The 57,671-nt window shown below is 46.2% G+C and carries 49 protein-coding genes (1 of these 49 running past the window's edge); 21 read left to right on the top strand and 28 right to left on the bottom strand.

Going from position 1 to position 57,671, the window contains the following annotated elements:
• The 3 genes from KUL49_RS17610 to nudE all read right to left on the bottom strand — a co-directional run.
• On the bottom strand, window positions 1-297 hold the 5' portion of the coding sequence (locus KUL49_RS17610; protein ID WP_131138129.1) for a YceI family protein. It extends 288 nt beyond the left edge of the window; 297 of the gene's 585 nt are visible here — the first part of the coding sequence; the start codon lies at window positions 295-297; its stop codon lies off the left edge, out of view.
• Window positions 298-424: 127 nt separating this feature from the next.
• Complete coding sequence (cysQ, locus tag KUL49_RS17605; RefSeq protein ID WP_131138128.1) at window positions 425-1,270, bottom strand: 3'(2'),5'-bisphosphate nucleotidase CysQ; 846 nt, start codon at window positions 1,268-1,270, stop codon at window positions 425-427.
• Window positions 1,271-1,273: 3 nt separating this feature from the next.
• Window positions 1,274-1,837: an ADP compounds hydrolase NudE gene (gene nudE, locus KUL49_RS17600; RefSeq protein ID WP_131138127.1), complete on the bottom strand. Its 564-nt coding sequence runs from the start codon at window positions 1,835-1,837 to the stop codon at window positions 1,274-1,276.
• A gap of 71 nt (window positions 1,838-1,908) precedes the next feature.
• Here nudE and yrfG point away from each other — a divergent pair, with 71 nt between their 5' ends.
• The 4 genes from yrfG (at window position 1,909) to KUL49_RS17580 (ending at window position 6,137) form a co-directional block, all read left to right on the top strand.
• On the top strand, window positions 1,909-2,622 hold the full coding sequence (yrfG, locus tag KUL49_RS17595) for a GMP/IMP nucleotidase (RefSeq protein ID WP_131138126.1): 714 nt from the start codon (window positions 1,909-1,911) through the stop codon (window positions 2,620-2,622).
• Window positions 2,623-2,635: 13 nt separating this feature from the next.
• Window positions 2,636-3,181, top strand: a complete 546-nt coding sequence (yjjX, locus tag KUL49_RS17590; protein WP_014951320.1) for an inosine/xanthosine triphosphatase — start codon at window positions 2,636-2,638, stop codon at window positions 3,179-3,181.
• A gap of 280 nt (window positions 3,182-3,461) precedes the next feature.
• Window positions 3,462-4,850 carry an NAD-dependent succinate-semialdehyde dehydrogenase gene (locus KUL49_RS17585; RefSeq protein WP_131138125.1) on the top strand — a complete coding sequence of 463 codons (1,389 nt, stop codon included), beginning with the start codon at window positions 3,462-3,464 and terminating at the stop codon, window positions 4,848-4,850.
• Window positions 4,851-5,081: 231 nt separating this feature from the next.
• Window positions 5,082-6,137 (top strand): MBL fold metallo-hydrolase, encoded by a 1,056-nt coding sequence (locus tag KUL49_RS17580; protein WP_014951318.1) that lies wholly within the window; start codon window positions 5,082-5,084, stop codon window positions 6,135-6,137.
• A 58-nt stretch (window positions 6,138-6,195) separates the two neighbouring features.
• Here KUL49_RS17580 and KUL49_RS17575 read toward each other — a convergent pair whose 3' ends face one another.
• The 13 genes from KUL49_RS17575 to gspC form a co-directional block, all read right to left on the bottom strand.
• On the bottom strand, window positions 6,196-7,629 hold the full coding sequence (locus KUL49_RS17575; RefSeq protein WP_131138124.1) for a YdgA family protein: 1,434 nt from the start codon (window positions 7,627-7,629) through the stop codon (window positions 6,196-6,198).
• A gap of 99 nt (window positions 7,630-7,728) precedes the next feature.
• Complete coding sequence (locus tag KUL49_RS17570; protein WP_131138123.1) at window positions 7,729-8,484, bottom strand: type II secretion system protein N; 756 nt, start codon at window positions 8,482-8,484, stop codon at window positions 7,729-7,731.
• Window positions 8,481-8,960, bottom strand: coding sequence for a type II secretion system protein GspM (gene gspM / locus KUL49_RS17565; RefSeq protein ID WP_131138122.1), 480 nt, complete (start codon window positions 8,958-8,960; stop codon window positions 8,481-8,483). The genes KUL49_RS17570 and gspM overlap by 4 nt, the downstream gene beginning before the upstream one ends.
• Window positions 8,957-10,156: a type II secretion system protein GspL gene (gspL, locus tag KUL49_RS17560; protein ID WP_131138121.1), complete on the bottom strand. Its 1,200-nt coding sequence runs from the start codon at window positions 10,154-10,156 to the stop codon at window positions 8,957-8,959. Before gspL ends, gspM begins: the two co-directional genes overlap by 4 nt.
• Window positions 10,156-11,202: a type II secretion system minor pseudopilin GspK gene (gene gspK, locus KUL49_RS17555; protein ID WP_131138120.1), complete on the bottom strand. Its 1,047-nt coding sequence runs from the start codon at window positions 11,200-11,202 to the stop codon at window positions 10,156-10,158. Before gspK ends, gspL begins: the two co-directional genes overlap by 1 nt.
• Window positions 11,199-11,825 (bottom strand): type II secretion system minor pseudopilin GspJ, encoded by a 627-nt coding sequence (gspJ, locus tag KUL49_RS17550; RefSeq protein WP_131138119.1) that lies wholly within the window; start codon window positions 11,823-11,825, stop codon window positions 11,199-11,201. The genes gspK and gspJ overlap by 4 nt, the downstream gene beginning before the upstream one ends.
• 1 nt (window position 11,826) lies before the next feature.
• Window positions 11,827-12,255 carry a type II secretion system minor pseudopilin GspI gene (gene gspI / locus KUL49_RS17545; protein WP_131138118.1) on the bottom strand — a complete coding sequence of 143 codons (429 nt, stop codon included), beginning with the start codon at window positions 12,253-12,255 and terminating at the stop codon, window positions 11,827-11,829.
• A complete protein-coding gene (gspH, locus tag KUL49_RS17540; RefSeq protein WP_014977775.1) occupies window positions 12,252-12,878 on the bottom strand; it encodes a type II secretion system minor pseudopilin GspH in 627 nt (208 codons plus the stop codon). Before gspH ends, gspI begins: the two co-directional genes overlap by 4 nt.
• A gap of 5 nt (window positions 12,879-12,883) precedes the next feature.
• Window positions 12,884-13,321: a type II secretion system major pseudopilin GspG gene (gene gspG, locus KUL49_RS17535; protein ID WP_014951309.1), complete on the bottom strand. Its 438-nt coding sequence runs from the start codon at window positions 13,319-13,321 to the stop codon at window positions 12,884-12,886.
• Complete coding sequence (gene gspF, locus KUL49_RS17530; RefSeq protein WP_014977774.1) at window positions 13,321-14,547, bottom strand: type II secretion system inner membrane protein GspF; 1,227 nt, start codon at window positions 14,545-14,547, stop codon at window positions 13,321-13,323. The genes gspG and gspF overlap by 1 nt, the downstream gene beginning before the upstream one ends.
• Window positions 14,548-16,113, bottom strand: coding sequence for a type II secretion system ATPase GspE (gene gspE / locus KUL49_RS17525; RefSeq protein WP_131138117.1), 1,566 nt, complete (start codon window positions 16,111-16,113; stop codon window positions 14,548-14,550). It lies immediately after the preceding gene.
• A gap of 1 nt (window position 16,114) precedes the next feature.
• Window positions 16,115-18,166 carry a type II secretion system secretin GspD gene (gene gspD, locus KUL49_RS17520; RefSeq protein WP_131138116.1) on the bottom strand — a complete coding sequence of 684 codons (2,052 nt, stop codon included), beginning with the start codon at window positions 18,164-18,166 and terminating at the stop codon, window positions 16,115-16,117.
• 98 nt (window positions 18,167-18,264) lie between these two features.
• The gene (gene gspC, locus KUL49_RS17515; RefSeq protein WP_131138115.1) at window positions 18,265-19,182 is read right to left on the bottom strand and encodes a type II secretion system protein GspC; all 918 of its coding nucleotides are present in this window, start codon (window positions 19,180-19,182) and stop codon (window positions 18,265-18,267) included.
• Window positions 19,183-19,311: 129 nt separating this feature from the next.
• Here gspC and hslR point away from each other — a divergent pair, with 129 nt between their 5' ends.
• From hslR to KUL49_RS17500, 3 genes are all read left to right on the top strand, one after another.
• Window positions 19,312-19,716 (top strand): ribosome-associated heat shock protein Hsp15, encoded by a 405-nt coding sequence (gene hslR, locus KUL49_RS17510; protein WP_014977772.1) that lies wholly within the window; start codon window positions 19,312-19,314, stop codon window positions 19,714-19,716.
• Between the two features lie 23 nt (window positions 19,717-19,739).
• Window positions 19,740-20,639, top strand: coding sequence for an Hsp33 family molecular chaperone HslO (gene hslO, locus KUL49_RS17505; RefSeq protein ID WP_131138114.1), 900 nt, complete (start codon window positions 19,740-19,742; stop codon window positions 20,637-20,639).
• A 446-nt stretch (window positions 20,640-21,085) separates the two neighbouring features.
• The gene (locus tag KUL49_RS17500; protein WP_049585467.1) at window positions 21,086-22,648 is read left to right on the top strand and encodes a phosphoenolpyruvate carboxykinase; all 1,563 of its coding nucleotides are present in this window, start codon (window positions 21,086-21,088) and stop codon (window positions 22,646-22,648) included.
• Between the two features lie 144 nt (window positions 22,649-22,792).
• Here the strand turns inward: KUL49_RS17500 and KUL49_RS17495 are convergent, their stop codons facing one another.
• A complete protein-coding gene (locus tag KUL49_RS17495) occupies window positions 22,793-23,284 on the bottom strand; it encodes a hypothetical protein (RefSeq protein WP_131138113.1) in 492 nt (163 codons plus the stop codon).
• Between the two features lie 282 nt (window positions 23,285-23,566).
• Here KUL49_RS17495 and KUL49_RS17490 point away from each other — a divergent pair, with 282 nt between their 5' ends.
• The 8 genes from KUL49_RS17490 to KUL49_RS17455 all read left to right on the top strand — a co-directional run bounded on the left by KUL49_RS17490 (window position 23,567) and on the right by KUL49_RS17455 (window position 36,669).
• Window positions 23,567-25,990, top strand: coding sequence for a TIM-barrel domain-containing protein (locus KUL49_RS17490; protein WP_131138112.1), 2,424 nt, complete (start codon window positions 23,567-23,569; stop codon window positions 25,988-25,990).
• Between the two features lie 140 nt (window positions 25,991-26,130).
• The gene (locus tag KUL49_RS17485) at window positions 26,131-27,303 is read left to right on the top strand and encodes a sugar MFS transporter (protein WP_131138111.1); all 1,173 of its coding nucleotides are present in this window, start codon (window positions 26,131-26,133) and stop codon (window positions 27,301-27,303) included.
• 626 nt (window positions 27,304-27,929) lie between these two features.
• Window positions 27,930-28,601, top strand: coding sequence for a DNA-J related domain-containing protein (locus tag KUL49_RS17480; protein WP_131138110.1), 672 nt, complete (start codon window positions 27,930-27,932; stop codon window positions 28,599-28,601).
• A gap of 316 nt (window positions 28,602-28,917) precedes the next feature.
• On the top strand, window positions 28,918-30,063 hold the full coding sequence (locus tag KUL49_RS17475; protein ID WP_014947826.1) for an efflux RND transporter periplasmic adaptor subunit: 1,146 nt from the start codon (window positions 28,918-28,920) through the stop codon (window positions 30,061-30,063).
• Window positions 30,064-30,084: 21 nt separating this feature from the next.
• Complete coding sequence (locus KUL49_RS17470; RefSeq protein WP_014947827.1) at window positions 30,085-33,183, top strand: efflux RND transporter permease subunit; 3,099 nt, start codon at window positions 30,085-30,087, stop codon at window positions 33,181-33,183.
• A 56-nt stretch (window positions 33,184-33,239) separates the two neighbouring features.
• Window positions 33,240-33,737, top strand: a complete 498-nt coding sequence (locus KUL49_RS17465) for an alpha/beta hydrolase (RefSeq protein ID WP_014947828.1) — start codon at window positions 33,240-33,242, stop codon at window positions 33,735-33,737.
• A gap of 113 nt (window positions 33,738-33,850) precedes the next feature.
• Complete coding sequence (locus tag KUL49_RS17460; protein ID WP_131138109.1) at window positions 33,851-35,692, top strand: bifunctional acetyl-CoA hydrolase/transferase family protein/GNAT family N-acetyltransferase; 1,842 nt, start codon at window positions 33,851-33,853, stop codon at window positions 35,690-35,692.
• The gene (locus tag KUL49_RS17455; protein WP_131138108.1) at window positions 35,689-36,669 is read left to right on the top strand and encodes a histone deacetylase family protein; all 981 of its coding nucleotides are present in this window, start codon (window positions 35,689-35,691) and stop codon (window positions 36,667-36,669) included. The genes KUL49_RS17460 and KUL49_RS17455 overlap by 4 nt, the downstream gene beginning before the upstream one ends.
• 95 nt (window positions 36,670-36,764) lie before the next feature.
• On the opposite strand, the gene KUL49_RS17450 is transcribed toward KUL49_RS17455, so the two are convergent.
• The 3 genes from KUL49_RS17450 to KUL49_RS17440 all read right to left on the bottom strand — a co-directional run bounded on the left by KUL49_RS17450 (window position 36,765) and on the right by KUL49_RS17440 (window position 39,664).
• Window positions 36,765-37,505, bottom strand: coding sequence for a MauE/DoxX family redox-associated membrane protein (locus KUL49_RS17450; RefSeq protein ID WP_039236791.1), 741 nt, complete (start codon window positions 37,503-37,505; stop codon window positions 36,765-36,767).
• Window positions 37,506-37,627: 122 nt separating this feature from the next.
• The gene (locus KUL49_RS17445) at window positions 37,628-38,146 is read right to left on the bottom strand and encodes a DUF6436 domain-containing protein (RefSeq protein ID WP_131138107.1); all 519 of its coding nucleotides are present in this window, start codon (window positions 38,144-38,146) and stop codon (window positions 37,628-37,630) included.
• Between the two features lie 36 nt (window positions 38,147-38,182).
• On the bottom strand, window positions 38,183-39,664 hold the full coding sequence (locus tag KUL49_RS17440; RefSeq protein ID WP_131138106.1) for a methyl-accepting chemotaxis protein: 1,482 nt from the start codon (window positions 39,662-39,664) through the stop codon (window positions 38,183-38,185).
• A gap of 173 nt (window positions 39,665-39,837) precedes the next feature.
• Here KUL49_RS17440 and KUL49_RS17435 point away from each other — a divergent pair, with 173 nt between their 5' ends.
• Window positions 39,838-40,710 (top strand): RimK family alpha-L-glutamate ligase, encoded by an 873-nt coding sequence (locus KUL49_RS17435; protein ID WP_131138105.1) that lies wholly within the window; start codon window positions 39,838-39,840, stop codon window positions 40,708-40,710.
• Between the two features lie 81 nt (window positions 40,711-40,791).
• Here the strand turns inward: KUL49_RS17435 and KUL49_RS17430 are convergent, their stop codons facing one another.
• The 4 genes from KUL49_RS17430 to KUL49_RS17415 form a co-directional block, all read right to left on the bottom strand.
• Window positions 40,792-42,234 (bottom strand): DUF3300 domain-containing protein, encoded by a 1,443-nt coding sequence (locus KUL49_RS17430; protein ID WP_131138104.1) that lies wholly within the window; start codon window positions 42,232-42,234, stop codon window positions 40,792-40,794.
• 135 nt (window positions 42,235-42,369) lie between these two features.
• Entirely contained in the window at window positions 42,370-42,984 is a 615-nt protein-coding gene (gene ribA / locus KUL49_RS17425) for a GTP cyclohydrolase II (protein ID WP_014947836.1), read from the bottom strand.
• 132 nt (window positions 42,985-43,116) lie between these two features.
• Complete coding sequence (locus tag KUL49_RS17420) at window positions 43,117-45,963, bottom strand: EAL domain-containing protein (protein WP_242633883.1); 2,847 nt, start codon at window positions 45,961-45,963, stop codon at window positions 43,117-43,119.
• An 88-nt stretch (window positions 45,964-46,051) separates the two neighbouring features.
• On the bottom strand, window positions 46,052-46,369 hold the full coding sequence (locus KUL49_RS17415) for a hypothetical protein (protein ID WP_014947838.1): 318 nt from the start codon (window positions 46,367-46,369) through the stop codon (window positions 46,052-46,054).
• A gap of 105 nt (window positions 46,370-46,474) precedes the next feature.
• Between KUL49_RS17415 and KUL49_RS17410 the strand changes: the two genes are divergently transcribed.
• Window positions 46,475-47,143 carry a glutathione S-transferase gene (locus KUL49_RS17410; protein WP_131138102.1) on the top strand — a complete coding sequence of 223 codons (669 nt, stop codon included), beginning with the start codon at window positions 46,475-46,477 and terminating at the stop codon, window positions 47,141-47,143.
• 83 nt (window positions 47,144-47,226) lie between these two features.
• Here KUL49_RS17410 and recQ read toward each other — a convergent pair whose 3' ends face one another.
• Window positions 47,227-49,068, bottom strand: coding sequence for a DNA helicase RecQ (gene recQ / locus KUL49_RS17405; RefSeq protein WP_014975343.1), 1,842 nt, complete (start codon window positions 49,066-49,068; stop codon window positions 47,227-47,229).
• 213 nt (window positions 49,069-49,281) lie between these two features.
• Between recQ and KUL49_RS17400 the strand changes: the two genes are divergently transcribed.
• The 3 genes from KUL49_RS17400 to rarD all read left to right on the top strand — a co-directional run bounded on the left by KUL49_RS17400 (window position 49,282) and on the right by rarD (window position 52,362).
• Window positions 49,282-49,794, top strand: a complete 513-nt coding sequence (locus KUL49_RS17400; protein ID WP_075177636.1) for a thioesterase family protein — start codon at window positions 49,282-49,284, stop codon at window positions 49,792-49,794.
• Window positions 49,795-49,880: 86 nt separating this feature from the next.
• Window positions 49,881-51,218: a magnesium transporter gene (locus KUL49_RS17395; RefSeq protein WP_014977961.1), complete on the top strand. Its 1,338-nt coding sequence runs from the start codon at window positions 49,881-49,883 to the stop codon at window positions 51,216-51,218.
• 229 nt (window positions 51,219-51,447) lie between these two features.
• The gene (rarD, locus tag KUL49_RS17390; protein ID WP_014977962.1) at window positions 51,448-52,362 is read left to right on the top strand and encodes an EamA family transporter RarD; all 915 of its coding nucleotides are present in this window, start codon (window positions 51,448-51,450) and stop codon (window positions 52,360-52,362) included.
• A 66-nt stretch (window positions 52,363-52,428) separates the two neighbouring features.
• On the opposite strand, the gene KUL49_RS17385 is transcribed toward rarD, so the two are convergent.
• Together KUL49_RS17385 and uvrD are read right to left on the bottom strand one after the other, a co-directional pair.
• Window positions 52,429-53,706, bottom strand: coding sequence for a diguanylate cyclase (locus KUL49_RS17385; RefSeq protein WP_131138101.1), 1,278 nt, complete (start codon window positions 53,704-53,706; stop codon window positions 52,429-52,431).
• A 42-nt stretch (window positions 53,707-53,748) separates the two neighbouring features.
• A complete protein-coding gene (uvrD, locus tag KUL49_RS17380) occupies window positions 53,749-55,920 on the bottom strand; it encodes a DNA helicase II (protein ID WP_131138100.1) in 2,172 nt (723 codons plus the stop codon).
• 462 nt (window positions 55,921-56,382) lie between these two features.
• On the opposite strand from uvrD, the gene cysE reads away from it, so the two are divergent.
• Complete coding sequence (gene cysE, locus KUL49_RS17375; RefSeq protein ID WP_014947845.1) at window positions 56,383-57,189, top strand: serine O-acetyltransferase; 807 nt, start codon at window positions 56,383-56,385, stop codon at window positions 57,187-57,189.
• 40 nt (window positions 57,190-57,229) lie between these two features.
• Here the strand turns inward: cysE and KUL49_RS17370 are convergent.
• Window positions 57,230-57,671: transposase (locus tag KUL49_RS17370; RefSeq protein WP_141306348.1), on the bottom strand; the 442-nt coding region annotated here is incomplete at its 5' end.

Below are 57,671 nucleotides of genomic sequence, written 5' to 3'. Positions count from 1 at the left end.
AAATGTCGCTTGTGCAAACTTGGTCACGTTGAACAGCATCTCTTGCATTCGCTTGTTGCGAATATCAATGGCTGTATTCACTGACGATAAGTCAACCGCCACGTTAAGTTTGCCACCGTCAGACAGCGTACCATCAAAGCTATCAAACTTATGTACTTCGGTGACTTGTGCATTCTTCGTCGATAAGAAGTGTAGTGCACTTGTTTCGCCGTCTATTGACCAGTCGGCTGCGGCGGGAAATGCTAGCCCACATGCGAGCAATGCTGCAGACAACGTGCGAATACGTGTAGTCATCATAGGTTACTCCTTTTACTTTTTGGTTCCATCTGGCTTGATTTAACCACTACCAGAGTAATGTGGCCCAGCAACATTACTACGCTATTATACGTAGGTTAACACGCTGCGCTAAGTAAATTGTTACGCGCTAGTGCTGATGTGGGTTTACAAAGTCATCATACTGGACTACATCTTGCCATGGCACCCTTTGATCGCCCATTACCACAAAATCTGGGTTCTCTAGTGAATGACGCTGATTGTAGGTAAGAGGTTCGAAGTTAGCGGCGGCAATACTCCCACCCGCTTCAGAGACAATGCATTGGGATGCGCCAGTGTCCCATTCGCCGGTAATACCGATGCGCATAAACACATCAGCTTTTCCTTCGGCAATAAAGCAGGCTTTCAAGGAACAGCTTCCCAATGGAAGGGTTTGGTATACGCGCTTGGCGCACATTCTGCTGAGCACTTTTTCTCTCGACTGACGACGGCTTATTGCAATCATCACCACACTATTTTTAGGGTCGTCTAGCTTGCGTACGCTTATTGGGTGATCGCCATCAGGTGATGACTTAAACGCGCCTTTGCCTTTCTGGGCGTAATATAACGACTGCCCTGGAGGCCAAAAGATAACGCCTATTGTCGGCTCATTGTTCTCTATCAGAGCAATGTTTACTGCGAAATCACCGCTTCTAGCGATGAACTCTTGAGTGCCGTCAATAGGATCGATTAACCAATAACGAGGCCAATGCTTTCGCTCTTCTAGACTTGCGTGTTTGTTTTCCTCTGAGAGGATAGGAATATCAGGCGTCGCGGCTTGTAAGCGCTTGTTGATGATATCGTTTGCCAAATAATCTGCACTGGTAACGGGAGACGCATCGTCTTTTTGATAAGCGTCAAACTCCCCTTTATCGTATACGTCTAATACGGCTTCACCGGCTTCGATGGCAATTTCTTTTGCAAGTTCTAGTAGGTCGGCATGGGCGTCATCGGGCATTGTTTATTGTTCCTTAAACCACTTTTGAGCTAAAAACAGCGCGGCTATGCAGCGGGCTTCAACAAAGTCTTCTCTTGCAAGTAAAGCATCTGCTTCATTTAAAGGCCAGTGAATCACCTCAAGAGGCTCAGGTTCATCGCCTTCAAGCTGCTTAGGATACAAGTCGCGGGCCAAAACAATGGTCATATTGGCATTAAAAAAGGTGGGTGCCATGCTGACCTTATGAAGCTCCACAAGATCATTGGCCGCGAAGCCAGCCTCTTCTTGTAGTTCGCGGTTAGCCGCTTCAATGGCAGTTTCACCAGGGTCAATTAAGCCTTTTGGAAAACCTAGTTGATACGAATGTGTGCCGGCAGCATATTCGCGAATTAACACCATGGTGTTTTCATCAAGCATAGGCACTATCATTACCGCGCCCCTGTTTCCGCCAGCCATCCGTTCGAATTCACGGGTGGCGCCGTTTGAAAATTCAAGGTCTAAGCGCTCCACCCTAAAGAGTTTGCTTTGCGCAACGATTTCACGAGAATGAATTTGTGGTAACGGTTTGTTCGGATCAATTTTTGGCATGTCTATCGCTACAACTTTGTTATCATACTTGTATACAATTTCTTAGCTTACTTCATTATAAGGAAAATCGCTTGCCCTTTCTGCCCTGGAATGAAATAGAAACTGTACTGCTAGATATGGACGGTACCTTGTTAGACCTTCATTACGACAACCAGTTCTGGCTACATCATTTGCCAAAACGATTGGCGGAAATAAGGGGAATATCAGAGGCGCAGAGTCAACGTGAAATGACTGCGCGATATGAGTCAGTATTCGGGCAAATTCAATGGTATTGCTTAGATTACTGGGCTGAATCTCTTGAAATGGACTTAGAAAATGAGTTTATGCCGCTGAAGCGTGAGCTGGCACATTTGCTCGCCCTTCGTGACGATACAATTCCGTTCCTTGATGCGCTTCATGACTCAGGCAGGCAGGTGGTATTAGTGACTAATGCGCACCCAAACAGTTTGGCGCTAAAGATAGAGCATACCCAGCTCGACGCACATATCGACAACCTTATCTCTACCCATGAGTTCGGCGTAACCAAAGAGTCTCAGCTGCTATGGGAAAGATTACAGGCACGGGTAAAGTTCGATGCCCATCGCACTCTATTTGTCGATGACTCACTGCCAATTTTAAATGCGGCAAAGACATACGGTATTAAACATTTACTTGCTGTCGATAACCCTGATAGTACTTTGCCAAATCGCAATATTAGTGAGTTTCCAGCGGTGCGCGATTACCGTTTAATGCTAGAAGATATTAAGCAGAACCCTGTTGGGACTGTTTCGAAAGGACGTTTTTAAAGGACGAAAGCACATGGTTTCTGACACAATTTATGTAGGGTCGCTGAATCCGGTAAAAATTAATGCTGCGCTCAATACACTCTCTGACACACTAGAGCACGATTTCGACGCTCAGGGTATGGCTGTACCAAGCGGCGTGCCTGACCAGCCAATGAATGAAGATGAAACGCGCTTGGGCGCCATTAATCGCGTGAAGGCCATGCTTGCTCATCATCAAGGTGGTCTCACAGATGCGTGGTATGTGGCAATTGAAGGTGGTGTGGATGTATTTGAAGATGGTCCTGCTACCTTTGCCTATGTGGCGATATACCATGAAGGTCACTGGTCGGTAACGCGAAGTGCAAGCTTGCCTCTTCCTGTGAGTGTCTATCAGGCACTACAGCGTGGAGAAGAACTTGGGCCAGTTATGGACAAGCTCTTTGATACGGTAAACATAAAGCAAAAAGGGGGGGCTATTGGTTTGCTTACTCTTAATCACGCCTCGCGACAAAGTGTTTATGAAGTGGCGTTAACGCTTGCTATGGCAAAGTTCCATTTCCCCGACTTATACACTGACTAGTGTTGAACCTCTTGTGCTGTGCAACAAGGCGCATTACACCGTTAATCAAACAGAGCGCCGCAAGGTTATCCTTACTTAGGAAAAATGATAAGGCGATCGCAACGGTCGCCCTGAAATCTTTACTGCGATAGGTAATCTTTTCTGGATCCTTTCTGACACTTTCCATTACTTAGGCTTTAAGTTATGCCTATGTTATTGAAAATGTGTTGAAAAATATTTTTTGACATCTTGGCTTTTTAGTTGCACCTCCTTCAGACCAAACGGAATAAGGAGAGTGACAATGAGTGAGACAATCAATACCTACAACCCTGCTACAGGTGAAAAGATCGATCATTATCATTTGATGTCAGCCGAGGACGCCGAGCAAGCAGTTACCCGTTCACAAGAAGCCTATTTGAACTGGCGCCGTACGTCATTTGAGACCCGCGCAGATTTATTTAATAACCTTGCAAATCTGATGGAAGAGCGAATTGACGATCTCGCCAGCCTGATGACACGGGAAATGGGTAAGGTTACCGCGCAAGGAAAGCAAGAAGTGCAGCTATGCGCCGAAATATGCCGCTATACGGCCGAGCACGGCGCTTCAATTTTGGAAGACGAACATCGCATTTTCGAAGGCGGTCGAGCAATCATTACGTATCAGCCCATTGGCGTTATTCTTGGCATCCAGCCGTGGAATTTTCCGTTGTACCAAGTTATTCGTTACAGCGCCTCAAACATAATGGCGGGTAACACCACGGTACTGAAACATGCTAAAAACGTGTTTGGTATGGCGCAAGCCATTCAGCAAATGTACGAAGATGCTGGCTTTCCTAAAAATGTTTACCAGTCGCTGCTAATTGATGGCAGCACGGCAAGTGACTTAATCAAGCACAAATACGTTCGCGGCGTTACTTTTACCGGGAGTGACGAAGTAGGTAAAGAAGTGGCTAAGGAAGCTGCAAGCTTGTCTAAGAAAACCGTAATGGAGCTTGGAAGTAACGACGCCTTTTTGGTGTTAGAGGATGCTGACATCGACCATGCTGTAGAAATGTGTATCCAAGGACGCGTTATTAATAACGGTGAAACCTGTGTGGCGGCTAAACGCTTTGTTATTGTGGATAGCGTCTATGACGAATTCCGAGACAAATTTGTGGCGCAGTGTAAAAAGCTAAAAGTTGGCGACCCCACAAACGAAAATACGGATTTGGGCCCAATGGCGAGAGAAGACTTGCGCGATGAACTTCATGAGCAAGTGAAAAAGTCGCTAGAAAACGGCGCTACGCTATCACTGGGTGGAGAAATTCCAGACTCTGATGGTTATTTCTACCCAATTACGGTGCTGGAAGATGTATCGCCAGGTATGCCCGCTTATGATGATGAGCTATTTGGACCAGTTGCGTCGCTCATTCGCGTGCGCGACGACAAGCAAGCCATGGAAGTAGCAAATGATTCACGTTATGGCTTGGGCGGCGGTATCTTCAGTACAGATACCGACAAAGCAATAGCATTGGCGAAAGATGAATTTGATACCGGTATGGTTAATATCAATGGGTACTCTTTGGCACAACCAAACTTACCTTTTGGTGGTGTGAAAGACAGCGGTTACGGTCGTGAGCACGGAGGCTATGGTATGCGTGAATTCGTCAATATCAAAACTATCATGGTTGCTGAGAAATCGGCCGAGTAGTGCACTTCGGTAAGAAGCAATGAGAAGAAAGGCGAACTTGGGTTCGCCTTTTTTGTTTTGCTGTACGCCCTATTCATTAAGGTAGTCGCACAGTCAAGTCCATGTAATTGAAAACAGTCAGGCCAAAAAACAGTGCGCAGTCAACTGGGCTGAATAGTTTCGTCCGGGCAAACGGTCTTTTAATCAAATATCTGTGTATTAATGAGTAGGGAATAACATAAGGCGATGGTTATGACGGTTATAAATAAACGGTTAAGTAATGCAAGATCAGGCATTGGGCTTACAAGGCAGGACAAACAGCGCGGTAGAAAACAAACTGCGTTTTTTTGCGCTATGACAACCACTGCTATTCTATCGTTCTCGGCTTTAGCGCAGCCGTTGTCTCAACCATCAACTACATCAGACGATGCCGGCCTAAGCACCAGTCCTATGGGTTGCCATAACGTTTCAGTGCAAATATTAGGGTCGGGTGGACCTGAATTGGATGACGGCAGAACATCTAGTGCCTATGTGGTTTGGGTAAATGGCAGCGCCCGCGTGTTGGTAGATGCTGGAAGCGGAAGCAGCGTTCAGTTTGGCGCTGCGGGGGCGACGTTTGAATCGTTAGAAGTTATCTTGCTTTCCCACTTACACACCGATCACTCCGCCGATTTGCCAAGCTTTGTGAAAGGTGGGTATTTCACCGATCGCGAGAAAGATTTAATAATAATGGGGCCAGAGGGCAACGACATTATGCCGTCCACAAACGCCTATGTGTCGTCGTTAATAGGGAAAAACGGCGCGTTTAAGTATCTATCTTCTTACACCATAGAAGGCCAAGATGACTATACGATATCCACAAAAAGCATCGGGGCCACAACCTTTGAACAACCGTTTAAACGCAATGTAAACGATAGCGTCAGTGTTGAGGCAATGACGGTGAACCACGGTCCTATCCCAGCATTAGCGTGGAAGGTCAAGGCCAATGGCTGCGAGGCGGTATTTTCAGGCGATACCAATGATAAACAAGGAAACCTTGCTCGTTTTGCTAAAAACGCGGACCTTTTGGTGCTGCACAACGCCATTGGTGATGACGCGGGTCAGGTTGCTAAGAACTTGCATATGACGCCGACTCAGATTATCGACATTGCCGCGCAGTCAAACGCTAAGCAAATAGTGTTGTCTCATATTATGAAACGTAGCGAACCGGGTCTTGATGCACTTACTGAGGCGATTACGGTTGTAGCTGAAGGTCGAGTATATGCCGCTGAAGATTTAATGAACATTACCCTGTCTGAACAGGAGTAAAATAAGCGTAAACCGTCTGCGATACACGGTTTACGCTTTTATAGAGGTTCTCTAACTATTATTGAGGGGCAAAAGGCAGCGGAATGGGCGTACCGTTTACACTGGCTTCGCCATCTTTAAGTGTTAGCTTTGTCTCGTAACCTTTCTCGGTTTCTTTTATTAAGCCTTGTTGAGCGAAGGTACTTAGCATCATAGGTGTCTGTTGTTCTACAGCTGCTTGAAGCTCTTCAGCCGTCATATTTTGTGCTTGTGGCGTCGCCATTAGTTGGCCCATCATATAGCCAGATGCCATACTCTGTGCAAGCGCTTTATCGGCGGTGATTTGTGCATCAGCCAGCAAATGCGTGACCCAATAAGCGGCGTCTTCCAACGTACCGGGAAGTGCATCTATACCCACTAATTTCGTGTTTGCGTAAGCGTTAAACGACCCTTCAGGCAACGTTGCTTTCAGCTTCGTTATATTAATCTCAGGCTCGGCTTTAAGCTGTGTTAGCAAGTTAGCTTCAATAAACTCCATCATTTTGGCTGGCACTTCTTCAGAAGGCACTAATAATGAATTGTTGCTAAATTCTTGATAGGCCTTAATGAAGTCGATATCTAAGTTATTGATGGCAACGCCTAATACCATGTCTGTAGCATCAAGCTCAGGGCCCACGGCTTTGTCGACAGCGTATTCTACGTAGACATTGGCGGTGTTATTGTCTTCGTCAATCTTGACGTCAGTAGCAAAAGCTAGGTTCTCAATCTTAACTGTCGCACCTGGCTCAATGTTAGAAATTTCTATGCTTCCAATACGCGCCTTACCAGTAGATTCAAATAAGTCACCTTTGAACGCCGCTACCATATCGCCGTCATAGCTCATATCCATAGACAGATTTTTCATCTCTAAGGAAAATTCATCTGCACTTATGCTTAGCGATTCACCCGACGACGTATACAAAGTTTTGTCACCATCAGGCTCAGCTTCACCCGCATAACCAGAGAAAAGTAGCGTGAACCCCTCTTCTTCGGCCGTCGCGCTAAGCGCTGGAATAACGTCTGCGTAGCTTAGTCCACCAAACAAACCAACCACGCCTTCGTTGCGATAAATTGGCTGTTGGCCATCCCACTGAACGTATTCTCTTAACTCATCTCCATCAATAGAGACCGTATAGTGAACGCGGCCTAATCCTAAGCCATCGCCAAAGTACACCGGTCCGTGATGAGCTACTAGCGTGGCGGTAATGCTAGGGTTTTCTTCCATTGGTATATCAGTGGAGTCAACATTCTGTGCATTGATTAGCGCTTGAAAATCGACAGCAAGCTTGATTTCCGCTGTTGTCGAAAACCAGCCTTTGTCATACGAAAGTACCTCGGCAGAATAAACGGCTTGTTGGTTAATTTCGTTTACGGCGGCGCTAACATTTTCGTGAACGCTAGTACCAATAAAATAAGGGGCAACGCCAAGTGCAACCAAAGTTACGCCCGCGCCAGCTAGAAGAGGTTTGTTCATGATTACAATCCTTTGTTAAAAAGTGTTCCCAGTTCCTCTGGCCACAAACGTGAAGTACGTTGGTGGCCTAGAAATTCTACGCATAGGTTGTGCTATGCATCACAGCTTAATCGCAATATAGCCGCTACGATCCGGCGCACCAAACAAGCGTGCGGCCTGATGGACTTCTTGCGGTAAGCTGTCGTCAGGCTTAAATTTACCACTTACTCGAATATTTTTCATCGTAGTAGGGATAACCGCATCCATCGACAAGCTTAGTAAGTTAGGCTCGCTTACTAGTATTCCAATGTCATCGCCTTCACAACGCAGCTTTGCGGAATAAGTGCCAAAATCAATAGGACCCTGTGTACCGGCAACCGTCGCGTTTAGCCAATCTCCGGTACCGTTTAGCGATTGACACGCAGGCCCAAACGTTAAGTCACTAAGCGACACTTTAAAGCGCCCTCCAGCATTTACTGGCAGCGGAAGGCGAACTTGTGCAAGCACGCGGTCTACCGGTAAATACAGCGTGAAGTTTTCGGTATTTACACTGTTTTGGCTGAAAAGCCCCGTGGTAATAGGCCCTTCAAATGCAATGTCGTTTTTATCGCGAATATTACCTGCTTTAAGGTTTAATTTAATTTTACCTATCAACATATGTAAGGGGCTAAGCTCCCATTTTACATTCTTGATGGGCAGGCCATTAACTACTACAGTTTGCGCCTTGCCTGAAAACAAGGTGCCGCTAACACCACTAACGGCAACATTGCTAGGTAACGCAATACGGCCAATAACGTGAACAGCAGGCATGTAAGCAATGGCAAACAATAAGAAGGCAATAATGCCGCCTATAATCCAACTAACTTTCAACTTCATGCTTTACCTAATTGTAATCGGCGGATTTTGATATAGCCCGGTGCATCGGCCTCGGCAATATCCGCTTGAAGAATAATCACGCCCATATTTTCCATGGCTTTGAGCCATTCTAAAACACTGTTAAACGGCGCCTGATCAACCCACACTTGAAGCTCGTCGCCCTGTGGCTGCATACGAGAAATAGCAATGTCGTGTTGAGCAGTAGTGCGGTTTACCGCTTGTGGTAACGAACCAGAAAAAGTACGCTTTCCACCGCTACTGAGGCGTAGTTGCTGCGCTCTTGCAGCACTGTCTTTTACCCAAACCAGCAGTGATTGCTGGTTGTCGAGAAGCTGTTTCTGTTTATCTAAAGCAGCATTAAGCGGAGACCAAACGGCGAAATAAAATAGCGCAATTACCATTAGTACCGCTGAAATAAGAACTAGCTTTTGCTCGCGTTCAGTAAGCGCTTTGTACTTTTCTAAGAGTGCATTCATGAGGTACTCCTTACTGATACTGTACCTACAACGCCATTGTCACGATTATTTATGGCCCCTTGTTCAACCACAAAGCCTGCGCTTTCTGCTGTACGTTTAAACTGCTCTAGCGCTTCAAAGTTTTTACCTTGCGCCTGAATGCGAATCTCAGTGCGGGTGGCATCGAAGCGCAGTGTTTGCGGTTTTACATCAGTGGCTGAAAAAGCCGGAGCGAGCTGGTCTAGCATAATAAGCATAGAGGCACTGCCACCGCCTTGTTCTAACTTGGCAAGCTCGCTTTGTAGCTTCAATCGCACGTTGCGATAGGTACCAATATTGGGGAAACCCGCTTTAACAGCGGTATTAATCTCACTGCTTAACGCCTGATTTTGGGCTTTAAGCTGGTAAAGAGAAAATCCTTTGTCGATAAGGCTGGTGCATAGCGCTAACACTGCTAATACTGCAGCAACACGCCACTGATTCAGAACACCGCTGCGCTTGCGCTTTACCTTGTAATCGCCTTGGCATAGGTTAAAGCTGCTTTGCATCGCCTCTTTTGCCAATACTTGCATAGGCAGCTCTAAGGGTGCCTGCGCTTCCTCAATATTTGGTAAAGTGCTTAAATCGATACCCGCATAATTGGTTATGGTTATCGGGCTTTCTTGTTGTGCTGTAAAATGGACAAGAGTTGGCAGTAACCATGTTGCCTCGCCCTGCACGCCTTTGAATGTGTCTTGTCGCACGAGAAGCTGTTCACCTAACGTAAGCACTGACCAACCGTTTTCGGTGACTGGCACTGCGAGTACATCAGGAATAATGGTGTCGCAGAATAACCCTGCTTCGCTAAGCCAGGACTGCCACAGTTCCATCTTTTCATGGCTAACTACTGCAACGGCCTGTTCATCGCCTCGTTTAGGGCCGATCGCAAAAAATTGCTGGCTAATGTCAGTGGCTAGCTCGTCTTCTAGCATAAACGGGATGGCAGAAATGATCTTGCGGCCAGCTTTAGGCGGCAGCTCAACCCATTTGAGTAAAACTTCGCTGCTAGGCGCTAAGGCAATAACACTTCGTTGTCCCGCGCGTTCGGTCAGCGAAGATAAGGCTTCTGCATTAGGCAGCTCGCCCGATGCAATTATTTCATCTTCGGTACGCGAATAAACGAGCCAGCTAATTGGGTCTGTATGGTTGGCGCCTAAACGCACCAAGAGTTGTTCCATCAATAGGTTCCCCCAAACTCGCGGTTCACAATGCTAACGCCAGTATCGGCATTAACGTGAAACACGGTGGAAAGCTTAAAGGTTGCTTTGTTGTACTGTGTTTTTGTATGCAACATAAAATATTCAGTTTTAACCGAAAACCAATCTTGTCGAGAGCTTGTTAAGTTAAGCGCTTGAATAGAGGGCTCGCTTAAAAATGCATTGGTATCGTCCCAGCCGTTTTGCGGGCGACTGCTAATCAAACTTGCGGCCTGCTGAATATCTAACCCTGTTAGACCTGCAAGTAATGGTGCATCTTCTTCTTCTAATGTGTTGACGTTAATTTTCAACTCATTGTAATCCGGGATCACACAAACTAATGGCAGTAAGGCGTCTAGCCACTGTGGTGATACACCGTTAATAATACGCAATTCGCTTTTTGATGCCAGTGGTCCATTAGCCGCAAGGTATGGAAACTCTCTGGACTCGTATTCGCTGTCTTCCGCACCGTAAGGGCGCATTCTGTCATCTTCGTCTACCCAGTCGGCTAGACTGTCCCGTAGGGTGTCTGCGGTGTAGTTGTCTAACCCGTCAACGCTAAGTGATAGCAACATGGTGTGAAAAGCGTCCATGGCTTCTGTGGTATTACTCGCCCCACTGCTGCCGGTACCGCTGTTATTGTCAGTGCCCCCTGCACTGCCCGACGTAATCGCGTTTAAATTAAAACACGCTTGCAAGTCGTCTAAGTTAGCGGTTAAACCACCGTTTTCTAAAGGATAGCTGAATTCTTGGGCCCAAGGTTGATCTATAGAAATCACCTCCGGGCTTTCTTCTATTAAAGACTGAATAGACTTGCGTGCAAAGGCCTCGGCTCCCATGGCGTACCAGTAAGCTTGGTTGTTGTCTTTTAAGTTCATCGTACGCTGCACCTGAAGCTGCAAGCGTGTACCCATTTCTGTGGCTAATACCGCCACCAAGGCTACTATCATGAGCACAATCATCAATGCCACGCCTTGCTGCTTAGCGGGTGGTGTTATTGTCTTGCGCTGAGTATTTTGAACTGTCATGAAGATTCACCCGTGGTTAAGGTAAATTCTCTGCGTATTTTTCCGAAGTCTTTACTGACAAACTCAATGGCCACCGCGCGCGGCAGTGAAGCCCCTTTATAACTCTCGCTCCACGACAAGTCTTCGTCTTCATCTAACGAACTACTGTTAGCGGTGGCAAGAAATTCAATTTTTAAGCTTTCTACATCCTCTAGCAGCACACGGACTTTGGGCTCGTAGCCTATGACATTATCCACATAGTTGCTGTAAAGGCGTTCCAGTTTATTTTCTTTTAGTCTATAGGCCACAAATTGTAGGGTGCTTCGTGGCAACATTAACTGAGGGTTGTGCCACCCTCCGCGCACAAAGCCAATGCCGTCATCGTCACTATCGTCGGTTTCACCACCTGACATAACTACGTCTTGCTTTTCTCCGTTCACCCTTGCTGCGCGAGGCACTGCTTGTTGTAGGTCTCGCTCAATCGTGATCATGGCACGCTGCAATAATTGAAGTTTTGCAAAACGCTCTTCTGAAATGTCATTGCTGTCGATAACTGTGGTGAGTAGACCTGTTGATGCAAGCCCAATTAGGGTGAATATGGCCATAGCAATCAGTATTTCGATAAGCGTAAATCCGCGCTGCATACTAATTTTCCGCCGTCGGTTTAGCCACAAAAGTGGTTACTGATGTTACTGAGCTCCCGTAGCTCTCGTCTTCACCCACCGAAACGGTTACTGAACGCAAGTCGTTGTCGTTAGTTTTTGTTACTGTTTGCTGCCAGTACCATGTGCGATCGGCCATCTCCATCGTGCCCTTTAAATTGTTTTTGGGCGGCCACGTGGTATCTAATTGAAGCTGGTTTAAGCGATTGCTTGCCACCCAGTTTGCAAAGGTGACAGATTCTATTTGCCCAACGCTTGATAAATGCTCGCCTGCAGCTTTAAGTACTGCAGTGCCGGTGAGTGCGAAAATAAGCAGGGCTACCATGACCTCCAGTAGCGTCAAACCACTTTGCTGGAGCGGTGTGGCAGGTGCAACGTTTTTTGTCGATGCATCAACATTAAACGCACTCATAGTGGTCTCTCCAGAGGCCCTTCAAGCACTAAAGGCGGAAGATCTTGGTTTTGCAGGCTGTAATAGACGGGGTTGTCGCCGTCATCACCTTCGTAATTAAACGACAAGGTAAAAGGCGTAATTTCGCCACTCGACATTATAAGCACTTGAGGCGGCGGCAGCTTTTTTTCTTCTTCGTTACCTATTTCAACCCCTTCATCAGAAACACTTAAATTCTCGTCGAACAGCTCCCTGTCAAAGAGCCTGTCTTCAACATCCCATGGTAAGTCGTCTAAATTTAAAGTGAAGGTGAAAGGCTCAGGTAACGTATAAGGCTCGTAGGTTTTTTCGCCTTCGATACGCTGCCACTCATCATCGTCGTCTAAGTAGACAAAGTAGTATTCATTTTTATCGGCTTCAAACCGCACACCAAGCTGTTGTTGATTTAACACCGCAAAATCGCTGGCCATATCAACAATCACCTGCAGGCGTTGGGCTTGGGTTTTTAGCAGGTCAGATTTACTCGCACCGAATGCGTTAAACATAACGTAACCCGCCGCCAATCCCATAAGCAGCAGTACCAGCATGACTTCTAATAGGGTAAAGCCTGCTTTTTTCAAAGATGTACTGCCGCGGTTGCGCATAAAGGTTAGTTCAGGTATTCGTTAATGTTCCAGTTACCAATGTCATCATCAGTACCCGGTTCGCCGTCTGGACCATTAGAGAAAATATCAACTACGCCAAGTTCTCCCGGGCTAATTAGTGCATATGGATTGCCCCACGGATCTTCAGGCAGACGTTTAATGAAACCACCTTCAGGGTAATTACGAGGAATCGGGTCGATAGTTGGTGCGGTAACTAGCGCTTCTAGTCCCTGTTCTGTGGTTGGAAAGCGGTTGTTGCGCAGCTTGTACATTTCAAGCGCACTTTCCATTTGCTGGATGTCTACCGCCGCCTTTTTAAGCTGCGCTTCTTCTTGGTTACCCAAGATTTGCGGTGCCACCATAGACGCCATAATACCGATGATTAGAAGTACGACCATGACTTCAATCAAACTGAAACCAGAACTGCGATTAAGTGTTTTCATTAAATATTCACCATGTTGTTCAATGCTAAAATTGGTTGCAATATTGCCATAACGATAAACAGAACGATGCCTGCCATCGATACAATAAGTAAGGGTTCAAATACCTTAAGTGAGACACCAATAAGCGCTTCAAATTCCCTATCTTGATTATCTGCGGCGCGAGCTAGCATTTGCTGTAGCTCACCCGATTTTTCACCAGACGCAATCATATGCATCATCATTGGTGGAAACATTTTTGTGTTATCCAGCGCAGCCCGAAGGCTGCTGCCTTCTTTAACGTTAATGGCTGCATCTGCCACTTGGTTTTTAATATGCTGATTTTCCAGCACATCACCTGAAATACGCATAGCTTCTAGTAGTGGAACCGCACTGGCACTTAAAATACTTAAGGTACGTGCAAAACGCGCGGTATTGAGCCCGCGAGACACCCGGCCAATTAACGGCAAGGTTAACAGCGCTCTGTGGTAGCGTAGCTTCATGTGCTTTTGCTGCAGCACGCGCTGAATAATGACAACAAGCACGGCAATACCAATAAGCATAAATAAGCCGTAATTTTGCAGCCAGGTACTGACAGAAATTAGAAACTGGGTAATGGCCGGGAGGTCTTGCCCCATGTGATCGAACTGCCCCACAATTTTGGGCACTACCACCGTTAACAATAGCAACACGATACCCATTGCAAAAAACAGCATTAGCGATGGATAAATCATCGCCTGAGTAATTTGGCTGCGGGTTTGTTGTCTGCGTTCTGTGTAGTCAGCAAGGCGGTTAAGCACGGTATCAAGGTGACCTGATTTTTCACCAGCTGCAACCATCGCACGGTATAGCTCGTCGAACACACTTGGAAATTGACCCAATGCATCGGCAAGTCCATGTCCTTCCACGACTTTACTGCGTACTGCCATCATCATGTTTTTCTGACGAGGCTTTTCACACTGTTCAGCGACGGCAAGCAGTGCTTCTTCAACGGGAAGGGCCGATTCGACAAGGGTGGCGAGCTGACGCGTGAGTAGCGCTAAGTCTGATGCTGAAATACGGGGTTTAAATAAAGAAAACGACAGGCCTTTGCCTTCGCTTTGTGCGCGCTCTGCGACCTGCTCTACTTCTAAGGGAATTAAACCTTTTTCGCGCAGCTGTTGGCGAACCTGGCGTGCATTATCTCCTTCAAGTACGCCATTTGTATTTTTACCGCGGGCATTAACCGCCTTAAAAGCGAATGCCGCCATTTAGTCTTCCCTCGTAACTCGAAGCACTTCTTCAAGTGAGGTAGCGCCCGCCAGCACTTTACTACAGCCGTCTTCACGAATGCTTGGTGTCGTCTTTCTGATGTAGCGTTCAATGGCTTGCTCACCTACACCTTCGTGCATCATCTCGCGCACTTTTTCATCTACCAACAATAGCTCGTGAATACCGGTACGACCGCGATATCCGGTTTGATTACACGCGGCGCAGCCATGGGGCTTGTAGATGGTGGTCTCGCTTGTGGCGTTCTGCCCTAATACTTCAAGCTCAGAAGCGTCAGGCGTATGTGGCTTTTTGCAATCTGGGCACAGGGTACGAACGAGTCGCTGTGACAAGACGGCCAATAAGCTCGAAGACAACAGAAATGGCTCAATACCCATGTCTTCTAAACGGGTGATCGCGCCTGCTGCCGTATTGGTATGCAGAGTAGAGAGTACTAAGTGACCGGTTAAACTGGCTTGAACGGCAATTTGCGCCGTTTCGATATCACGAATCTCACCCACCATCACTACATCGGGGTCTTGACGCAAAATAGCGCGAAGGCCTCTGGCAAAAGTCATATCTACACGGGGATTAACCTGTGTTTGTCCGATGCCCGGAAGATCGAACTCAATAGGATCTTCAACTGTTAAAATGTTTCTGTCTCGCGAATTTATTTCGGTTAACCCTGCGTACAAGGTAGTACTTTTACCCGAGCCCGTTGGACCGGTAACCAATATAATGCCGTGAGGCTTTCGAATAAGAGATGAAAAGTGGTTACGGTTTTGCAGCGTCATGCCTAAATCTTCTAGATTTAAGCGCGCATTGTTCTTATCCAATAGACGCAGCACCACGCGCTCGCCGTGACTTGAAGGCATAGTAGAAACACGTACATCCACCGCTCGCCCTGCAATACGCAACGTTATACGACCGTCCTGAGGCACACGTTTTTCGGCAATGTCTAACTTCGCCATAACTTTAATACGCGATACCAGCATGGAAGACAGTTTGCGATTCGGGCGCAAAATTTCGCGTAATACGCCGTCTACCCTGAAACGAACCACAAGCTGGTTTTCAAAAGTTTCAATGTGAATATCTGATGCACCTTCTTTGATCGCCTCGCCCAACATGGCGTTGATAAGCTTGATGATAGGCGCATCGTCTTCACTGTCTAACAGGTCTTCAGTGTCAGGCAAGTCTTCAGCAAGAGCGAACAAATCACTTTCGTTACCAAGGTCTTCCATAAGTTGTTTAGCCGCAGAACTATCGCGCTGAAAGGCGCTGGTAAGCAGGCTTTCAAACTCATTGGCAGGAATAGTTTTCGGCACAAAGGGCTCGCCGTAGAAACGTCGCACTTCAGCGAATACATCAAACGGCGTATTCTCTGTAAAATATAAGACCGCAGGTGTTTCATTGGTTTCCAGCAACACCTGATTACGCTTTGCAAAGCTAAAAGAAAGCTGTCTTGGACCGGCCTCTTCTTCAGGCAAACCGGCTTCTTCACCCATGGCTTCTAAGGCTTCTTCTTGTGCCTCTAATGCCTGAGTAATCTGTTCGTCCTGCCCTGCCATGTTAGTCGTTACCTTCTTCTTGTTTCTGCTTCTCTTTCTCCGAGAGGTATTCTTCAAATGAAGGAGGTAAAGCGAGTGCATCATCCCATTGAGGAATGCTTGGCGTCTCTTCATAAGGCATTAGCGAAACACCTTCTTGCTGGCGTTTAAGCTGAAGTGCGCGAATGTAGTTGTATTTGCGATGGCTGATTGCGTTCATTGTTGCGCCGTCGCGGACGATAGTCGGCTTTAGAAATACCATCAAGTTGCGCTTACGCTTGCTGGTTGATGTCGATTTGAATAAGTGACCGAGTATTGGAATGTCACCTAATAACGGTACTTTTGATTCACTTTCTTGCACGTCTTCGTCAATCAAACCGCCAAGAACAATAGTGCCGCCATCATCTACGATCACTGTGGTTTTAATTTCACGCTTGTTAATTGAAATATCTACCGATGTAGCGCCACTTACGCTAGACACCTCTTGTTCGATCAGCAGCTGTACCGCGTCGCCTTCGTTGATTTGTGGCGTAACTTTAAGTTTGATACCCACTTCTTGGCGGTCAACGGTTTGGAAAGGGTTAGAGTTGTTCGCCCCTGTAGTTGTGCCTGTGATAATAGGCACTTCCTGACCTACAATGAAAAACGCTTCTTCGTTATCCATAGTAGTTAGGTGAGGTGTGGCAAGAATATTTGAATTGGTGTCGGTGCTTACTGCTTGTACTACCGCGCCCCAGCCATTTTCGATAACGCCGGCAATAAGGCCGTTAGCGCCGCCTAAAAGGCTCGCTAGTGCGGTGTAATCGCCTTCGATCGTGTCCGTTGTTTCCACCACTTCACCGTTGGCAGTGATGTTTGTCTGCGTAGTTTCTCTATCTTCAGCTTGTCGTAGTGCTACCGCCAATGAGCCGACGCCGATGACACCGTTATTGAATTGAGTACCACCGCCTTCTTCTGACACCCACTGCACACCCAATGTAGTGCCGTCGCCTTCAAAGACTTCAACGATAATGGCTTCAACTTGTACCTGCGCACGGCGAATATCAAGCTGACGTACTACCTCTTCTAACGAGCGCATCATGTCTGGCTCTGCGGTAATAACAATGGCGTTAGAATCTTCATGTGCATCAATGCTGATTTCACGGTTTGAACCCGCTCGGCGCGATGTAGTGCCACCGCCTTGCTCTTCTGCTTGAATGCTAGCAGATACGCCCTGCAATACTTTTACTAAATCTTCCGCTTTAGCGTAGTTAAGAAACAGCACGCGGGTGTTGCCGTTTGATTCAAGCTCTTGGTCCATGCGCTGAATAAGGTTGATAAGACGCTGGCGTGCTTTAATATCGCCGCTCACAATAACCGAGTTAGTTCTGTCGTCTGCCACAACGCGAGGCTCCGACTTAGTTCCTGTATTAGCTTTTCCTTGCGACTTATTAATGCTGTCAATAATGCGCACCATTTCTGATGCTGACGCATAGCGAAGTTTAACGATTTCTACTTCTTCGTCACCGGCACGGTCCACGCGCTCGATAATTTCTACTAGTCGGTTAACTACCGCAGCACGGCCGGTTAGCATCATTACGTTCGATGGGTCGTGGCTAACCACGTTACCGCCGCCCGCCTGGTCATTTAGCTGACGTAAAATAGGTGCAAGTTCGCGCACCGGTACGTTATAAACAGGTACAACGCGAGTGATCATTTCATCGCCGTCGCGATTAGCGCCTTCAACAACAGGAATATTGGATGTTTTAGCGTCTTTCGAGCGAACCACTTTCAAAATACCGCTAGGCATTTCTACAACGGCGAAGTCATACACTTGTAGTACGTTTAGGAAAAACTGGTAGTACTGATCTTCATCGAGCATGTCATAGCTGCGTACGCTTATTTTTCCACGTACGTTAGGGTCAACAATAATGGTGCGCTCAAGATTTTTACCAACAATATTAATAAACTCGTTGATGTCAGTATCTTTGAAATTAGGCATGTACTCAGCGGCCGTCACCGAGAAACACAGAAGCGCTGTACACATGGCTGTGCTCAAGCGAGATAATAGTTTTTGGCTAGTGCGCCTTTTCATTCTAACTTCCTTCATTTCCTAACTTGTCGATGACCGAATTGCTTTATTTGTTATTTTGCTTACCTAGCGACAATATAGCGCTGCTACCGTTAGTGGTATTAAGACTCGGGTAAATCCAGGTATAGCGTAGTTAAACTGCCATCTCGAATAATCGTTAATTCTATAGTTTGTGCATTGCGTAGCTCAGACAGCGCCTCTTGCGATTGCTGCAAGTCGGTAAGGTCTAGCCCGTTAATCTGTGTAATGACATCACCAGCCTGAAGCCCTGCCGATTTAAATAATTCAGGCTCTTTGCCTGGGCTCACTTGGTAGCCGATAAGCTGGCCTTCTTCAGTTTTTGGCGATATTGAAATAAAGTCTGTGAAGTTGGCTGGACGCTCTCGCAGAGCTGCAGTTGCCTCTAATGCTTCGTCGCTAAGCTCAACGGTGTCTTCTTCTAATTCTTCTGGCTCAGGTCGGTTTCTTGCCTGCATTTCACGGCGACGATTAGCTTCGTCGTAGTCAATTCCGTCAAGCATCAGGGTTTCGTTTCTCACCCCGTTCTTAATAATAACGCGATCGTTGTACACTTTTTGCAACGTGGCATTGGTGCCTTCAATCTTCTCACCTAAGCCATAAACCGCTTGGCTGCCGCGATTTTCAATAATAGCGGTACCCGCCTCCTGCTCTGAACTGGCCACAACGCCCGTCAGGGTTAGGTTTAAGCGCGTTTCTGGTGCGTCGGTAACCTCGGCGACCGGTTCAGCAGGTTTGGCCGCAGCATTACCAAATAAATTCATCTGTTGTATTTTGGCGATGTTGACCCCATTTTGGCCTGACGACGAAGAAATAACCGGAGCACGGCTTACTGTGGGTGTCGCAGATAGTTGAGGTTCGGGTATAATTCGCCACACGAGTTTGGCAGCAAATGCAATTAAATACAGGCTGAGCAGAACCACTACGATGGTATGTAGCTGTTTTTGATGCTGGTTCAGATAAACAACCAGAGATTGTGGGTTGGGTTTATTGAATGTCATGCTGCCACTGATGGTACTGCTTTATTATAATATAGTGAATTTTTGGTTAACCGCGCTTTAGCAAACCCATAATAGCCTAGTAAAGGTGAGGGTCACAACACTAAAGCCACACCATTACGAAAATATTACATGAGCCAATCGGATAGCAACAATACAACACAAAATGTCAGGCTGGACAAGTGGCTATGGGCTGCAAGGTTCTTTAAGACCCGCGCAATAGCAAGAGACATGGTGCAGTCGGGAAAAGTCCAGTACAACGGGCAAAGAGCCAAACCTGGTAAGCATGTAGAGCTTGGCGCCATGATTAAAGTTCCCTCAGGATGGGATAATCGTGAAATTAAGGTGCTAGGCTTAAGTGACAAGCGTTTGAGCGCGCCTTTGGCGCAGGCGCTTTTTGAAGAGACGATTGAAAGTGTAACAAAACGTGAAGAAAACCAAACGGCGCGCAAAATGAACGCCTTTCACAGCCCTAAACCAGATCATAGACCTGATAAAAAGCAGCGACGACAGATTATTAAATTTAAGCAGCAATAATGAGCTGCTCAACAGGATTAGTTATGAGCGATTTCGATAAATTACACCGCTTCTTATTTACCCAAGCTAACGTTCGTGGCGAATTGGTTCGTCTTGATGAGAGCTTAAAGCAAATTGTGCACAGCTATGAATACCCTGTGCAAATTCAAACATTGCTAAGTGAAATGGCGGCAGCGACGTCATTGTTAACGGCAACGCTTAAGTTTAAAGGTGAAATTTCTCTTCAAATTCAAAGCAAAGGCCCAGTAAGTTACGCGGTGTTAAACGCCACTCACGAACAAACGCTTCGCGGTGTGGCGCGCTGGGACGAGACATTAGAAACATTGCCAGAAACGTTTTCAGAGTTATTGTCTCAAGCGGTATTGGTCATTACTATCACACCTGATGAAGGCGAGCGTTATCAAGGCGTTGTTGCATTAGATAAGCCTTCTCTAGCTGAATGTATTGAAGGCTACTTTGCTCAGTCAGAGCAGCTAGCGACCAGCGTGCACCTAATGACTGACATGAGCGACCCTAAAAACGCGAAAGCGTCGGGAGTGTTACTTCAGGTCTTACCGACTGATGCTAGCGCTACTGATGTGTCGCAAGTCAATGAGTTTGCTCATATCTCTAAACTTACTCAAACGTTGACCAAAGAAGAGATATTTACGTTGTCGGTTGAAGACATTTTATATCGTCTTTACCACCAAGAAGACGTGGAAGTGTATCCAGCGAAGGACGTAACCTTTGCCTGCTCATGCTCAAAGGAGCGCAGCGCTGAAGCACTTCGTCACGTTGAGAAGTCTGAGCTTCACGCAATTATTGCTGAAGAAGGTGCGATCAAAATGAACTGCCAGTATTGTCATACCGAATATCGCTTCGATAGTATCGACGTAGAGGCTATTCACAGCGGCAACTTCGACGCACCGTCTTCAAATCAGTAACTACTTGTTTACTGCTGTGTTAAAGCACCTTCTTTTGAAGGTGCTTTTTTGTTTCTGAATCTCTCACCGTCTAGATAGGTTCATTTTCCCAACACTTCACTTGTGGTTAAAAAATGCCCAGTAGTAAGTGTTTAACTTTCCTACATCATCCTATTTTCCTTTTCTTCCTGTTGTGGTGAAAATTTTCGCCTTCACTTTCTAAAAAAAATTGTCATTTTTTATTTTGAAATTCATCGATCAATATAGGTTTTCTACGCCTTATTTTTGCATTTATATCCAAGGAAAAGGCTTTCCTTGTAATTAATTTACAATATTTATGAAATTAACATATGAGAAATAGTGAGTATGTGTTTTATAAATGCGCGCTAGGCCTTGTTTACATTACACTCGAAGAGGTGATACTTTTTTGAAAGTGCTTTTGAAAAATTACATATAGGGTAACAGCCATGACCGCAGCAGCCTCAATTCAAACGGATCTGAAAGTAACGCCACTCACCGACCTGCCAAATGCAGAACTTATCGAGCGCGCCGTCAAGCGCGGCGAAGGTGTCCTTGACAAAAACGGGGCGCTTGTCGTTGAGACCGGAAAACGAACCGGTCGCTCTCCAAATGATAGATTTATCGTTAAAGAGTCAACAACCGAAAATGACATCGATTGGGGCAAGGTGAACAAGCCTTTTGACGCTGACAAATTTGATGCGCTGTGGGACCGCGTTGAAGCCTACCTGTCTACCCAAGAACACTTTCTTTCACACCTTCAAGTGGGCTCCGATCCTGAACATGCTTTGTCGCTTGAAGTAAGAACGCAAACCGCGTGGCAGCACGTTTTTGCCCGCAACCTTTTTATTATTCCTGAACAATGGAATGTTAAAGGCGACCAGCCTTGGCAAATCTTAAACGTACCTGGTTTCACTTGTGAGCCAGAGCGTGACGGCACAAACAGTGATGGCACAGTTATCATCAACTTCGCTAAAAAGCGTGTGTTGATTGCAGGCATGCGTTACGCAGGTGAAATGAAAAAAGCCATGTTCTCCGTGCAAAACTTCCTGCTTCCGGCAAAAGACGTGCTACCTATGCACTGTTCTGCCAACGTGGGTGAAGAAGGCGACGTGACTCTGTTTTTCGGTCTTTCAGGCACAGGTAAAACCACGCTTTCAGCCGATCCTAAGCGCTTCTTGATTGGTGACGACGAGCACGGCTGGGCACCAGGTAGCGTTTTTAATATTGAAGGCGGTTGCTACGCTAAATGTATCGACCTATCTCAAAAGAACGAGCCAGTAATTTGGAATGCTATCAAGTTTGGTACCATCCTAGAAAACGTAGTGCTTGATGAAACACGCACGCCAGATTATACCGACACGTCGTTAACCCAAAACTCACGTGCGGCCTATCCGCTTTCACACATTGAAAAGCGCGTTGCTGAAAACCGAGGCGGCGAACCTCGCTCGGTAGTATTTTTGACCTGTGACGTAAGTGGCGTATTGCCTCCTGTTTCAGTGTTAAGTGAAGAAGCTGCGGCGTATCACTTCCTAAGTGGCTACACAGCAAAAGTAGGCTCTACTGAAATTGGCTCTACTAGCGATATTGAATCAACCTTCTCAACTTGTTTTGGTGCGCCTTTCTTCCCACGTCCAGCAGGCGTGTATGCAGAGCTTCTGATTAAGCGTGTTAAAGCGTTTGGTGCAAAGGTTTACTTGGTTAATACCGGTTGGACAGGAGGCCCTTACGGCACAGGTAGTCGTTTTGATATCCCTACTACGCGCGCTATTATCGATGCGATTGTATCGGGCAATTTGGCTGATGTTGAAACCCAGCACATTGACGCGTTAAACCTAGATGTGCCAGTAGCAGTGGACGGTGTAGACAGCAATTTGCTTGTGCCTCAGAACACGTGGGCTGACAAAGAGAAGTACAACGAATACGCCGCTAACTTAGTTAACGACTTTAAACAGAATTTTGAAAAATACGACGTTAGCGACGCTATCGTTAAAGCCGGACCGGGTAACTAGTTAATCGGTTCTGCCCCTTCCCAACGTTCATCACGCTCAACGTGATTGATGTTTTGCCCGCACCGTGTTGCGGGCTTTTTTATGCGGCTACTGCTTAGTTCACACGGCTTTCGAGAACTAGCTAAGTTAATCGCACATGTAATATTAAAGTATTGAGTTAAACCAGTTCGTTGATACTGGAGTAAAGTTGATGTCGGCCTTGTACTGAAAAAGTGCGCTGTCCATATGACTATCTCTTATCCAGTATTTCTGTTTATCGATAGAGATAAGTCTTAGGGTGTAGGGCACGCCAAATGGATCTAGAGGAGCAGTTTCGATAAGTAGCGAAGTATCAAAAATACTAATCTCTCTTTGTTTATTGTTTGGTGGTGGAGTTAATTTGTTTTGAGCATCATAAATAACTGGAACATGTAAATACACAACGCCTTGTGGGAGGTTATGTTTACTGACAACCTCAAATAACTCTTCGCGATCAAATCCCGATTGTTGGATGTCCCAACTGGAGTCAATAAATACTGTCGCTAAAGCGACGGTATTATCTCCAACATGAATAAATGCGCTAGGCTGAAATAATCTGACAAAGCAATAAAACCCAAATAAAGATGTAATGACACCAAATAACATCCATCGCATCATTCATTTCGCTTTAGATTAACTTTATTAGGAAAGGTTGGCATCGGCGCATAAGGCATAACAAAGTATTCTCCAATGATTAATAGACTCCCTGTTTATACATCTTTTTATATCAGTAAGTGAGCCAAAGAGATAATCATTAATAAAGCAATTGTTGTTAACAAATTTAACATTATGAATACGTATGTTTATTTAAGTTGAGCAATGCACTGGCTATCATTCACCGTACACAAGTAGGCTTTAATTAAGCGCGCTTCGCATCGAAGCATAAAAAAGGTTTTAAGTATGATAGACAGGCAACTGCGTGTATCACTGGCATGTGCGGGTTTTGCACTCTTTTCGGCAAATGCGCTAGCGGAAGTTCAAACAGCAACACTTGAAAACGCAACGCTTACCATTGATACGGATACTAATGATTTTAAGATAAAGGCGCTGCGTAACAACAGTTTTCAGGTAACCTACCTTACCGATGGCAAAGGTGCGCCCTACGCAAACCTACCTTCTATGGCACTTCCTGAGGAAGCCACGAGTGCAGTTACAAAAAATATCGCAGGCGATGTTGAGCTAGAAGAAACCGCAACAACGCTTACCTTGAAATTCAATAATATTTCTGCACATGTCGATAAATTAACGCACGTTATCAGTTACTCGGTAAACGGCAAAGTAGTAGCAAAAGAACAAGATGGGCTAAACATTTCTGATAACGGCGTCAGCCTGTCGTTTGCGTTAGATGAAAACGAGAAACTTTATGGTGGCGGCCAGCGGGTTTTAGGTATGGATCGTCGTGGTCATAGCATGCCGCTATATAACAAAGCACATTATGGATACACCACATCGTCAAACCAAATGTATTTTGGGCTGTCGGCCGTGATGTCTTCAAAAAATTACAGCATATTGTTCGATAACACCGCTTCTGGTGAGCTAGATATTGGCAAAACGAACAGCGACGAGTTGCTATTTAAAGCACAAGGTGGCCGTGCTAGCTACATCATGGTGTTGGGTGAAAATTTAGAAGATACAGTAAGGTCTACCGTTGCAGTAACGGGAAAACAGCCGCTTCCTCCACGCTGGCTGCTGGGTAATTTTGCGTCTCGATTTGGCTATAAATCTCAAAATGAGGTGATGGATGTTGTCGATGCCTTTAATACGCAAGATATTCCTGTTGATGCTGTGGTACTAGATCTTTACTGGTTTGGTAAAGATATTAAAGGGCATATGGGGAACTTAAGCTGGGACACTGCCACCTTCCCTGAACCCGAGAAAATGATTAGTGAGCTACGCGCTCAAGACGTGAAAACCGTGCTGATAACAGAGCCTTTTATTCTTACGACGTCAAAGCAATGGGAAAGCGCCGTTGCCAATAATGCCCTTGCTCAAAACGATGATGGTGCGCCGTATACCTTCGATTTTTATTTTGGCAATACCGGCCTTGTCGATGTGTTCAGTGAAGCGGGTCAAGATTGGTTTTGGCAATACTATGAAAAGCTTGCTGCACAGGGTGTTGCAGGCTGGTGGGGCGACTTGGGCGAGCCTGAAGTGCACCCTGATGATATTCAGCACATGTGGCAGTCTACAAAAGTAAGCGGCGCAGAAGTGCACAATGCCTACGGTCATCAGTGGGCGAAAACCGTGTATAACAATTTAACTGCGCTACAACCCGACACGCGCCCCTTTGTGCTGATGCGTTCAGGATTTTTGGGCAGTCAACGGTACGGAATGGTGCCGTGGACAGGCGATGTGAGTCGAAGCTGGGGCGGACTTAAACCTCAGGTAGAGTTGGCACTTCAAATGAGTGTTTTTGGAATGGCGTATACCCATTCCGACTTAGGTGGGTTTGCTGGAGGCGAAACCTTTGATCCCGAGCTTTATACAAGATGGCTTCAGTTCGGTACCTTTTCACCGGTATTTAGGCCTCATGCTCAAGATAATATTGCGCCGGAGCCAATTTTCCACGCCGATCCCGTAAAGTCTATTGCGCGCAAGTTTATCCAACTTCGCTACGACATGCTGCCTTACAACTATTCACTTGCCTTTGAAAATGCGCTTTACGGCACGCCATTAATGCGCCCGTTAGCTATGGCGTATGGTGAAAGCGATTGGTTTGAAAATGCAGACAGTTATCTGTGGGGCGATGGCCTGTTAGTTTCGCCTGTGACGAGCGCTAACCAAACGGAGTGGCCGACTTTGCTTCCCGAAGGCGTATGGTTTGATTTTTTCTCTGATACGAAATACCAAGGTGGTCAAACCGTTAACTACCCGCTAAGCCAAGATAATTTCCCAGTGTGGGTAAAAGCGGGAAGCTTTATGCCAATGACTAAAGGGCTTAGCCGCACAGAGCAGTTTAATGCACGTAAAATAGAAATGCATTACTGGCATGACAATTCAGTAAATTCATCTTCATATACTTACTACGAGGATGACGGCAAAAATCCAGCGTCTGTCAAAAAAGGCTTGTACACCAAACTACAGCTCAGTGCGTCAGTAGACGAAAAGGCCGCATTAACCCTGACTCTTGATAGCGAAGGCAGCTATATAGGTATGCCTAAGCAGCGAGACATCGCTTACATCGTGCACGGTTTAAGCGAAAAACCACAGAGCGTTTCAATTGATGGCAGGAGCGTGCCTGTAATATGGGATGAAAAAGGGAAAACGCTTTCACTTGCAATTTCTTGCGATTATCAGCAATCTGTAAAGGTAGTGATTATGTGATAATTAAGGGCTGCTGTTCTTTCTTGCACAGTAAAGGCCAGCGCCCTCAAAAGGTTCACTTTGTGGTCAAGGGCATAACTACGCTGTGCCCTCACGCCTAAATCGGATGTCTTTCTACTGATATCAGCCATGGAGCCTAAATGAGCCGACTTCCTGCCACCATCGTTATTTTCGCTGGTTTTTTTCTAATTGGTAAATTGTTTCTCTTGTGGGGAATATTACTGCCAGACATTGCAGCCGATCTGCAAATGTCTGAAGTAGTCAGTGGCGCACTTTTTTCGCTCTTCTCTGTAGGCATGATGTTAGGCGCTGTGATTGGTGGCAAGTATGCCAGTCGCTTTGAGTATATGCCGCTATTAGCCACGTTATTTAGTATGAATACGGCTCTGTTGCTGCTTGTGTCAGTGCTTACCGCTTGGCAATGGTTTTTGGTGTTAGCGATATTAATAGGTGTGGTGAGCTCAACAATATTTACTATTGGCCACACGCTTATTGCACGAATGTACGCAGAAAAGCGTTTTACTATGATGGGCTTAATGGACTTTATGTTCAGTTTAGGAACGTTTGCGGCGTCGTTCTTTGTAACACTGTTATACCTTGTTGAGCACAACTGGCGCTTACCTATTCAGGTGTTGGCAGGCGTTATGATTTTGCTTTCGTGCTACGCATTTATTGCGGCGCGCTCTCAGGCAAAAGTGCTTAAAGGTCAGCCAAAAGCGCCTAAAAAGACCTTGGCATTTGGGGTCATTATCAAGCAGCCCGTTTTCATATTTCTAACTTTGCTTACCTTTGGCTATGGTGCTGTAGAATTTGGTAACGCGAACTGGTTTGTAAGCTATGCGCAAAACGGCTTAGGCTTTACTGGCGAGCAGTCGAGAAACTTACTGGCATTTTTTACCGCTGGCATGGTGATAAGCCGCCTTACCTTCCCTTTTTTACTGCGATTTGTATCGGTACACCGCATGATTGTAATCATGGCAACAGCCTCGCTAGCAGGTGTATTTGCACTGAAACTAATGCCTTCATTTTATGGGATTGGCGCTGGTAATTTACTGCTCGGCTTAGGGCTAGGTGGGCTCTTCCCGTTAGCACTTTCTGCGGCAATGAATATCGACAGTGACAACGGCCCCGTACTTTCTGGTATTTCAATTATCGGTAACTCTACAGGTGTTCAAGTGGCATCGTTTTCTACCGGACTATGGGCGAACTTTGCTCCACTTACTACAGCGTTTTGGGTGATCCCGCTTGGCGGCTGCGTGCTGTGGTTGGCATCTTATGGATACAGCCGAAAAATTAAGTACCACCGAAGCTAATACCATATATGGACCCTCTCCGATTGCAAGACAACGTGTTGATATATTAACGTGATTCATTGCTGCCATATATTCGGCTTTTTCGTGAAGTCATTTGACTTCTAGCCTTGATGGTTGTTCGCATCTTGTTGTCTCATCAATTCGGCGGCCTCGAAGGCCCTTGGTATTAACTGATTTGAACAAGACGGTTGTGAACCGTTAATCATCATTACGTTGTCTTTTTGCAATATGTTGATAGGCTCCCTGTTTTAGTTTATTTACTTATCTTTGGTTTGGGTGCTATCGCTTTGACTTCATGCCCGGCTTTCGTCAATTCCCTGCACCAGTAATGGCAACTTCCACAGGCTTCCATCACTACAATACATGGCTCCAGTTGACTAAAATAGGACAACATCTGGTGACGCCTTAACTTCTTCTTTTTGAGCACTCTGCCTGACTGGTTCATAAAAACTAAATGAAAAACAGACTTGGCGATATCGAGACCTATTGTCACCTTGATGTAGAACCACTATACCTGCGGTAACACGCCGCGATTACGAACATTTTAACTCTCGCTGAGTGGGTAATTATCTATGCGGGCTGGTATATTATCTTCTTCTACCGACGTTAATTTATAGGTACTAGGTTTGTATACACAACCAGGCGCCAGCCACACATACGCACTGCAAGCTGAACTTCTAGTTGATATTTTGTCGACGCAAAAAGCACGGTTTATCAATGGTATTTCTGAGTATGAGCTTATTGAAATGCTAAAAAAGGCGCCGTATTGTTTTTTCGATGAAGATGCACTGCGAGACCCGCTAATGCTATTTAAAACGCACTTTGTCCTGTTTCACGCCCTGTATCAATTGAAGCGCTATTGGATTAAGCAGAACGACGGGGAATTAGAGATTCATGCGCTGTGCATAAAGTTGACGCCTTTTAATGAGCGCGGTTTAACGCAAGGTAGTAACAATAAAAATGTGACGGCACTTAATAACTCAGAGCCGCTGGCTGAGTATTACCTAGATTGGGCAAATTTTGAAAAAACTGACCGTGAAGCCGTCGATACATTGCTAAACGCGTTTTGGCAGCGCATGTTTAGCGGCGGAAATAGCAGCCATGATCTAGACAATATAGAAAAAGCTCACACTATACTTGGCCTTTCACTTGATGAGCCGGTCACCCTTGTTCAGCTAAAGCGCGTTTACAAGCGTACACTGCAATCTGCACACCCTGATAAAGGTGGAACGCAGAAAGAAGCCCAGTCGGTCATTCATGCTTACCAAGTGCTTAGTCGTTACTATTCGTTTAAATAGAACGTGCTTTACCTTATACCTTCGTATTATTCGCATAATGTATATAGGGTTCGGTATTTGACCGACAACTTCAGTAATTTCAACTTCATTGACTTTTATTATCATCTATAAATGCGCACAATATGACCTATAAGAGCGTAGATCCGTATCAATGATCGCTTAACTATGCCACTTCAAAACCAATTATCGCAGTTTCAGGCTTTGAAATGCGCAAGATAATTCGGTGCACCGGAAGCAATAAGCTTTAATTTTAAAATTGGATATGCAGAGCAAAGGCCGTGTTCTGTACAAAAAGTTATTGGGAAATAGAAAATTTATGAGTCGCATTTTTTATGTTACTGCAGCATTAATAACCCTTGTCGGCGTTATTGGGTGTTCGAATGAAGGCGAGCAAGCACAGCAAGGTGCTCAGCAAGGTATGCCTGCACCCTCAGTATCGGTAGTTACACTGAAACAAGAACCTGTAGTACATGAAATGGTGTTACCGGGCCGAGTAAGCCCGTCTCGTCAGTCTCAGGTGCGTCCTCAGGTAGATGGTGTTATTACGGAGCGCTTGTTTGAAGAAGGCGCACATGTAGAAAAAGGACAGCAGCTTTATCAAATTGACGAAGCCCGTTATCTAGCACAGTTAAATAGCGCAAAAGCCGATTTGAAAAGCGTTCAAGCGAACCTTAAAACGTTGGAAGCAAAGGCGCGACGCTATGACGACCTTGTTGCGCAAAACGCGGTAAGCAAACAAGAATATGACGACGTAATTGCTCAGAAAGATCAAGCGCAAGCGGCAATCAGCGTAGCTGAGGCTGCTGTTGACGTAGCGAAGGTTAACATGGGTTACACCAAAGTGTACGCCCCAATCAGCGGGCGTATTAGCCGCTCTTTTGTTACTGAAGGTACCCTTGTTACTACGAACCAATCTCAGCAACTTGCAACCATTACACAGCTTGACCCAGTTTTCATTGATATGCAGGAGTCAGGTGCGTCAATTATTACGCTTCGTCAGTCAATGAGAAACCAAGGTTCGATGGATGTTGAATTAACGGTAGATGAAGTAACAGGCAAGCGTTACGACCAAACAGGCAGCGTTAAATTTTCTGAGGTAACGGTTGATGAGACCACTGGGTCGGTAACACTTCGTGCTGAAATGCCAAATCCAGATGGTGTATTGCTGCCTGGCTTGTTTGTGAAAGGCCACGTCATTACTGGACGCGAAAATGCGCTGCTTGTTCCTCAACGCGCAACGACACGCCAACCAGACGGTTCGCTTTCAGTTTATGTTGTTAACCAGAACAACGAAGTAGAAGGTCGTACCTTGGAAATAGGCAAAATCTATCGAGACCAATATGTTGCCCTAAGCGGTGTGAGCGAAGGCGAAAAGGTAATTGTAACTGGATATCAGAAGGTGAAGCCTGGCGCGAAAGTTAATCCGTCGGAGTGGCAACCATCATCACGTGGCTCACGATAGCAAACAAGGGATTTAAGTAATATGGCTCGTTTCTTTATAGACAGGCCCGTGTTTGCATGGGTGCTGGCAATTATCACAATGATGGCGGGTGTGTTGGCAATTACCTCACTCCCCATTGAACAATATCCCAAGGTGGCACCGCCCTCGGTGACTATCTCAGCAACGTATCCTGGAGCATCTGCAGAAACCGTAGAGAACTCGGTTACTCAGGTAATAGAACAAAGCCTGACGGGAATTGATAACCTACGTTATTTCTCGGCAAGCAGTTCGAACAGCAGCATGTCTATTACGCTCACTTTTGAGCCAGGTGCTGACCCTGATATTGCGCAAGTACAAACTCAGAATAAGGTACAGGGTGCACTGCCGCTGTTGCCTACTCAGGTACAGCAACAAGGGGTAACCGTAACTAAAGCAAATAGCGCATTTGCATTGGCAGTTGGCTTCTATTCTGAAGACGACTCAATGACGCAATATGACCTGAGCGACCTGTTAGTTTCTCAATTTCGCGACCCGATTTCCCGTGTTAATGGAGTGGGAAATGTACGGGTATTCGGTGCGCAGCGTTCAATGCGTATATGGTTAGATCCAGATAAACTGTACAGCTACAATCTTACACCTACTGACGTTCAAGGTGCTGTTCAGGTACAAAATACTGATGTGTCTGCTGGTCAACTAGGTGGTATGCCTGCAATAGAAAATCAGCAAATTAACGCGACAATTCAAGCGCAGAGTCGCCTTCAAACCGTTGAAGATTTTGAAAACATCGTACTTCGCGTAAATACCGATGGTTCTCAGGTTCGCGTGCGTGACGTTGCGCGTGTTGAACTGGGTGCGCAAAGCTACGACGTTATTGTTCGATACGATCGCAAGCCTGCATCAGGTATGGCGATAAGCCTTGCCTCTGGCGCGAACGCACTAGATACCATTAAGGCAGTAAAAGCCCGAGTTGAAGAACTGCGCTCGAATTTGCCAGATACAGTTAAAGTGGTTTACCCGGTTGATAGTTCTCCTTTTATCGAGCTTTCTATCGAGTCGGTAGTACATACGCTTATTGAAGCGGTAGTACTGGTATTCTTGGTGATGCTACTGTTCCTTCAAAATTGGCGTGCAACGTTGATTCCTACCATTGCGGTACCTGTGGTATTGCTCGGCACCTTTGCTGTGCTACTGGCATTTGGCTTTAGTATTAACGTGCTAACCATGTTTGCTATGGTACTTGCTATCGGCCTGCTCGTAGATGATGCCATCGTGGTGGTGGAAAACGTTGAACGTATTATGGAAGAGGAAGGTCTCTCACCTGCCGAAGCCACTAAAAAGTCGATGACTCAAATCACAGGTGCACTTGTTGGTATTGCGGCCGTGCTTTCAACGGTATTTATCCCAATGGCGTTCTTCAGCGGCTCAGCAGGCGCTATTTATCGTCAGTTCTCGGTTACTATCGTGTCGGCTATGGCATTTTCGGTATTGGTCGCTATCGTCCTTTCACCGTCTTTGTGCGCCACGTTATTGAAAAAGCATCCGGAAAACCATGACAAGAACAAAGGCTTCTTTGGCTGGTTTAACCGTACGTTTAACAAAGGCCGCGATCGCTATCAAAAGACTACAACTCACATGGCGCAACGCTTTAAGCGCTATTTCGTTGTTTATGGTTTGCTTGTAGGTGGTATGGCATTTATTTTCAGTCAGCTTCCTGGCGCGTTTCTTCCAGATGAAGACCAAGGGCGTATGATGGTGTTGGTAAGCACGCCGCCTGGTGCAACAGCTGGCCGTACGCTCGAGTCTATCAAGCAAGTGGAAGACTATATTCTTGAGCAAGAACAAGACGCGGTTAACGGCATGTTCGCGGTTGTGGGCTTTAGCTTTGCGGGTCAGGCGCAAAACGCGGGTATGGCTTTCTTAAACTTCAACGACTGGAGTGTAAGAGACGAAAACAATTCTGCGTTTGCAGTGATGAACCGAGCTTTTGGCGCGTTTAGCCAAATTCAAGATGCCTCAGCCTTTCCTATAGTGCCTCCGCCTATCATGGAACTAGGTAATGCAACGGGCTTTGATATGCAGCTGGTCGACCGTGGTGGAAATGGTCACGAAGCGCTGATGAATGCGCGTAATCAGCTGTTGGGCATGGCAGCGCAGAATCCAAAGCTGGCGGGTGTTCGCCCCAATGGTTTAAGCGATGTACCTCAATTTAAAATCAATATTGATAGCGAGAAAGCGTCGGCACTTGGATTGAATTTAAGTGAGATCAATAACGCGCTTCAAATAGCGTGGGGGTCCAGCTACGTAAATGACTTCATTGATAAAGGTCGAATTAAGCGTGTTTACATGCAGGCAGATTTGCCTCATCGCATGACCCCTGAAGACTTGGATAAGTGGTTTGTTCGCAACAGCGACGGCGAGATGGTGGCGTTTAACACGTTCTCGACCACTGAATGGGTTTATGGCTCACCTAAATTAGAGCGTTTTAATGGCGTGTCGTCTGTCAATATTCAAGGTAGTGCTGCTGAAGGTATCTCTTCGGGTGAAGCTATGGCTGAAATGCAGAAATTGGTTGAGCAGTTACCGCCAGGCTTCGCAATTGAATGGTCAGGCCTATCTTATGAAGAGCAGGAAGCAGGATCGCAAGCGCCTATGCTTTACGCACTATCAATCTTGATTGTTTTCTTGTGCTTAGCGGCCCTGTACGAAAGCTGGTCTGTACCATTCGCCGTTATGTTAGTGGTGCCTTTGGGTATTCTTGGCTCGGTAACCGCTGCGTTTATTTTCAACTTGCCGAACGACGTGTACCTGCAAGTAGCGTTTTTGACTACCGTAGGTTTGGCGGCGAAAAACGCTATTCTTATTGTCGAATTTGCAAAAGAGCAGTACGAAAACGGCGAAGATTTAATGACTGCGGTTTCAAATGCAGCCTCTCAGCGTTTCCGCCCAATTTTAATGACGTCAATGGCGTTTATTTTGGGGGTAACGCCGTTAGCACTAGCTAGCGGAGCAGGCGCAGCCAGCCAAAATGCAATAGGTATTGCGGTTATGGGTGGTATGTTCGCCGCTACTTTCTTGGCGATTTTCTTCGTGCCCATGTTCTATGTGCTGGTAGAAAAACTCTTTCATAGGGAAGACAAGTAACAAGCAAGTGCGCTAGAGTGGGAAAAACTTTTCATTTTTGAATAGGGATATCGGTAATGACCACCGTTGTTTTTTCTCACGGCAAAGAAAGCGGTCCATGGGGCAGTAAAATAACAACGCTTTCAAATGTAGCGAGCGATATGGGTTTTGGCGTCGAGAGTATTGATTATCAAGATCTCGACTGCCCGGAAGCTCGCCTAGCGCGACTTAAAGAGTTTATTGCTGAAAAGTGCAATGATGTTGTTCTGGTTGGCTCAAGCATGGGCGGCTATGTGTCACTTGCCGCAGCAAGCCAAATCTCGGCACGAGGCGTATTTCTTATGGCTCCTGCACTGTATTTGCCAAACTACGAAATTCAACGGTTCCCCTACGACGGCTACGTGAGCCTAGTGCACGGCTGGAATGACGATATCGTGCCTATCGAAAATAGCTTAAAGTACGCGCGTCATCAAAAAGCTCAGCTCTTATTACTTAATGACGGCCATCGCCTCGCGAACAGCAAATCTGTTATTTCTCCGTTTTTCAGAAATTGGTTGGAAAAATTTCGATACTAACGATGAATCGGTAAGCCTACGACCAATCGCTTATAGTTCACGCTTACGCAAATGCGGGAAAGCGCCTGTTTTTATGGCATGATGAGTTATTGCTTAAAACAGGGCAGATGGAAATGACATTTAGTTTACCTCAAGCGCCACAATGGTCGTCGCTGATAAAGTCTGGTTGCCGTGTCTTTGTTGGCGGAAATGCCTCGGTGCCGCATGCACTAGTGCAGCATCTCATTGATAACAGCGAAGGGTTTAGCGACATCGAGCTGGTTCATATGCTGGCCTTAGGCGACACCCGATGGGTGAAAGAAGAGTATAAAAACCTCTTTAAAGCGAATACATTCTTCATTGGTGGCGAAGCCATGCGTAAGGCGGTCGATGAGGGCCGCGCTGACTATACCCCCGTTTTCCTGTCTGAAATATCAAGCTTATTTAGCGACGGTACGCTAGCACTGGATGCTGCGCTGGTTAACGTAAGCCCACCCGATGAATTCGGCTATTGCTCACTAGGTCCTGCTGTGGATATTGCTATGTCGGCAATCAGACAAAGCAAAAGGGTCATCGCTCAAATTAATCCTCAGGTGCCAAGAACCGCCGGGCACTCTTATATTCATATCAGCGAAATAACGGCCTGCATTGAAGCCGAAGAGCCGCTTGTTGAGGTAACGCCGCCGCCTATCGATTCGGTGGCAGAGCGAATTGGTCAGTATGTATCTATGCTGGTGGATGATGGTGCAACGCTGCAATTTGGTATTGGGAAAATACCGAGTGCCACCCTTAAATATCTGTGTAACCATAAAGACCTAGGCATTCACAGCGAAATGCTCACCGACAGTATTATTGAACTGTTGGAGTCGGGCGCTATCACCAACAAGAAGAAGACTTTCCACCCCGGTAAAATTGTTACTAGCTTTGCTATTGGTACTCGCCAGCTTTACGATTTAATCGACAGCAACCCTCACATCGAGTTTTATCCAAGTAGCTACGTAAACAAACCCACCAATATTGCCAAGAACGATAATATGGTTGCCATTAACAGTGCGCTTGAAGTGGATTTAACCGGTCAGGTCGTCGCCGATTCATTGGGCTACGACTTTTACAGTGGCATAGGCGGGCAAGTTGATTTCGTAACGGGCGCGTCTATCAGTAAAGGTGGGAAAGCGATTATAGCGCTGCCTTCTACTGCCAAGAATGAAACCATTTCCCGTATCACACCCCGTATAAGTGAAGGGGCGGGTGTTGTTACTTCGCGGGGCAATGTTCAGTACGTGGTGACCGAATACGGCATAGCATCGCTTAAAGGTAAGAGTATTCGAGAGCGTGCATTGGAACTTATTCGTGTGGCACATCCAAAATTCCGTGCGGTGCTCTTAGAAGAAGTAAGACAGCATTATTGGGTACCTCATTATCAGGAAAAGTACCCAACCGATATTCCAGAACTGGGTGCTATTCAGCTTAAAAAACTGAATATTCAGGGGGAAACCTATTACATGCGCCCGCTAAACCCCGCCGATGAAAGGCGTTTGCAGGAATTCTTTTACTCCCATACGAAAGAAACACTAAGGCTGCGTTACAACTACGACCCGAAGCAAATGTCGCGCGAAAAGTCGTGTAATTTGGTGTCGGTGGATCAAAGCTCAGATGCGGCGTTATGTATTGTAAGGCAAGAAGGCTCCCGTATTACCATTCACGCAGTAGGGCGGTTTTACTTCAATCCAAATGACAATACCTGTGAAGCAGCGTTTGTTACCCGTGAAACCCAGCAAGGAAAGGGGATGGCAAGCAGGCTGCTAAACGAATTGATCAACGTTGCGAAAAAACGAGGCATTGCGAAGATGATGGCCTACGTGCGTGGCGATAACAGCCCGATGATTGCCATTTTCGAGCAAGCGCAATTTAAACGGAAGTTCACTGGCGACCCCAGTGACATAGAGTTAGTACTAGATGTGGCATCACTCGCATGACAATTAAAATTTTTCGCGGCAAATACGGCACTAAACACGACTTAGGGAAAGATCATCCTGAGTCACCGGATCGCCTGTTCGCCATAGACGACCAATTACTGTCTTCTGGACTCGATATGGTGTGTGAGCACGCTGATGCCACGCCTATTGCTGAAGCTTATCTTAAGCTAGCCCATGACCCTTACTATGTGAAAAGTGTGTTTGAGCATGCGGCTCAGTCCATATTTAGCGACCACGAAAAAACGCTCTATTCCGAACGCAAGGATAACGTGGCATGGTTAGACGAAGATACCGGCTTGATGCGGCACAGCTTAAATGCAGCACTTGAGTCGGCTGGTGCGGGATGTAACGCAGTGGATTGGGTTATGGAAGGCAGTGACAGGCAGGCGTTCTGCGCGACAAGGCCGCCAGGTCACCACGCTACATACGACAGCGCCATGGGCTTCTGTATTTTTAATAACATTGTTATAGCTGCGCGCTATGCCCTTCAAAACTATGAACTAAAGCGCGTTGCCATAATCGATTTTGATGTTCACCACGGAAACGGTACCGAGCAAATTGTTGCTGGCGATCAACGCATCATGCTTTGCAGCAGTTTCCAGCATCCTTTTTATCCACATAGTGGCTCACCGGTGTCGGCAAGTAATATTCTTTCTGTACCGCTAGAAGCAGGCTCTACAGGTGAAGTATTTAGAGAAAAAGTGCAGCACTGGTTTAACGCATTGCGCAACTTTCAACCTGAGCTGATTTTTATCTCAGCGGGTTTTGATGCTCACGCAGAAGATCCTATGGCGCATTTGCGACTGGTGGAAGACGATTATTTCTGGATAAGCCAACAACTTCGCGCAGTGGCTGACGAGTGTTGTCATGGTCGCATAGTCAGCATGTTAGAAGGGGGCTACGATTTAAGTGCACTAGGCCGCAGTGTGGTGTCGCACCTTAAAGGTATGAGCCGCCCTATTGAAGAAACTCAATAGGGTCTCATAGCAAGTGAATTATCGTGTTGTTAATTCAACGGGTAAACACGGTAATAGATACCAGCTCAACACCGGTGCATCAGCCTTCATTTAACTTAGGCTATCCATCGTGTAAGCATGTAAAGGCCAGCACCTAACATGGCAAGGTTTTCGGTAAGCGAGATAAACCCAAGAGGAAGGTCTGAATTACCGCCCACACAGGCGCACTTAAGTTCACGTTTATCGATATATACCGCTTTAATAACTGAAACTGCACCTATTGCACCGATAAAAATAGAAACAGGTGAAACCAATAGTGCGGGAAGCCCCGCTAGCATACCAAGCCCAGCAAACGCTTCTGCGAAAGGGTACACATACGCGTACCTTACGTGCTTCATTGCCAGTAAGTCATAAGTAATGAATTGATTTGAGAACGCTACAATGTCCTGTAGTTTTTGTAATGCGAGGATCACCATGGTGATGCCAATGAAATTCATTATGAAAGGTTCAATACCTGTCGGGAGTCCACCTTTTAGCATGAGCGCAAATACCACAAGGGCGGCTAAAGAAAAAATCACAATGATAGGTGTGTAGCGCGAACCGAACTCACTTTCTTGCTTCAAATTGAAATAATCTCGTAAGTCATCATAGCCACCAATTCGCTTATCATCGATAAACGTTTGCGGCGTGGTTTTCACATTATGCTTCTCTTTAAAAGCGTCAGTTTCACTTCGGTTGGACAAGTGATGGTCTTCAACATCGTAGCCCTTTCTTTCTAGCAAATCTTTCGACTTAAGTCCGAAGGGACAAATGTGATCAGGGGTAACCATGCGATAAAGAACGGCGCGCTTTGACATTGTGGACTCCTTGTAAACCTTTCACGAAACGGCACCTAGTGCGCAAAATATGCGCGCCTTCTGCCATGTTTATAGTGATATCACGATATACAAAGATAAGTTACATAATCTATGCCAAGGGTTTAACAGAAGCATCCAGTTGCATCAGTGTTAATTACCGCACCGTTGTAGGGGAGTTGTGTGGTATAGCTTACAACCTGTTCGACAAGGTTCTTTCCGGTAAAGCATCCGTAGCCCGTTGCGTATGGACCTAAATAGCGAAGCTGATTTTGCATGTCTAAAACTATCAGCGCGGGCACTGCATCAAGCATAGCGGCGAGTTCTGGTAGGTCTTCTATATTCACTCTGACTTGATGAAAGTCATTTCCTAGCTTTGTTAATAGCTGAGTCTGGTGAGGTGTAGTTAACGTTTCACAGTAGCAACGAGATTGCGTTCCCACATGAATAACAGAACCAGGGGCAATGTTTTGTTCGTTTAGTAGTTCGACAAGTGAAGCGTCAAAATTAGGCGCTGTTGTGCGGTGAAGTAAATCACCATTTGGGTCGAAGGAAGAAAGCTGGCGCTGACCGTAAACCAACAAGGCGGTGAGTAAACTCACCGCCCATAACAACAAAAGTATCCAGCTTGTTTTTTTATGCATAACCCAAATGCCAACAGCGTGCTTCTAGCGCTTTGGTTAAAGCTTAAATCGCTCGATAGCACTGCGCATGCGTTGAGAGATTTGTGACAACACCTCAACTTCGCCTGCTAGCGATTCAGCGGTAGCCAGTTCCTCAGAAGTGAATTCGCTTAATCGCGCCGTACTTTGCGCTATAGAAGACGATGCGGTTTCTTGCTCCACCGCTGATGTCGCTATTTCGGTCATGCTTTCGCTCGCTTCGCGAATTTGCTGCATGATCTGGGTCATGGCTGAAGTGGCGTTATCGCTCGATACAACGGCTTCATCAACCAGCTGAATGCAGGTTTGCATTTGTTCGACTGAACTGGCGGTTTGGGCAACTAGCTGCTCAGTAATACTTGTGATTTGTTCTGCACTTTCTTTTGAGCGAATAGCCAAAGTGCGTACTTCATCGGCAACAACGGCAAAACCTCTGCCGTGTTCCCCTGCGCGGGCTGACTCGATTGCTGCGTTCAACGCAAGTAAGTTGGTTTGCTCGGCCACGGCGGTGATAGAGCGCATTGCGTCAGAAATATGCGCGCACTGCTCGTTAAGCGCCGAGTTTGTCTGCGCTGCCGCATTTAATGTGTTGCGCAGCGAATCTATGGTGCGGCTTGTGTTGGAAATAGAGTCGCGCGTAGTCTGAGAAGAACTTTGTGCCGCAGAGGCTTTGTCGCTGGCAAGGGTTGTTTGTTCGGTAGACAGCTGCATCGTTTGTGCGATTTCTTCTGACGATGCCGAAACCATGGCAATCTCTTGGTCAGTGTTTCTGCTGATTTCAAACATATTGTTTGCCGCCAGTTCCATCTTGTCACAGCCTCTAACAACTTCGTCTGTTAAATTTGAAGCAAGCTCAATTAATGCTTTTACTTGGTCGATGAGCTCTGCGAAAGGTCTCACAATCTTGTGGCCTCGGTTAAGTTCAATAGATAAATCGAGTCTACCGTCACCCTTTTGCATGGTCTCAATAGCTAAGCGCAGTTCAGCCGCACCGGCACCTTCCTGATGACTTTGTTTAGCCATGTACATCAAAACACCGCCCTCAGAAAGCGCGAATACGGCGTGCATCAGCAAGATAGGAAAGGTTACGTGACCTTCTTCAAAAATAAATAACGGCGCGCCGCCCGCTTGTAAAAAGAAGAACGAAATATGATGGACAGCAACGACTGCGGTGCCGGTTGCCACCACTTTCCAGTCTCTAAAGTAGGAAAGAAATGCCAGAAGAACAAAGATTTCAAAGTGGACTTCAATTAACCCGAATGACTGGTGGATGTGGAGGGCTGTCAGCAGTTGAACACCGATAGCCATCGCATGGCGACTTATCGCTGAATAGGGGGTTTGCAAACTAAGGACAAGTGGTACGGCAGCAATTGGAATACCAAGAACAAATGCAGGAAGAATCTCGCCAGTATAAAAACCGATGCCAATCGCAATCAGCAGTTGGATAACAATTACAACGCGAAAAATCTTGTGACCTTCTAGGAGCCAAGGGTACTGCATGCCAATCTCCGACAAGTATTTGGGATTAAGTGTAGGTTAAAAATAAGGGGTGTGCTAACTTCGCCACAGTTTACGTAAGTCACGGTTTTTACGCCATTTAACTTTTGTATAGAAGTTATTGTTATTAAAAAAGTTTAATCTTCGAATGCCTAAATAAGCTAAAGGACACAATCATGCCTGCCATCGCCTTTCTTTCTACTGACCACCTTGAAGACTTCTTTGTGTACGACGAGCTTTTGATCCCGTTTTTCAATGATAACGGTTGGTCTGTAGAAACCATATCTTGGCATAGTCAGTCAGAAAACTGGGATAGGTTTGACTACGTGATTGTGCGCAGTACATGGGATTATCAGCAGCATCCAGAGGCCTTTCTGGCTTGTTTGACTCAAATTGATGCGTCGAGCGCAACCTTGCTCAATCCATTGCCTCTTATGCAGTGGAATATTGAAAAGCACTACTTGAAAGACCTACAGGACAAGGGCGTGCCTATTGTAAGGACACGGTGGAGTAATGCATTTAATAACAGTGTTATTGATGAGGCCTTTTCCCATTTCAATTGCGACACTGTGGTGGTTAAACCTACGCTTAGCGCTAATGCTTATGATACGTTTAAGCTCTCGGTCTCAAATTGGCATGAACAGCAACAGGCGCTTTCTGATACGTTTAATCAACGTGATTTCATGATTCAACCTTTCTTAAATAGCGTGGTTGAAGAAGGGGAGTACTCGCTTTTCTATTTTGGCGGGAAGTACAGCCATGCCATCAAAAAGGTGCCGCAGAAAGGCGATTTTCGCGTACAAGAAGAGCACGGGGGGAGCTTACATCCCGTTGCCGTAGATGAAGAACAACTAGTTATTGCCCAGAAAGCATTGTCAGCAATGCCTTGCGAAGCACTTTATGCACGGGTTGATTTAGTCAGGCAGGGCAGTGGCTGGGCGATAATGGAACTTGAACTTATTGAGCCCTCTCTTTACTTCAATTTAGATGAACAGTCTCCCCTGCGCTTTGTCGACGCATTGATAAGCTTTCATTTGAATAGGGCCTAAGCGTTGAATAAATGAAAAGTGAAGCCAGCAAATTATAGGTTTGCTGGCTTACTGATAGGAAACTAATGTTCTAATTTAGTGCTAACGCAGCGTCTTCTCAGTTCGTCCCTGCTTTATCGTCCTGTTTCTGCTTGATTCAGAATTCTTAACTTGTGCACGGCTTACTGAAGAAGTCCTCGCCCGCTCAATTCGTCTTGGTTTACTGCTCTCTCGAGCCACCGGCTTGTTTTGCGGACTCGTTCTTTCAATTCGCTCTCGATTTATGTTTTGTTTAGCTGGGCGTTTTAGCGTGTTTTCTCTATTAGCATATCGCTTCGACTCTGACGGCGTTGATATCCGAGCGGGTTTGTCCCGCTTTAACTGGCTTAGCGTCCGGTCTCTAGTTGGCTTCTCGCTTCTGCTCGCCGCTTGATTGCGTTTTAGCGCGTGCTCAATTGATTGTTTGCGGCTTACCGAGTCTTGTTTGTTCTGAAAACGAATTTCTCTAAGTGGCGTTACCTGTTTTGGCTCAATAGTGCGTCTTACCGTCTTGGTATTTTCGGTGCGCGCAATGGGTATTACGGTATTTTTGTCATTGTGGCGTTTCGATGTGTTTACCGTGCTAGCGTGTTTATTAGACAAGTGCTTTGCCCGCGACACACCCGCATGTTCATATCGCGAAGGCGCATTGTGAACTACTCGAGTAGAGTAACGCGCACGACGATGCACCGTGTTGTGTTCCCAACGACGATAGTCTCGGCTTATCACGCGTTTTCTTGGGCTACCGTGATAATACCGGCGTACAGGCTCGCGGTGAATAACCACATGGCGGTTATGCCAGTGAACGCTACCAAAGAAAAAGAACGTAGAAAGATGGATGCTTGGAGACCAATAGACATTGCTATGATGATGATAGCTTACGTGATGACGCCAGCGAACTGGTGAAGTTGTGTGCCACCAGTGACCGTACACAACATGAGGGTCGTAATAAGGCACATACACCACTTCCCGCTGACGGGGCTCAATGTAAATTATTTCGCGAGTAGGCTCACGTTCCCGTTCAACTTCAATGTAGTCATTGGTCACCAGATTGCCAGTGTTGAGGGCGTGTTGTCGAAGCACCTGCACGCGGTCTAGCACACGGCTTTGATCAATTAATACGTTATCACCAAGTTGCTGTAACCACTGAAGATCATTCGCCATGGTGCTGAGTAGGTCGGTAAACGGAGCAAGTGCTTTTACGCTGGGATCCCAGTTAACACTCGCCAGCACATTTTCCACCTGCTCCGGGGTTAAATGCTTGTTGCTTTGGCGCCAGCGGTCGGCTGCAACTACATCAAGCGGGTAGGTAGCCGCAATCAGTATGTGAGTAAGCAGGGTATCAGGATAAAGCGCAATGGGCGCAAGTACACTGTCTAATTCAGCGTCAGAATATTGCTGCGTTGACGCAGAAACATGTGCAAGATTGGCGTTCGACTGGGCGATGACAGGTAGCGCTGAAACACTAGACAGTGCGACAATCACAGATAAGGTTATGTTTTTCATACATTCTCCTTAGCGCATGAGCAACGGCTTTTCGCGCGCTAAATGGTAAGTCTGTATACGTTATAACCAGCCTATGATTAACCCAAGCTGAATAGAAAACGCCCACATTGGTGTGCGCGTTTTTAAGGAACTCGTCTATTTGAAAACGTGGGGGTCGAAAGCGTGCCCAAGCTTTTCTGTTTTCGTCTTTAAGTAATGTTTGTTGTCTTTGGTGATACCGTGGTCAATAGGCTTACGTGCAACCACGTCTATACCAAGCGCTTTTAGTGCTGCCAACTTTTTCGGGTTGTTTGTCATAAGCTCAACATGCTTCACATTCAGCGTATCTAGCATCAGCTTGCAGATATCATAACTTCTTAAATCGGCGTCAAATCCAAGATGTTCGTTAGCTTCTACCGTGTCCATGCCACTATCTTGAAGGTTGTAGGCGCGAATTTTATTTAAAAGACCAATACCGCGACCTTCTTGGCGAAGGTATAACAGCACACCGTGACCATTATCGACGATATTTTGCATGGCTTTTTCTAATTGAAAGCCACAGTCACAGCGAGTGCTAAATAAAGAATCGCCTGTTAAGCATTCTGAATGGATACGAATTGGCACTACGTCGTCTTCTTTCCACTCTCCATAAGAAAGGGCAACGTGTTCTTGGCCGCTGGCTTCAACAAAGCCGTGTATTTTAAAATCACCCATGCGAGTGGGTAATTTTGCGGTACTGACATATTCGTATTTAGGCTGTTTGCTACTCATGTTACTTCTACACTTTGGACAGTAGGCAATAAGTGGGGATGACTTCTTTTTTTGCAAGTCTACCATTTTATTATACGCGAGTTGACGCTAGTGCTATCACTTTTTTCGTAAGACGTATATTAAGTGCAGTTATTAAAGTGGGGTAAACTCTCGCAGCGGGGCAGGCTTTGCAACGCTATAGCCTTGGGCAAAATCAACGCCCATTTTGCCAAGTTGTGCCATGGTGCCTTCATTTTCAACGAATTCCCCAACGGTTTGCATTCCCATGGCTTTCGCTACATCATTGATTGACGCAACCATAGCCGTGTCTACACTGTCGTTCAGCATATCCTTGATAAACATACCGTCAATCTTTACCTGATTAACCGGCAAGCTTTTGAGATAACTGTACGAAGAGAAGCCGCTACCGAAGTCGTCTAGGGCAAACGAACACCCAAGGCGATTAAAAGTACGCATAAAGGCAAGGGTGTCCTCCATTTTTATAATCGCTACCGACTCGATCACCTCGAAACAAATCTTGTTGTAAGGAATATTAAAGGTTTCGAAAGCGTTTAAAATGAATAGCGTAAAATCTCTGTCTGCTAATGAATGGCAGTTAAGGTTTATACTGCATCGCCTTAACTCAGCGAGATGTTCAGGGTTTTCAGACAGCCATTTGAACGTATTTGTGACTACCCATTTGTCGACATTTACATTCATTTCAAAGCGCTCTGCCGTGGGTAAAAAATTAGCGGGCTCAACAATTTTTCCGTCTTTTTCCCTTAGGCGCAATAGCACTTCATAATAGTGACCATCGCTGGCTTTGCTCAAAGGTCTTAACGACTGGTAATAAAGTTCAAAGCGCCCTTCTTCCAAGGCGTTGTTTATAGAAGAGACCCAGTCCAACTCACGCTGATAGCGCTGCATGCTCTCGTCATCTTTATTATATCTATGCACCTGATTTCTGCCTTGCTCTTTGGCAAAATAACAGGCGGCGTCAGCCATACTTAAATACTGCCCTGAGCTAACGTTACTATCGTCGCACACAACCATGCCAATACTTACGCCTAGGTTGAATATTCGGTTATCCCACATGAACCGATAGGCCTGTACTGCATTGAGAATTTTCACTGCATTGAGATAAACCGCATCAGCATCTAAATCTGAATAGATAACGCCAAACTCATCACCCCCGAGTCTTGCTAGCTGCGCGTTGGGTAGCAGCGTATTTTCAATCAGGCGGGCGACGTCTTTTATGAGTACATCTCCCGCTTTGTGACCGCAGGTGTCGTTAACGACTTTAAATCGGTCTAAATCTAAAAAGAGTAGGCACACAGGTAACGCGCTGTGGTTATGTACTTTTTCCTTGAAGACTGATTCAAATTGCCGTCTGTTGTATACGCCCGTTAGTGAGTCGTGAGTAGCCAAATACTGAAGGCTTAAATCGGATTGCTTTTTTTCCGTGATATCAATAATTGAGCCGTACAGGTAAGTTCCTTCATCGTTCTCGCGGATCTGGCAAGACAATGAAAACCAGAACTCAGTGCCGTCCCGACGTTTTCCCCGTATCTCTTTTCTGGTGACATGGCCTTGTTGTGATATCTCACCTAACAATACATGTCTGTCTTCTGGTGATGCGTAAAAGGCTTTTGTGCTTGCTCCCTCGCTAAGCATTTCTTCCTCATTCTCATACCCAAACACCGTGCACATCGCAGGGTTAACTGAAATTAGCTTACCGTCCCAGGTTGATGTGTAGTGTCCTTCAGCGGAGTTTCGGAACAAGTCATAAAAGTGATTTAAGCTAGAAATTGTTTCAGCTTGAGAGGAGAGCTTATGTTGATTGAGTACCTGCTCTTTTGTGATGACCGCAAATCCAAAACACAGGAAACCCAAGGTTAAGAAAAACAGCATTCCCATCGCGACATCGACAGTATAAATAAGGTCGCTGAAAAGGTTTTGGGTCACTAAAGCGTAAAACGCAAAGAAAGATAGCCAGGCCAGAATATAAGTGGTGCTGACAACACTACTGCCTTTGTCTTTAAAGATAAGAGCAAGGGTAACGTGATACAAACCCATCGCCGCAGTGAGTATAAGCAGCGTGATTGTGACCATATAAGCATTTACGGTAAAACAGTAAATGGTAGCAGCAATAGGTAGAGCATAATTTAGCAGCCTTAAAACAAAAGGCACACGAGAGAACAGGTGATGAGTCACTTTTCCAATACACAGTAGTAATACGCCGAAGCATACGGCGTAAAAATGCTCGCTGGCGTTAGTCAGGCTAGGCCAAAACGCGAGACCACCCTCTGTAATGAACAATAACGCAATAAGCACCAATGACGACATGGTGAGCCAGAAGCGGGTAGGAATACGCTGATATAAGTAGGAAAAAAGAAAATAGGAAGCAATGAGTGCCATCACACCCGACACAGCACCAAGCAAAGTCAGCATATTAGTGTCATGTTGAGTAAGCAGGTCTCGCTCCCATAGTGACATTGGAAAGTACTTTAGCCCCTCGTCTTTCACTGCGATTAGTAACCGAGCGTCTTGGTATGGTTGAAGGGTGAAAGCAAGCCTAATATTTGGAAGCGGTTGTCTTAACGAATAGTCACCTTTACCGGCTTGATAACGGTACGATTTTATAATTCGCTGGCTGCTGTCTAGAAGATAAATCTGCAAATCATCAACGTTTAGTCGGTCGATATTAAGCACTAAGGGAATGGCACTATAGCCAGAGTGGACAAGCTCTGTTGAATACCACACACGTTCTGTTGAAGAAGCCGTTGCTGTTGGTGTTTTTGTGAAGCTTCCCGTCAATACATCAAAATAGGTTGCGCTATTAGGTGCAATTGATACCCGTGCATAATGGTTGATGATTTCCCTTTCGAAAGACTCATCGATAACAAGCCGCGGGCTGGCAAAGGCGTTTATGCTTAGAACCACCCAACTAATGAGCAAAGCTGCAACGTACTTTGTTAGCTGGGAGATTGGCACTAGCATGATCCTTGAAGCGCTAATTATGTGTTTTCTATAGAATAATACTAGTCTGTCCTAAAAGCCAAACAGAAAGAAAAAGGCATGGTGATACTTACGTGTTTTGAAGATACTGGTAGATCGCATTCGGTGATTGTTGGGTGCCTACCGGTTCCAGCCAAATCGCCTCGCAAAGCCATTCAATGCAAAGTATGCATTGAAAATTTGTATCGCTGGATTGGGTGGTAACAAGCGCCTGAAAGCGATCGGCTCCCCAATCTGCGTCGGATAGTGAAAAGTGAAAAATTTCACAAAACTGCTCTGCCCACTGCTGAGTTTTAAGAGGCGTTAAAGGTAATGCAACGCGGATTTCTACGCTTTGTTCGTTAACCACGGCGTGCTGTTGAATGTCTTCTTTGGTGAGATTTTGCATAGAACTTATCAATTCGCCAGTTATTGTAAACCTGCTTGCTTTATAAAGTGTATATAGTACAACACAAAAACAATAGCGTTAATCTAAGCGTATTAAGGACGGGGTATGCTAACACTTCACCATTTAAATAACTCTCGCTCGCAGCGAATTTTGTGGCTTCTTGAAGAGCTAGGCGTAGAGTACAAAATAGAATTCTATCAACGAGACAGTAAAACAAACCTAGCGCCGGATTCATTGCGCGCTGTTCATCCGCTGGGACGCTCTCCGGTGCTTACTACGCCGCACGGTGCTATTGCCGAGTCTGGTGCTATTGTGGAATACCTTGTTCGCCATCACGCTACAGACGCATTTTCTGTACCTCAAGACCCAGAGGCACTTCAACAGTATTGGTTTTGGCTGCATTTCGCTGAAGGTTCGCTAATGCCGCCACTAGTGGCAAACTTAGTGCTGGAGAAAGCGCGTCAAAAAGGTTCGAAGCCTTTCTTTATTAAGCCAATTACTAACAAACTGATAGACGGTATTTTAAATGCCTATTATGGCCCTAATTTAGCGCAGAGCTTACGCTATGTGGAATCTTACTTATCGAAAAATACCTGGTTTGCGGGTGACGCACCCAGTGGCGCTGATGTTCAAATGATATTTCCGTTAGAGTCGTTGGTAGCCAGCGGGCGTGCGAAGCACTTTACTGCCATTCAAGGTTACGTAAAACGGGTTCATGCCAGAGAAGCCTACAAAGCGGCGCTTGAGAAAGGGGGAGAATACGCTTACGCCTAGTGTGTTTATCTCTACTGCGTGCACTTTTACTTTGTGCAAACTGCGGTCAGCTGGAAAACAGAATCTAGTTGGCCTGCAAGCCCTCAGTGCTCTCGATTTATGTAATCATCAATAAGCTGGATAAAAGCCTCACCATAGCGTTCGAGTTTGGTTTGGCCTACGCCGCTTACATCAAGCAAGGTGTTGCGCGTAGTGGGGAGTTTACACGCCATATCCACTAAGGTGGCGTCACTAAATACCACATACGGCGGCACTTCATTTTCTTCGGCCAACACTTTGCGTAAGTGCTTAAGACGGGTGAACAACGTTCGGTCGTAGTTAGCAGGCGCTTGTTTTGCTTTTTTCTTGTCGGGCTTAAATTCAAGTCGCGGAACGGCAAGCTGAACCGCTACTTCACCTTTTAGCACAGGCCGAGCGGCCTCGGTTAAGCGCAATGCGGCATGGGCGGTAATATCAACGCGTATAAGGCCTTTATGAACAAGCTGGTTGATAATGTTGTGCCAGTAGCTATCCGATTTATCTTTACCTATGCCGTACGTGGAAAGCTGGTGGTGACCTGCTTCCTGAAGGCGCCTAAGCTGCTTGCCTCGCAAGACATCAATGACATACTGGCTAGAGGCTTGCTGTGAGAGCCGAAGTACACACGACAGTACTTTTTGTGCAATCACCAAACCGTCGATCATCTTAGGTGGGTCTAGGCAAATGTCGCAGTTGCCACAGGCGCTGTCGCTGAACTGCGAAAAGTAATTCAGGAGTACTTGTCTACGACAGGTTTGTGCTTCTGAAAAAGCTTCCATAGCTGCAAATTTTTGTAACTCTATTTGGTTACGCTCGGCTATTTCCCCTTGCTCTATCCACTGTTTTACGCGGGCTGCGTCTTTTTCGTCGAACAATAGTAAAGCTTCAGACTCCAAGCCGTCTCGCCCCGCTCGGCCGGTCTCCTGATAATAGCTTTCAACACTGCGCGGAACATCGTGGTGAACCACATAACGCACGTTCGATTTGTTGATACCCATGCCAAAGGCAACGGTGGCCACCACAATATCAATTTTATCGTTAAGGAACTGGCGTTGTACCAGCTCTCGCTCGTCGTTGTCCATACCCGCGTGATAGGCCGCGCAGCGAAAACCTTGTCTGAATAATTTAGCGTGCAGGTCGTCGACTTTAGCGCGACTGTTACAGTAAATAATGCCGCTACCTTCTTGCTGTTTTACGTAAGCAACAACTTGATCAAAGGCTTTGTACTTGCTCATTACGCGGTAGCGGATATTAGGTCTGTCGAAGCTGCCTTTATAAACCAGCGGGTCGTTAAGGTTTAGCTGCGTCAGTATGTCTGCTTGGGTCGCTGAATCTGCAGTCGCTGTGAGTCCAATAACAGGAATAGAGGGGAAGCGAGATTTTATTTGCCCCAGAGCGCGATAATCCTGCCTGAAATCGTGCCCCCAATGGGAAACGCAGTGCGCTTCATCAATGGCAAATAAGGCAATGTCGGCGTGCGCAAGCGACTGCTGAAAATAGTACTGCATTAAACGCTCAGGCGACACGTAGAGCAAGTCGAGTTTGCCAGCTTGCAGTGCGTCATTTATGCGTGCTTGTTCGTCTGCTTCTAGCGTTGAATTGAGATAGGCAGCTTTTACGCCCAGCGCTTTAAGCTGTTCTACTTGGTCCTGCATAAGCGATATAAGCGGTGACACAACAATAGCGGTGCCTTGGCGCACTAACGCAGGAATTTGATAGCACAGCGACTTGCCACCACCTGTTGGAAGCAAAACAAGTGCGTCTTTACCTTCACATACTTGGTGAATGACTTCGCCTTGACCGTCGCGAAAAGCATCGTAACCAAATACATCTTTTAAGACGGTTTCTGGTGTTTTTACACGTTGCGTTTCTGGCGCTAATTCTGATGGAGCTATTGCAGTTGTCATGGCGCTGGATTTTACGCGTTTTTGGCGACGTCTTCACGGGGCAATTTAAAAAACTAGACTAAAATTCAGCGATAGTCCTGATCAGAGGGGCAGCAGCTCTTATAATTTATTTTGATTCAATATCATTGGTTGGATGAATTTCCGTCAAACTTACGTTCGGTAGTAATGTTGCTTATAAGCACATTACAAATATCAATTCATCAAGGAAAGCGAGTGGATAACAAAACGACTAATAAAGACGAAGCTAAGGGCAGCGAAACACTAAACCATGAACTAATGATTAAACATGTAATTGCGCTTTTTCGTGATACTATGCCGTTTAACCAGTTGCTGGGCTTGGAATTTGTTACTGAAGGAGAGGGGCTGGATACACAGATCTCCCTGCACCTTGATTGGCAACCAACGCTGACCGGCAATCCAATGCAAAAAATCCTACACGGCGGTGTAACAGCGACTATGCTAGACACCATCGGTGGTTTAGTTTCAATTGTAGAAACCATCAAACAAACCGCACGTGAACACCTTGCGGACCTTCAAGTTAGATTGCCCACCATGGGCACGGTCGATATGCGCGTCGACTACTTAAGGCCGGGAAGAGGCGAGCGCTTTGTTGCGACAGCCACGATTATACGCAAGGGCAGTAAATTAGTGGTTTGTAGAATGGAATTGCACAACGAAAAAGGCGATCATATAGCCTTTGGTACGGGTACATATATGCTGGGATAGCAGTGTCTTAATAGGTTTGCATCATCCCACAATGCCTGTTGTTACGTTGTGTAAAGGAAGTGAGCGGTATTAACGGGAGGTGTAGCATGGCAGAGCCATTACCAGATTTAATTGAAGAGATTGTTACCGAAAGTATGGGTGACGATCCGGCGACCTTGTTAGCCACCCTTGCGGGGCAGGACGAGGTATACATCGCATCACTGTTAGAATCGTTGCCCGTAGAAAAACGTTTGGCGGTATGGGAAGGCATTCCTCGCGACCGTAAGCTCGACGTATTGGTTGAGATGCGTAGCGACCCCCGTGAAATTCTTATCGACAATACGCCGCACGACGAATGGGCGTCTATTTTTGCTGATATTGACGCAGAAGATTTACTGGAACTACTCGATTCATTGCCAAAACGCCTAGTCGATATGGCCTATGAATCACTTGATTCCAAAGAGCGTAAGTACTTCAGAGAAGCCACACAATTCCCCGATAACCAAATAGGGCACTGGGTTAACCACGAGCAGTTAGTGCTACCTTCGAACGCGAAAGTGCGCGAAGGGCTACGCTTATTAAGACGTGACATACCTCAGCATTGTGACAGCATTTTTTTGGTGAATCGCTCAGGTCAATTTTCCGCGCTAGTTAAAATTAGCCACCTCTTCAATGCGCAAGATCACGTGTCGCTATTCGACTTGTCGGAAGAAAGTGTGACGACCATTCAAGGGGCTGACGACACTATGAATGCGTCGCTACTTGTTCAACGTTCTGGGCTTGCGTCGCTGCCGGTAGTTGACGAAAACAACAAGCTTCTCGGCCGATTAGATGTGACCTCTGCAAGTGAGTTGGTTAACGAGTTTTACGAACGCCAAGTGATGGCTTCGGCCGGTATGGATGAGGACGAAGATTTATTCTCGCCTGTGGCCAAAAGTGCGAAAAATCGTGCCCTTTGGCTTGGCATTAACTTGCTTACCGCATTTTTAGCTTCGTGGTTTATTGGATTGTTCGAAGGCACCCTTCAACAAGTGGTTGCCCTTGCGGTACTGATGCCGGTAGTGGCAAGTATGGGAGGTATTGCAGGTAGTCAAACGCTAACCCTGATTGTACGCGGCTTGGCGTTGGGGCAGGTCACGCCTGCCAACTTACGGGCGCTGATGGTGAAAGAGCTTAAAGTAGGCGGCGTTAATGGCGTGATTTGGGCCTTAGTAATTGGCGTTGTTGCTTATTTCTGGTTTACCGATGCCATGTTAGGGTTGGTTATCTGTTTGGCCATACTGTTCAACATTGTAGCCGCCGCACTTGCAGGCGTGTTTGTACCTGTAATTTTGGACAAGCTGAAAATAGACCCAGCACTGTCGGGTTCTGTAATTCTAACAACTGTCACTGACATTGTAGGCTTTGTTGCGTTCTTAGGTTTGGGCACACTGTTTCTGCTGTAGCACCATTCCCGCGATAAACCTTGTCCTGTTTTTTCATGACGAACGCATCTTAGGCCCCATTGAATGAGCACATTTAGTGGGGCTTTTTCATTTTTTGTTAATTGCGTTTCATTAATTATGCCGCTTGTTACACGTCCTTTGCCGCATTGGAAAGCGTTAAGGGTTGTGAATTCACCTAACCTGATAAACAATACGCGCCTTCTTCCCCCGAATTTCGTTGGAGTCAGTCTTGTCTAAGCAAGCCAGTGCCGCTCAAGTCGGCGTTATTTGTGCAATTGCCGCATATAGTATGTGGGGTGTTGCACCTGTTTATTTCAAACAGTTGATGGTATTGCCGGCTGCTGAAATCCTAATGCACAGGGTAATTTGGTCTGTGGTGCTGTTGGTTGGGCTTATAGCCGCGTTAAAGCAGTGGCCCAAAGTGGGCGCCGCCCTTCGCAATAAGCGCGTTATGCAGATTTTATTCGTTGCAGGGTTGTTACTCGGGGCGAATTGGCTCTTGTTTATTTGGGCAATTAATAACGACCATATTCTTGATGCAAGCCTTGGCTATTACATCAACCCTCTTATCAACGTATTTTTAGGGCGACTTTTCTTAGGTGAAAGGTTGCGTAACTTACAGCGTGTAGCCGTTGGGCTTGCCGTTATTGGCGTGGCTATTCTTATTTTCTCTTATGGCCACGTGCCGTGGATTGCTTTGGTGCTCGCGGGAAGTTTTAGCGTGTACGGCTTATTGCGCAAGCAAGTGGCAGTAGACTCGCTACCCGGCCTATTCATTGAAACTTTAATGCTCTCGCCATTCGCTATTATTTACTGGGTCTTCTTTGGCTCTGAGTACAGTAACTTATTTAATAACGACGCCACGCTAAATACCCTTATTTTAGCGGCTGGCATTGTAACTACCGCGCCACTACTTTGTTTTACCGCTGCAGCAAGGCGCATTATGTATTCAACGCTGGGCTTTTTTCAGTACATTGGCCCTACGCTTATGTTCATTCTGGCGGTTTACCTTTACGGCGAACCGCTTGAAGAGTCGCGCTTGGTAACCTTCGGCTTTGTGTGGTTTGCGCTTATCTTGTTTAGTGCCGACTCGCTAGTTAATTACCGCAGTCAGCGTAAAGCGCGAAAGCTAGCGGTGGAGTAGGGGCTTTTGCGCACAAGTCTTTAATGAAACGTCGGACAGCTTAGCGGCGGTTGATTGAGTGAAAAGCTAAAGCAGTAAAGCTTGCTCTTGCTGAGGAACATCTGGTGGTTCGCACTTCACTTGGTTACGCCCACTATTTTTGGCGGCATAAAGCTGCTTGTCGGCAAGGCTTAGTAGCTTATCTACGCGCTGAGTGTGGGCGCCACTTACCCCAATACTGCAGGTCACTTTAATGTCGCTTTTAGGCAGCTGAATAATTTCCGCTTCCACCACTTTTCTGAAGTCGTCTAAACGCTCACTGGCTTCTTTTAGTGGTGTTGACGGCATGTATATACAAAACTCTTCGCCACCAAAGCGGGAAATAATTTCGTCTGGAAAATAAAACTCAATAAGGGCCGCCATGGCTTTTAGCACAATGTCACCTGCGTCATGGCCATGGGTATCGTTTATCGATTTGAAAAAGTCTAGGTCAATAAGGGCGAGAGCGTGATCCTCAGACAGGTTTTGGTGTTGTACAGTAACCATGTAGAAGAAGTGGCGCCTGTTAGGCAAACCTGTTAAATAGTCGGTGTTGGCCACACGACGAATTTCTTCAACGCTCTCAATATATTCTACGTTCTGCATCACGCGACACAAGAACTCTTCATGACAGTAGGGCACTCGCAAGAAGTCATTTGCACCACTTTTAATGAAGTGCGCAGACATTAACATGCCTTTGCCTCCAGCAACGCCCATAATTGCCAGCTGCTCTTTCGAGAAGGCTTTTCTTAAACTGGCGACAAAGTGCGTGCCTGTCATATCTGGCAGCGTGTTGTCAGTGATAACAAGACGTACGTTTTTGTGTTCAGACAAGCATTGCATAGCGTCTGTAGCCGTTAGGCATTCAAACGCAATAAAATTGTGGCGCTGAAGTAATGAAACGGTTTTTGAGCGCAACACCCGATTAGTGCTTACCACGACGACGCCGGTAGACTTGTTTTTTTCTAATCGGCTAATAAGACGATTGAGGTAGTCGTAGTTCTGCGAATTTTCTTTGGGAATGTAATCGACAACGTCACGTTCTAGGACTTTATCGCGAATAGCGCTATCTAAACTTTCTGTTGTAGCAATGGTGGGAATGAAAGACTCAACCGTAAAGTCGATGGCTTCGCCTTTTGGTGCATCGGGAAGCGAGTATGCAACAATAGCACACAGAAAGGTTTCCGGCATATTTTGCGAAAACCGCGCTTTGCCTTCTGTCAGCGACGTTGCGCCAACGGGGGTAAGACCTGCCCGGCGTACTAATTTCGCTATAAGTTCAAGGTTGCCTTCACCATTTTCGATGATCAGCACGTGTTGCTGCATACATTTCAACTTAGGTTTAGGCTACCTTGCCTATTAATAATGTTACGCTTTCTCCAGCTTTGCGTAAGCAAGTACCAGCCATTTGCTGCCAAATTCGTCGAAGTTTACTTGAACTCGACCGTGCTCTCCACTCCCTTCGTAGTTAAGTACGATCCCTTCGCCAAATTTACGGTGTACAACTCGCTCACCTAAACTAAAGCCCGTTTCTTCAAAACTGGCGTGCGACGTCGCTTGGCTAAAGCGGTTGTGCACGGGCCGCGAGATAGTCGATTTCAGCCTAACCTCTTCAACGCAGTCTGCTGGCATTTCGCGAATAAATCGAGAAGCAGTATGATACTTATCTTGGCCATAGAGTCGACGACTTTCTGCATAAGTAATATACAACTTTTGCATTGCTCTGGTCATACCAACATAGCAAAGTCTGCGTTCCTCTTCCATTCGACCTGGCTCGTCGTTGGTCATTTGGCTAGGGAACATGCCTTCTTCTACACCTGCTAAGAATACCAGTGGAAATTCAAGGCCTTTAGCGGTGTGTATAGTCATCATCTGCACGGCATCCTGGTCTTTATCCGCCTGGGTTTCACCTGCTTCCAGCGACGCATGAGCTAGAAAGGCTGCCAGAGGCGACATTTCTTCGGCTTCTTCAGGCACGATAAAGGTTTTACATGCAGTAACCAATTCTTCCAGGTTTTCTAGACGTGCTTGGGCCTTTTCTCCGCGCTCTGCTTGGTACATGGCGTACAGACCAGACTGGCGAATAGCTTTATCGGCTTGTTGGTCAAGGGGCTCATCTAACGTGGATTGCTCTAGCTCAGTAATTAGCAACACAAAGCTTTGCATTGCGTTTAGCGCGCGGCCTTTAAAGCCACCTTCATTAATGAGCAACTGACACGCCTGCCACATTGAACAGTTGTGCATTCGCGCGGTGTCGCGCACTTGCGATAAGGTTTTCTCACCAATACCGCGACTTGGGGTGTTTACTACACGCTCGAAAGCTGCATCGTCGTGCGGATGGCTCACCATGCGCATATAGCCAAGGGCGTCTTTAATTTCTTGGCGTTCGAAGAAGCGCAGACCGCCGTATATGCGATACGCCAACCCTTCGTGTAGCAAGGCTTCTTCCAGTACTCGAGACTGGGCGTTGTTTCGATAAAGAATGGCGGTATCAGTAAGGGCGTTGCCTTGATTCAGCCAATCTTTGATTTTCGAAACAATAAAGCGCGCTTCATCTAGCTCGTTGAAACCCGCATATACAGAAATCAGCTCGCCTTGCGCGTCTTCCGTCCAAAGCTCTTTCCCTAAACGGCCCGTATTGTTCTCGATAACCGTGTTCGCCGCTTTAAGAATGTTTCCTGTAGAGCGGTAATTCTGCTCAAGGCGAATAGTAGTAGGCTCGTTGAAGTCTTTCAGGAAGTGCTGAATATTATCTACGTTCGCGCCGCGCCAGCCGTAAATAGACTGATCGTCGTCGCCAACAATCATAATGTTATTATTACCACCACTACACAGCATACGAAGCCATGCATATTGGATATTGTTGGTATCTTGGAATTCGTCTACCAACACTGCACGGAAACGACGTTGATAGTGGGCTAGTACTTCTGGGTTTTTAGCCCATAATTCATGTGCGCGTAGCAACAGTTCAGCAAAATCTACCAAGCCTGAACGGTCGCAAGCGTCTTGATATGCCGCATAGACTTCGCGCATGGTCTTTTGAATATGATCGCCGTGGGTTTCAATGTGCTGAGGGCGCAAGCCTTCGTCTTTGTTGCCATTTATGTACCACTGAATTTGACGAGGCGCCCAATGCTTTTCGTCCAGGTTCATGGCCTTCAGAATGCGGCGAATAAGTCGATACTGATCGTCCGAATCAATTATCTGAAAATTCTCAGGCAAGTTGGCTTCTGCATGGTGCGCTCGTAGTAAGCGATGCGCAAGCCCGTGGAAGGTACCAATCCACATATTGTGCAGGCTGCGACCCATCAACGACTCTATTCGGCCGCGCATTTCTTTGGCTGCTTTATTGGTAAAGGTTACTGCCAAAATAGAAAAAGGGGCGATGTTTTCGACTTCCATTAACCACGCAATGCGATGCACTAATACGCGGGTTTTACCACTGCCCGCGCCAGCCAAAACTAGGGCGTTAGATAGTGGGGCTGCTACTGCTTCACGCTGTTTGTCGTTTAGCTCGTCTAGCAGTCGAGATACATCCATAGTGTGGTACCTGTTAGTTGATAGTGTTATACATTCAGCAGCGCGCTATTATGCCACCTGCCTGTTAATTTATACAGTCCAGTTTTTCCCAGTGAAGATAAACTTCAACGGCATTATACGTTCGTGTGCAATCATGATTTTAAGTATTATTTAATGAAAGATACGAGCGCTCTGAACGTTCTATTAAGTTAATGGAAGCACTCAGTTAGACGCAGCGAGAGAGCAGAGTGCTTTAACGATGTATACATGTACGATACGGTTATTAGCTATAACGAATTAATTCGATAAATTGATCGAATTATGCGCTTGGTCGGTATCACATCGGTATTGCATCACATCAAACTCAGGTAAACTTTTACGCGTTCCCTTTTGTCAGCATAGATATGCCCAGCAAGGAACAAGTTAGACTGCTTACTCAATTTTCTTATAGAACACAGCATTTTTATATAACGGGACATGCTCATGACCGCACTTACTACGCCCATCGATTTTTGGTCTACGCTGAAACAAGAAGCGCAAGTTGTTGCTGAAAAAGAGCCTTTGCTGTCTAGCTATGTGCATGCCAGTGTTCTTGCACATCACAACTTTGAATCGTCGCTTAGCTTTATTCTGTCGAACAAAATGGCAGACGACGTCATGCCTGCGCTCGCCATTCGTGAAGTTTTCGATGAAGCTTACTTACTTGAGCCTGGCATCAGCGAAGCGGCTATTGCTGACATTCTAGCGATTAAGGCGCGGGATGCGGCGGTCAACGATTACCTTACTCCCTTACTTCACTTTAAAGGTTTTCATGCTGTGCAAGTACACCGCATGGCGCATTACCTTTGGGTTCATGGGCGTCATCAGCTTGCTTTATTCTTACAAAGCCGCAACTCGGCAAGCTTTGGTGTAGATATCCACCCTGCTGCGCGTATAGGTAAAGGCGTCATGTTTGACCACGCAACCGGCATTGTAGTGGGCGAAACTGCAGTAGTTGAAGACAACGTATCTATTTTGCAGAGCGTTACATTAGGTGGTACCGGTAATGAGTCGGGCGACCGTCACCCTAAAATTCGCCAAGGCGTGTTAATTGGCGCTGGCGCCAAGATCCTTGGAAATATTGAAATAGGTGAAGGCTCAAAAGTGGGCGCTGGTAGCGTTGTACTTAATAGTGTTCCGGCTCACGTTACTGTGGTGGGTGTTCCAGCTAAAGTGGTTGGGAGACCGGTTTGTCAAAGCCCATGTGAATCCATGCGCCAAAACGTACTAGAAGATAACTCCCACGTATAAAATTGGGGTCAGAGTCTGAGGGATCCCCACGAATTTAATTTCATATGCCTCCGGCCCAGGCTGCGTCAACTATGGAGATGTACCATTTGAGTGCAGCTTTCCACTGTCGCATAGTAAATCGTATTCGACAAGCGACAGCCCTGAGTCCAAGGTAATGGAATGACAACACGCTTCTGGTTTCGGTATTAGCTTGGAAGCGCCGATGCTTATTCGATGAGACGAGCACCATACCCAGTAATATAGCTACGAGTGACGCTAACGTCGTCAGCAATACCAGTATTGTTAGACGCTGCTTTTTCACGCTTTTATTCTGCTCATAGCCAAGCCCGAACTTCGTACTTTTCATGTCTCTAAAGCCTTCTTCAATTTGCATTCGTTGCCTGTAAATGGCCACTACTTGTTTCGATAAGCTTCGATGAGGTGCCAGTGATGTCGCTAATAGCCATGGGTCTTTTGCTCCTTGCGCATGGACTTTCGACCGC

The organism is Alteromonas sp. KUL17, assembly GCF_006538305.1.
GTDB classification, from domain to species: Bacteria; Pseudomonadota; Gammaproteobacteria; order Enterobacterales; family Alteromonadaceae; genus Alteromonas; species Alteromonas macleodii.
This window is presented reverse-complemented; position numbering and strand designations above follow the sequence as displayed.

Coding starts and splice junctions, on each gene's coding strand:
- KUL49_RS17490 (WP_131138112.1), top strand. CDS start 23,567: ATGATAGACAGGCAACTGCGTGTATCACTGGCATGTGCGGGTTTTGCA.
- KUL49_RS17435 (WP_131138105.1), top strand. CDS start 39,838: ATGCCTGCCATCGCCTTTCTTTCTACTGACCACCTTGAAGACTTCTTT.
- cysQ (WP_131138128.1), bottom strand. CDS start 1,270: ATGCCCGATGACGCCCATGCCGACCTACTAGAACTTGCAAAAGAAATT.
- recQ (WP_014975343.1), bottom strand. CDS start 49,068: ATGACAACTGCAATAGCTCCATCAGAATTAGCGCCAGAAACGCAACGT.
- hslR (WP_014977772.1), top strand. CDS start 19,312: ATGAGCCAATCGGATAGCAACAATACAACACAAAATGTCAGGCTGGAC.
- KUL49_RS17430 (WP_131138104.1), bottom strand. CDS start 42,234: ATGAAAAACATAACCTTATCTGTGATTGTCGCACTGTCTAGTGTTTCA.
- KUL49_RS17420 (WP_242633883.1), bottom strand. CDS start 45,963: ATGCTAGTGCCAATCTCCCAGCTAACAAAGTACGTTGCAGCTTTGCTC.
- gspK (WP_131138120.1), bottom strand. CDS start 11,202: ATGACAGTTCAAAATACTCAGCGCAAGACAATAACACCACCCGCTAAG.
- KUL49_RS17415 (WP_014947838.1), bottom strand. CDS start 46,369: ATGCAAAATCTCACCAAAGAAGACATTCAACAGCACGCCGTGGTTAAC.
- KUL49_RS17460 (WP_131138109.1), top strand. CDS start 33,851: ATGACATTTAGTTTACCTCAAGCGCCACAATGGTCGTCGCTGATAAAG.
- KUL49_RS17455 (WP_131138108.1), top strand. CDS start 35,689: ATGACAATTAAAATTTTTCGCGGCAAATACGGCACTAAACACGACTTA.
- KUL49_RS17450 (WP_039236791.1), bottom strand. CDS start 37,505: ATGTCAAAGCGCGCCGTTCTTTATCGCATGGTTACCCCTGATCACATT.
- KUL49_RS17410 (WP_131138102.1), top strand. CDS start 46,475: ATGCTAACACTTCACCATTTAAATAACTCTCGCTCGCAGCGAATTTTG.
- KUL49_RS17495 (WP_131138113.1), bottom strand. CDS start 23,284: ATGATGCGATGGATGTTATTTGGTGTCATTACATCTTTATTTGGGTTT.
- KUL49_RS17440 (WP_131138106.1), bottom strand. CDS start 39,664: ATGCAGTACCCTTGGCTCCTAGAAGGTCACAAGATTTTTCGCGTTGTA.
- ribA (WP_014947836.1), bottom strand. CDS start 42,984: ATGAGTAGCAAACAGCCTAAATACGAATATGTCAGTACCGCAAAATTA.
- gspF (WP_014977774.1), bottom strand. CDS start 14,547: ATGGCGGCATTCGCTTTTAAGGCGGTTAATGCCCGCGGTAAAAATACA.
- gspG (WP_014951309.1), bottom strand. CDS start 13,321: ATGAAAACACTTAATCGCAGTTCTGGTTTCAGTTTGATTGAAGTCATG.
- KUL49_RS17445 (WP_131138107.1), bottom strand. CDS start 38,146: ATGCATAAAAAAACAAGCTGGATACTTTTGTTGTTATGGGCGGTGAGT.
- KUL49_RS17465 (WP_014947828.1), top strand. CDS start 33,240: ATGACCACCGTTGTTTTTTCTCACGGCAAAGAAAGCGGTCCATGGGGC.
- KUL49_RS17475 (WP_014947826.1), top strand. CDS start 28,918: ATGAGTCGCATTTTTTATGTTACTGCAGCATTAATAACCCTTGTCGGC.
- KUL49_RS17470 (WP_014947827.1), top strand. CDS start 30,085: ATGGCTCGTTTCTTTATAGACAGGCCCGTGTTTGCATGGGTGCTGGCA.
- gspM (WP_131138122.1), bottom strand. CDS start 8,960: ATGAATGCACTCTTAGAAAAGTACAAAGCGCTTACTGAACGCGAGCAA.
- gspC (WP_131138115.1), bottom strand. CDS start 19,182: ATGACATTCAATAAACCCAACCCACAATCTCTGGTTGTTTATCTGAAC.
- KUL49_RS17585 (WP_131138125.1), top strand. CDS start 3,462: ATGAGTGAGACAATCAATACCTACAACCCTGCTACAGGTGAAAAGATC.
- nudE (WP_131138127.1), bottom strand. CDS start 1,837: ATGCCAAAAATTGATCCGAACAAACCGTTACCACAAATTCATTCTCGT.
- KUL49_RS17385 (WP_131138101.1), bottom strand. CDS start 53,706: ATGCAGCAACACGTGCTGATCATCGAAAATGGTGAAGGCAACCTTGAA.
- gspH (WP_014977775.1), bottom strand. CDS start 12,878: ATGCGCAACCGCGGCAGTACATCTTTGAAAAAAGCAGGCTTTACCCTA.
- gspJ (WP_131138119.1), bottom strand. CDS start 11,825: ATGCAGCGCGGATTTACGCTTATCGAAATACTGATTGCTATGGCCATA.
- uvrD (WP_131138100.1), bottom strand. CDS start 55,920: ATGGATGTATCTCGACTGCTAGACGAGCTAAACGACAAACAGCGTGAA.
- gspE (WP_131138117.1), bottom strand. CDS start 16,113: ATGGCAGGGCAGGACGAACAGATTACTCAGGCATTAGAGGCACAAGAA.
- KUL49_RS17395 (WP_014977961.1), top strand. CDS start 49,881: ATGGCAGAGCCATTACCAGATTTAATTGAAGAGATTGTTACCGAAAGT.
- KUL49_RS17570 (WP_131138123.1), bottom strand. CDS start 8,484: ATGAAGTTGAAAGTTAGTTGGATTATAGGCGGCATTATTGCCTTCTTA.
- KUL49_RS17500 (WP_049585467.1), top strand. CDS start 21,086: ATGACCGCAGCAGCCTCAATTCAAACGGATCTGAAAGTAACGCCACTC.
- yjjX (WP_014951320.1), top strand. CDS start 2,636: ATGGTTTCTGACACAATTTATGTAGGGTCGCTGAATCCGGTAAAAATT.
- gspI (WP_131138118.1), bottom strand. CDS start 12,255: ATGAGTGCGTTTAATGTTGATGCATCGACAAAAAACGTTGCACCTGCC.
- KUL49_RS17575 (WP_131138124.1), bottom strand. CDS start 7,629: ATGAACAAACCTCTTCTAGCTGGCGCGGGCGTAACTTTGGTTGCACTT.
- KUL49_RS17485 (WP_131138111.1), top strand. CDS start 26,131: ATGAGCCGACTTCCTGCCACCATCGTTATTTTCGCTGGTTTTTTTCTA.
- KUL49_RS17580 (WP_014951318.1), top strand. CDS start 5,082: ATGACGGTTATAAATAAACGGTTAAGTAATGCAAGATCAGGCATTGGG.
- gspD (WP_131138116.1), bottom strand. CDS start 18,166: ATGAAAAGGCGCACTAGCCAAAAACTATTATCTCGCTTGAGCACAGCC.
- gspL (WP_131138121.1), bottom strand. CDS start 10,156: ATGGAACAACTCTTGGTGCGTTTAGGCGCCAACCATACAGACCCAATT.
- hslO (WP_131138114.1), top strand. CDS start 19,740: ATGAGCGATTTCGATAAATTACACCGCTTCTTATTTACCCAAGCTAAC.
- cysE (WP_014947845.1), top strand. CDS start 56,383: ATGACCGCACTTACTACGCCCATCGATTTTTGGTCTACGCTGAAACAA.